This is a genomic window from Arthrobacter sp. sptzw32, assembly GCF_059089735.1.
Genome location: NZ_JBNHEZ010000002.1, coordinates 452,615 through 509,482, shown reverse-complemented (window position 1 = coordinate 509,482; position 56,868 = coordinate 452,615). Strand labels below are relative to the sequence as shown.

The following is a 56,868-nucleotide window of genomic DNA, read 5'->3' as shown; positions in this document are numbered from 1 at the left end:
CGGTGAAGTCAAACTGCCAGGCGCTGCCAACGATGACGCCACAGGCCAGGCACCGTCCCCGGCAGCGGGCTTCGCTGCCGGCTACGCAGCAAAAGCCGGGCTGCACCGGACCCATGACGGCCGGGTGGATGTGCTACGCAGCGCCGGCGGGTTCCAGGGCATCGCCGAAAGCATCGTTCCGGGACTGTTGTTCCTCGTGGCCTACACCATCACGCGGGACCTTACGGTGTCCCTTGTGGCCGCGTTGGCTGCCGCGGCCATGTTTACCGTGGTGCGGCTCGTGCAGCGGCGTCCCCTGACGCAGGCACTCGCAGGCGTGGTGGGTGTCGGCATATCCGCCTGGGTGGCCAACACCACCGGAAAAGCCGAAGACTTCTACCTTCCCGGGTTCTTCACCAACGCCGCCTACATCGTAGCCATGGTGATCTCCATTGCGGTCAAGTGGCCCGTGGCCGGGCTGCTCTTTGGGTTCATCCGCAATGAGGGCCTGGACTGGCGCAAGGACCCTGCCAGGGTCAAGGCCTACCGGATCGGCACCTGGATCATCGTCGCCGTATTGGTGCTTCGGCTTGTGGTGCAGGTACCCCTGTACCTGATGGGGACGGACGGACTCGCCGCGCTGGCGACCACCCGGCTCATCATGGGTACGCCGCTGTATATCCTTGGCGTCTGGATCGCCTGGCTCGTCACCAAGCCCGCTCCCATTGAGGACGAGGCAGCGGACGGCCCCGCGAAAGGTTGAGCGCGCGGCTTAACCGTCGAACCCGTCGTCGTCCGGGCCTTGCTGCTCCAGGTGCCCCGCATCTTCGCCCGGGCGCGGCTGCGGCTCCGCCGATTCGGGGGAGAGCAGGGCACGCAGCTCGTCCTCGGCGGCGATGGTGGTGACGAAAAAGAGCTCGTCGCCGCCGTCGATGACATCGTCCCGGCTCGGTGTGATCGGCGCGTGATCCCGCAGGATGGCCACCAGGGTGGAATCTTCCGGCCAGCGGATTTCCCCTACGGTTAGGCCAATCACATGTGAATCATGGGGAACAGTGAACTCCACCAGCGAGGACACCCCGGTCTGAAGGGTGAGCAGACGCACGAGGTCGCCGATCTCCACCGCCTCCTCCACCAGCGCTGTCATCAGCTGCGGCGTATTGACGGCAACGTCCACGCCCCAGGAATCGTTGAACATCCAGTCGTTCTTGGGATTGTTTACCCGGCCCACCGTGCGTCCAACGCCAAACTCGGTTTTGGCCAGCAACGACACCACGAGGTTGACTTTGTCGTCACCGGTGGCGGAGACCACCACGTCCGCGTCCTCCACCTTGGCGCCCTGCAGCGTACTGAGCTCGCACGCGTCCCCCACAAGCCAGTGGGCCCCGCGGAGTCCGCTCCGTCCGATAACCTCCGGCTTGAGGTCGATCAGCAGGATTTCATGCTTGTGCGCCAGCAATTCCCTGGCGATGGACGAACCGACGCTGCCGGCACCCACGATCACGACCTTCACTGGAACTCCTTGACGGGGGCTTTGGCCAGGATCTGGGCCACCTGGGCGCTGCGGTCCACCTGCAGCATGGCGTGGACGGTGTCGCCGTCCTGGTAGGCGGTTCCGGCGTCGGGCAACAGTCCTTCACCAAACCGGGTGAGGTACGCAACGCGGACATTGGCCGCTCTTTCGATGCTGCTGATCCGATGGCCCACCCAACCGGCGTCGAGATCCAGCTCGGCGAGCACGAGCCGCCCGGAAGGCTCCCGGAAGTCCCCGGCCAGGTGCTGTTCGGGAAGGATGCGGCGCAGTACCTGGTCGGCGCTCCAGCGCACCGCCGCCACCGTGGGGATTCCAAGGCGCTGGTAAATTTCGGCACGGCCGGGGTCGTAGATCCGGGCAACCACGTGGGGCACATGGAACGTTTCCCTGGCCACCCTGGTGGCCAGGATGTTGGAGTTGTCGCCGCTGGACACCGCGGCGAAGGCATATGCGTCGGCAACCCCTGCCTGCTTCAGGGTGTCGCGGTCAAACCCGACGCCGGTGACCTTGCGTCCGGTGAATCCCTGGCGAAGCCTGCGGAAAGCGCGGTCGTCCTGGTCGATGATGGCCACAGAGTGCCCGGCGTCTTCGAGCGTATGCGCAAGCGTCGCCCCCACCCGGCCACATCCCATGATCACGAAATGCGCCACCAGTATCTCCTCTGTGTGTTTCCCACGGTCCTGCCGCTAGAACTCTACCGTCAGCGCCGGAAGGCAGCTGTCCACGGGCCGTCATGACACAGCCCGGGAATCAGACTAGCTTTGTGGAGTGCTGACAATACTGAACGCTGCCAAGCGCGTGCTCGTAGGCAGGCCGTTCCGAAACGACCGGATGGCGCATACGCTGCTTCCCAAGCGGATCGCACTTCCGGTTTATGCTTCCGATGCCCTCTCATCCGTTGCCTATGCCCCCGACGAGATCCTGCTCACCCTGGCGCTGGCCGGCGTCAGCGCGGTGGCGTTCTCACCATGGGTGGGCCTGGCCGTCATGGTGGTCCTGCTGACGGTTGTCGCTTCCTACCGGCAGAACGTGCACGCCTATCCTTCAGGCGGCGGGGACTACGAAATAGCGGGGGAGAACCTGGGAAAGTACGCCGGCCTCACCGTCGCATCGGCTTTGCTGGTGGACTATGTCCTGACTGTTGCGGTATCGATGTCCTCGGCTGCCTCCTACGTCACCACTGCCATTCCGGCACTGCACGGCCAGCAGGCCGTGATCGCCACCATCGGCGTGGTGGTCCTTGCGCTGGTGAACCTCCGCGGAGTCAAAGAGGCCGGCAGCGTTTTTGCCGTGCCCACCTACATCTTTATGGCCTCAATCCTGGGCATGACGGCGGTGGGCATTTTCCAGGCGGCCACCGGCCAGCTGGGGGAAGCGCCCTCCGCGGCCTTCACCATTGTGCCCGCGCCCGGCTTTGACGAAGGGCTGGTGGGACTCGCCGGCGCCTTTCTTCTCCTGCGCGCCTTCTCCTCCGGTGCCGCCGCACTCACCGGCGTGGAAGCCATCAGCAACGGAGTCCCCAACTTCAAGCCGCCGAAAAGCAAGAACGCGGCGACCACCCTGCTGCTCCTGGGCGTGATCGGAGCGTCCATGCTCGCGGGGATCATCTACCTGGCCAACGCCACCAAGGTGCACATAGTCCTCGATCCCGCCACGGAGTTCCTGCTGAATGGCAGGCCTCTTCCGGAGGGCTACATCCAGACTCCCGCCATCAGCCAGATTGCGCAGACCATTTTCGGTCCGGGATCCATCCCCTTCTACATCGTGGTGGCCGCCACCGGCGTCATCCTGGTGTTTGCCGCGAACACGGCCTTCAACGGCTTTCCGGTGCTGGGGTCCATCCTCGCCCAGGACGGGTACCTTCCGCGCCAGCTGCGCACCAGGGGTGACCGGCTGGCCTTCAGCAACGGCGTCCTTGCCCTCGCTGCCGGGGCCCTGGTGCTCATCCTCGCCTTCAACGCCGATGTCACCAGGCTCATCCAGCTGTACATCGTGGGCGTATTCATCTCCTTCACTGCCAGCCAGCTCGGGATGATCCGGCACTGGGGCCGGCAGCTGAAGCTGGCGAAAGACAAAGGCGTCCGACGCCGGATGGCCAGGTCCCGGGCCATCAACAGCGTCGGTTTCGGCATGACCGCCCTGGTCCTGGTCATTGTCCTGATCACCAAGTTCGAGCAGGGCGCCTGGATCGCCCTGCTCGCCATGTTCGTTCTCTTCCTGATCATGTGGAGCATCAGGGCGCACTACGACAACGTGGCCAGGGAGCTGGCAGTGGACGAAGACTCCTCCCCGCGCGCCCTGCCCACCCGGGTGCACGCCGTGCTGCTGGTGTCCCATGTGCGCAAACCCGTCCTCCGGGCCCTCGCCTACGCCAGGGCTTCCCGGCCATCAAGGCTGGACGCAGTGACGGTGGACATCGACCCCGAAGAAACCGCCGGGACAGTGGCTGACTGGGAAAAGCTCGAGATTCCCGTGCCGCTGACCGTGCTGGCCAGCCCCTACCGTGAGACCGTCACCCCCATCATGGAGTACGTCAAGCAGATGCGGCGTGACTCGCCGCGGGACCTGATCGTCGTCTACATCCCCGAATACGTTGTGGGTAAGTGGTGGGAGCAGCTGGTCCACAACCAGACCGCCCTGCGCATCAAGACACGGCTCCACTTCGAGCCCGGCGTCATGGTGGCCAGCGTTCCCTGGCAGCTCAAATCATCCGAAGAAGCAAAGAACCTGCAGGACATTCAATGACAACAAAGACCCAAACCCAGGCGGAACTGACCGGAGAAACCGGCAGGGAAGTAGTGCTCGACGTCGGGCCTGTCGCCCACGGCGGGCACTGCGTCGCAAGGCACGAAGGACGCGTCATTTTTGTGCGGCACGCCATCCCGGGCGAGAAAGTGCGGGCGCGGCTGACGGACGCCGGTGAAAAAGCCAAGTTCTGGCGCGCCGACGTAGTCGAGATCCTTGAAGGCTCGCCGGACCGGGTGGACCATTTCTGGCACCCTGCGGATTCGCTCCGCGCCTGGCGCCGCGGGCACCCGCCGGTCGGCGGCGCTGAGTTCGGCCACATCACCCTGGCCCGCCAGCGCAGCCTCAAGGCAGAGGTCCTCTCGGAACAGCTCAACCGGCTGGCCGGCGTCGGGCAGCTCCCGGACGGCTGGGGCACCGTGGAAGCGGTGGGCGGCAGCCCATCCGCGCCCGGGGCAGGGGGCGGGGCAGCGCCCGACGGCGCGGACGGCCTCCGCTGGCGCACGCGCGCAAGTTTCTCGGTCACCCCCGGCGGCAAGCTCGGAATGCATGCCCACCGCTCGGCAGAGATCGTCCCCATCCAGGAGATGCCGCTGGCCACTGACGCCATCAATAACCTGCGCCTGTGGGACATGGACCTGCAGGGTGTTGACCGTGTTGAGGTGGCTGCTCCGGCGAATGGTTCCCGCCCCCTGGTGCTGCTGGCTCCTGCCGCTGGAACCAAGCCCAAGCGTCTTGCCGCCATTGCGGCAGCCCTTCCCGCTGACGTCTCCGTTGCAGCCTTCGATCCCATTACCGAGGACGTCCAGCAGTTGCGCGGCAGGCTGTGGGTGCAGGAATCCGCCGCCGGGCACGAGTACCGCGTCACCGGTGCCGGGTTTTGGCAGATACACCGCGACGCGCCCGGGACGCTTGTGGGGGCAGTCACAGAATTCCTGCAGGGCGGCGGCTTCCTTCACCCAGGCGCTGTAGTGGCGGACCTGTACGCCGGAGCCGGCCTTTTCACTGCCGTCCTTGCCGACGCCGTGGGCGCTACGGGGTCGGTCCTCTCGGTGGAAGGCGCCCCGGGGACCAGCCGGGACGCGCGCAAGAACCTGCACGCAGCGCCCCAGGTGGAAATCGTCCAGGGCCGCGTCGAGCGGGTCCTGCGCCAGAAACCGCGGGACTTCGACGCCTTGATCCTCGATCCGCCCCGGGCCGGCGCCGGAAAGGCAGTGGTGGGCCAGCTTGTTGCAGCCCGCCCGCGCGCCATTGCCTACGTGTCCTGCGATCCGGCGTCGTTCGCCCGCGACGTGGGGTACTTCCGCCAAGCGGGCTGGGAGCTGGCTGGCCTTCGGGCCTTCGACCTCTACCCCCACACGCACCACCTTGAGACGGTGGCGCTGCTGGCCCCGGGTCCCTGATGCCGCAACTGGTATCGACTACTATGGCGGTAGTAGTCCCACGTCGCGCTCCGTAATCACGGCCGGCCGTGTGCAATTTTCGGGCCCTGCACTAATTAGGGCTCCCTAACTAGCAGGCGGTCAACCGCGCGACAAAGATGAAACTGTTGCGAGAGGAGTCCTGCGATGAGCACTGTGGACAGCTTCGGTTCAAAAGGCAAACTTAATGTAGCCGGAACCGATTATGAAATTTTCCGGTTGAACTCCGTTGAAGGTGCAGAAAACCTTCCGTTCAGCCTCAAGGTATTGCTTGAAAACCTGTTGAGGACCGAGGACGGCGCGAACATCACTGCCGATCACGTCCGCGCCTTGGCAGGCTGGGATCCCAACGCCCAGCCCGATACAGAAATCCAGTTCACGCCTGCACGCGTGATCATGCAGGACTTCACCGGCGTTCCCTGCGTGGTTGACCTGGCGACGATGCGTGAAGCAGTTAAGGAACTGGGCGGTGACCCCAAGCGGGTGAACCCCCTGGCACCTGCCGAAATGGTCATCGACCACTCGGTCCAGATCGACGCCTTCGGCAACTCCGGCGCACTGGAGCGCAACATGGAGATCGAATACCAGCGCAACGGGGAGCGTTACCAGTTCCTGCGCTGGGGCCAGACCGCCTTTGACGACTTCAAGGTGGTTCCTCCCGGAACCGGCATCGTGCACCAGGTCAACATCGAGTACCTGGCCCGCACCGTCATGACCCGCGAAGTTGACGGCGCCCTGCGCGCCTACCCCGACACCTGCGTCGGCACTGACTCGCACACCACCATGGTCAACGGCCTGGGCGTCCTCGGCTGGGGCGTCGGCGGCATCGAAGCCGAGGCTGCCATGCTGGGCCAGCCCGTGTCCATGCTGATCCCGCGCGTTGTGGGCTTCAAGCTGACCGGTTCCATTCCGGCCGGTGCCACCGCAACGGACGTTGTTCTCACCATCACCGAACAGCTCCGCAAGCACGGCGTTGTGGGCAAGTTCGTGGAGTTCTACGGGGAAGGCGTGGCCGCTGTGCCGCTCGCCAACCGCGCCACCATCGGCAACATGAGCCCGGAATTCGGTTCCACGGCTGCCATGTTCCCGATCGACGACGTCACCCTGGATTACCTGCGCCTCACCGGCCGCTCGGACCAGAACGTCGCCCTCGTTGAGGCATACGCGAAGGAACAGGGCCTGTGGCACGATCCTTCCCGCGAGATCAAGTTCTCCGAGTACCTGGAACTGGACCTGTCCACCGTTGTTCCGTCCATCGCCGGCCCCAAGCGCCCGCAGGACCGGATCGAGCTGACCGAGGCTAAGGACGAGTTCCGGCACGACCTGAAGAACTACGTCTCGCACGACGCCAACGCCGGTACCCTGGACGAATCGCTGGAAGAAACCTTCCCGGCCTCCGACTCGCCCTCCTTCACCGCCGGAGCCACCCACATCTCTGACACCGACCGCGAGCCCCCGAAATACTCGGCGGGCCACGGGGGAGCGGGACGCATCAGCAACCCCGTCCCGGTCAAGATGGACGACGGACGCGAGTTCGAACTGGACCACGGTGCAGTCACCATCGCATCCATCACGTCCTGCACCAACACGTCCAACCCGTCGGTCATGTTGGCCGCCGCAGTCCTGGCCCGTAACGCTGTGGACAAGGGCCTGACATCCAAGCCCTGGGTGAAGACGTCGGTTGCCCCCGGCTCCAAGGTGGTCACCGATTACTACGAGAAGTCCGGCCTGACCCCCTACCTGGAGAAGCTCGGCTTCTACATCGTGGGCTACGGCTGCGCCACCTGCATCGGTAACTCCGGCCCGCTGGAAACCGAAGTTTCGGAAGCCATCCAGTCCAACGACCTCGCCGTTGCGGCCGTCCTCTCCGGCAACCGCAACTTCGAAGGCCGCATCAACCCGGACGTCAAGATGAACTACCTGGCCTCCCCGCCGCTGGTCATCGCCTACGCCCTGGCCGGTTCCATGGACTTCGATTTTGAAACCGACGCACTGGGCCAGGACCAGGCCGGCAACGACGTCTTCCTGAAGGACATCTGGCCGAACCCGGTTGAGGTCCAGCAGGTCATCGATTCCTCGATCGACAAGGAAATGTTCGCCAAGGGCTACGAAGGCGTCTTTGAGGGTGACGACCGCTGGAAGGCGCTCGATACCCCCGCCGGTGACACCTTCGCCTGGGATCCGAACTCCACGTACGTCCGGAAGCCCCCGTACTTCGAGGGCATGAAGGCCAAGCCCGAGCCGGTCAAGGACATCACGGGCGCCCGTGTGCTCCTGAAGCTGGGTGATTCGGTCACCACCGACCACATCTCACCGGCCGGTTCCTTCAAGTCCGACACCCCTGCGGGCCAGTACCTGCTGGCCAACGGCGTGGAGCGCAAGGACTTTAACTCCTACGGCTCGCGCCGCGGCAACCACGAGGTCATGATCCGCGGAACCTTCGCGAACATCCGGATCAAGAACCAGATCCTGGACGGCGTCGAGGGTGGCTTCACCCGCGACTTCACCCAGGAAGGCGGCCCGCAGGCCTACGTTTACGACGCTGCGCAGAACTACCAGGCCGCCGGCACTCCGCTGGTTGTCCTGGCCGGTAAGGAATACGGTTCAGGTTCCTCCCGCGACTGGGCTGCCAAGGGTACTGCCCTGCTGGGTGTCAAGGCAGTCATTGCCGAGAGCTACGAGCGCATCCACCGCTCCAACCTCATCGGCATGGGCGTCCTGCCCCTGCAGTTCCCGGCCGGTGAATCAGCTGCAACCCTGGGACTGTCCGGCACGGAAACGTTCTCCGTAGAGGGCGTCACCGCCCTGAACGAGGGCACCACGCCGAGGACCCTCAAGGTTACCGCGACCGCCGGGGACGGCAGCTCGACGTCGTTCGACGCCGTGCTGCGCATCGATACTCCGGGTGAAGCGGACTACTACCGCAACGGCGGCATCCTGCAGTACGTACTGCGCCAGATCTCCGCCAACTAGCGGTAACTGCCAAGCAGGCACCACCTGCTGAAGCCCCGGCCGGTCACCGACCAGCCGGGGCTTCGGCTTTGCGGCTAAGTCTGGTCCTGCTGACCAAGGCGTTAGAGTTAAACGGCACGTCTACCACCTGAAGGAGGGGTCATTGGGAATCTTGGACACCATCCGGAATCCGCAGGACCTGAACGAGTTGTCCGAAGAACAGCTGGAGCAGCTGGCTTCGGAGGTCAGGGATTTCCTGATCACGAACGTCTCGCAGACGGGCGGGCATCTCGGACCCAACCTCGGCGTGGTGGAACTGACACTGGCCGTGCACCGCATCTTCGACTCTCCCCGCGACAGCATTGTCTTTGATACCGGCCACCAGTCGTATGTGCACAAACTGCTGACGGGCCGCCAGGACTTCAGCACGCTGCGCCAGGAGGGCGGCCTCTCCGGCTATCCGTCCCGCGCCGAATCCGAACACGACATCGTCGAAAGCTCGCACGCTTCCTCGTCGCTGTCCTGGGCTGACGGCATCTCGCGCGCCCGGCAGCTCACCGGGGAAGGCGACCGGCACGTCGTCGCCGTGGTGGGCGACGGCGCGCTCACCGGAGGCATGGCCTGGGAAGCCATCAACAACATCGCCGCCGACAAGCGGCGCCGGGTGGTCATTGTGGTCAATGACAACGGCCGGTCCTATGCCCCCACCGTGGGCGGCTTTGCCGATTACCTCGCTTCCCTGCGCCCCACTATCGATTCCTTCCGCACAGCTCCTGCCTATGAGGTGGCGCTGGACTGGTGGAAGAAGAAGCTGCAGGACGGCGGGCCGGCGGGCCAGTTCACCTACAAGAGCCTGCATGCCATGAAGAAGGGCATTAAGGACTGGTGGGCGCCGCAGGGCATGTTCGAAGACCTGGGCATGAAGTACATCGGCCCGGTGGACGGCCATAACCTCCAGGCAATGGAGAACGCCTTGTCCACCGCCAAGCACTACGCGGGCCCGGTGATCGTCCATGCCATGACCGAAAAGGGCCATGGCTACGCACCGGCACGGGCGCACGAAGCGGACCAGTTCCACGCTGTGGGCATCATTGACCCCGAAACCGGGGAACCCACCGGCACCGCCGGGGCCCAGTCGTGGACCTCCGTTTTCGCTGACGAGATTGCTGCCATTGCCGATGAGCGGAAGGACGTCGTCGGCCTCACCGGCGCCATGCTCATTCCGGTAGGCCTGCACAAGTTCGCGGCCCGGCACCCGGAGCGGGTCATCGACGTCGGAATTGCCGAACAGCACGCCCTGACCTCCGCGGCGGGCATGGCGTTCGGCGGCCTGCACCCCGTGGTTGCCGTCTACGCCACCTTCCTGAACCGGGCCTTCGACCAACTCCTGATGGACGTCGCCCTGCACAAGGCCGGCGTGACGATCGTCCTGGACCGTGCGGGTGTGACAGGGCCGGACGGCGCCAGCCACCACGGCATGTGGGACATGTCCATGGTCCAGATCGTCCCGGGCCTCCACTTGGCTGCGCCCCGGGATGCCAGCAGGCTGCGCGAGGAACTCCGGGAGGCCGTAGCCATCGGCGACGCGCCCACCGTGGTCCGGTTCTCCAAGGGATCCGTAGGCGCCGAAGTGGAAGCACTCGAACGGCTCAGCGACGGCGTGGACGTCCTGTCCCGCAGGCCCAGCGGTTCCACCGAAAACGATGTCCTGATCATCTCAGTGGGTGCCATGTCCGAGCTCGCCCTCGATGTGGCTAACCGCCTCGGCGCGCAAGGCATCAGCACCACCGTGGTGGACCCGCGCTGGGTGCTCCCCGTTCCACGCTCCATCGTCGCCCTGGCATCCCACCACCGCCTGGTGATCTGCATCGAGGACGGCGTCCGCGCCGGCGGTGTAGGCTCCCGCATCCGCCAGGAAATGCGCGCAGCAGGCGTGGACACAGCCCTGAACGAGGTGGGCCTGCCGGTCGAATTCCTCGACCACGGCACCCGCAAGCAGGTCCTGGAACGCGTGGGCCTTACGGCGCAGCAGATAACGCACGACGTCGTAGCCCAGGTCCTCGGGACAAAGGTCCCCTTTGCGCGTCCCCTGCCCGGCCAGCAGCACCCCACCACCGGCAGTCTTCCGATCCTGTGAGGGGCGAGGACCTACTGAAGTATCCGGGCGTCCTGGGGGAGCCGGAAGCTGAAGACCAGCCCGGGACGAGCCGCGAACCGCAGCACCTGGAACCCGGCCACCTGGTCGTCGCACGGAACCGGAAGTGGAACGGCAAAGCTCATTGGGTTGTCCCTGGGCGCTACCTGGGCGAGGACCGGCATGGCTGGTGGATTTTCCAGGGAACCAATGAATTCTGCTCCCGGCCCGGTGCTGCCTTCTACACCAAGTCCGACGCCGTACTCCTTGTGCCGCGCGAGGGCGACTGGGTTGCCACCTTCTACGACGACGCGCACCCCGGTGGTGTGAGGATCTATATAGACCTGGCCGTAGCGCACGAATGGCACCCCATCCGGCCGGCCGTGACGGAGTTCCATGTCATCGACATGGACCTTGACGTGGTGCGGACAGCAGGGCGCGGCGTGTTCATTGACGACGAGGACGAGTTTGCCGAACACCGCGTCGCCATGGACTACCCGGCAGCCTTGGTGGAAACTCTCGAGGCCTGTGCGGACGAGCTTTACCAGGCCGTTATGGCACAGCAGGCACCCTTCGACGGCACGGACGTCGAATGGTTTACAAAGGGACGTTCATGAGCGGAATTGTCAGGGTCTACAAACGGGACGAAGAGGGCACCCTCCATTTCCGGGAAGCCTGGTTCGATGAGGACTACAACCAGTTCCTGATGAACTACGGAGTTGTGGGGCACCAGAGCAAGACAGAGGAAACCGACGTCCCGGATGCGGCTGCAGCCGAAGGGCTGTTGGACGCCTTTGCCGTGCAGTGCGCCGGGGACGGCTACGCCGAAATCCCGGACGAGGAACAGTTCTGGGTAGTGGCCCAGTTTGCGCTCAAAACCAGGGAAGGTACCGACAGGGACCGCTACCTGGAAGAAAAGGCGACCGACGCCCTCATCAGCCATCTTGCCTGGCGCGGACTCGGAACTGTGGAACGCTCCGAATTCACGGACTACAAACTCAACATCTTCTGCCTCTGCCCCGACGTGAACAAGGCAGTCAGCGCCATCAAGGTGTGCAGCCGCGGCGAAGACCTGGACTTCACCAAGCTCAGCATCGGTGCGGCACCCTACAGCGATCCGCAGAACTTCAAGCTCAAGCACTCCGCCAAGCCCGCCAGCACCTTCAGCCTTTAGGAGCGTCCGTGACCACCTACCGCCGCGTCGGGAAGTCCGGCCTGACCGTCTCCACCGTCGGGCTGGGCTGCAACAACCTGGGCCGGGCCAGTACCGTCACGGAGTCGCAGGAGGCCACCAACGCCGTGGTCCACGCGGCGGTGGATGCCGGAATCACCCTGTTCGACGTCGCCGACACCTATGGCCGGGAACCCGGACTAAGCGAAACGATGCTGGGCAAGGCCCTCGGGAACCGGCGTGCCGGCGTCGTGCTGGCCACCAAGTTCGGCATGGACATGAAGGGCGCAAGCGGGCCGGACTTCGGTGCCCGCGGCTCACGCCGCTACATCGTCCAGGCCGTGGAGGCCTCGCTGCGGAGGCTGGCCACCGATTGGATCGACCTCTACCAGTTCCACACCCCCGATCCGCTGACCCCCATTGACGAAACACTGTCCGCACTGGATGCCCTCGTCAGCAGCGGCAAGGTTCGGTACATCGGGCATTCCAACCGTGCAGGCTGGCAGATCGCCCAGGCGGAGTACGTGGCCCGCGAACTCGGCAGCGTCCGCTTCATCTCCACCCAAAACCACTACAACCTCCTGGACCGGCGGGCCGAGCTTGAGGTGACACCGGCAGCCGAAGAGTTCGGGCTGGGGGTCCTGCCGTATTTCCCCCTGGCAAACGGACTGCTGACCGGCAAATACTCGCCCGGGCACGCCCCGGACGGTTCCAGGCTCAGCCACACCCGCAAGCACCTGGTCCACGACGCCGACTGGGACCAGTTGGACCGGTTCAGCAGCTTTGCCAGGGAACGCGGGCTGACCGAGATCCAGGTTGCTTTTTCCTGGCTGGCGGTCCAGCCCTCGGTGGCCAGTGTCATTGCCGGCGCCACCACGCCGGCGCAGGTCCGCCAGAACGCGGAATCGGCGGATTGGTTGCCTTCGGAAAAGGACCTTGCGGAACTGGACGAAATTTTCCCTGCCGCTCCCAAGGTGGCTCTGTTCTAGGCCGGCCATGACAGCCTTCCTGCTGGACGTTGACACCGGCATCGACGACGCCCTGGCCCTTGCCTACCTTGCCGCCTTGCCTGACACGGAATTCGTCTCCGTCACCGCAACCCCGGGAAACGTTGACGTGGACCAGGTGGCGCGCAACACCCTGGCCTTGCTGGAGCTCTGCGGCCGAACGGGGGTGGAAGTGGCTATCGGCGCGCGCGGGCCGCTGGCCATACCGCTGCTGACCACTCCCGAAACCCACGGCCCCCAGGGCATCGGCCACGCAGTCCTGCCCGAACCGGTCGGCAAAGTGTCGCCCCGCAACGCCGTCGACCTGTGGGTTGAGCACGCCAGGGCACGGCCGGGGGAGCTGACCGCGCTCATCACCGCACCCCTGACCAACTTTGCGCTGGCGCTCCGGCAGGAACCACGACTGCCTGAGCTGCTGGCCAAAGTGGTGATCATGGGCGGCAGCTTCTACCACCAGGGCAACACAACGCCCACCGCAGAATGGAACACGCACGTGGACCCGCACGCGGCCAAGGAAGTGTATGCCGCTTTCCAGGACCTGCCGCCGGAAAAGCTGCCCATCGTGTGCTCCCTGGACACCACCGAGCGGATGGAACTGCATCCCGAACACGTTCGGCAGCTGGCAGAGGCGGCCGGGGCAAGGGTTCCGGAACTGGTGCTGCCCGACCAGCCGGAGGGCCAGCGCAGCAGCTCCGACAACACCCTGATCCGGCACCTTTCCGATGCGCTCCGGTTCTACTTCGAGTTCCACCGCCACTACGACCAAGGCTATCTGGCCCACGTCCATGACTACTTTGCCGCCGGCGTCGCGGCAGGAACACTGGACTTCGAGGCCCGCCCCGCCACCGTGGACGTGGAAACCGGCTCAAAGATGCTGATGGGCACCACCGTCGCCGATTTCCGCGGCCTCTGGGGCCAGCCGCCGAACGCCCGGGTGGTGTCCGCCAACCATCCCGGCGCTGCCTTCCGGGAGCTGGTGTCCGCCGTCGGAAATCTGGCCCGCCGCGTGGGCTGAGCCTCGACCGGATCCCCATCGCGGAGGCGCCCGTGCACCGGTAGAATAGTCCGCGGACCGGACAGGCGCAGCTGCCTGGCCGCAGCTGCCGAGGTGACATACGCAGCGTTCCATCCCGGCCCGGGATTCCCGGGCCGGCCGTGCGCACCCCTCTAAGGAACTCCATGTCATCGCCCTCCCTGACGCTGCCGTCACCGGCACCGGCCGCCGCCCGCAAACGACGGGTACTGGAAATCCTCGGCGCCCTGGCCATCGCCGGCACCTACGTCTACCTGGTCCTCAACCAGCCCGCAGACATCACCGGCGGGCCGGGCAGCGCTTCGGCCCTGATCGCACTGTCCGGTTTCCTCGCCGGCGCCGTCCTCCTCGTTTTTGCCGTCCTGCCCACCCTGCCCACATCAACCGTGGTGCTGATTCCGGTGGCCCTGGTGCTGAACATCGTGCTCGGACAGTTCGTCGGCAGCACCCTGGTCCCGTTCTACCTTGACGCGATCGGTACCGTCCTCATTGCGGTCCTCGCCGGCCCGGCTGCCGGGGCAGCAACCGGTGCGTTGAGCAGCATCGTCTGGTCCTTCTTCAACCCCACCGTGCTGCCGTTCGCGGCCGGCGCGGCACTGATCGGTTGCCTTGCCGGGCTGGCTGCCAAGCACGGTTTCTTCCGCCGTTTCTACCTTGCGCCCGTCGCCGGCTTCCTCACCGGGATCATCGGCGGAGTGGTCTCGGCCCCGGTGGCCGCCTTCGTTTTCGGCGGTACATCTGGCGTGGCCACCGGAGCCATCGTCAGTGCCTTCCGGTCCATGGGGGACACCCTCCTGGCCGCCATCACCAAGCAGGCACTCCTCTCCGACCCCATGGACAAAGCCATCGTGTTCACCGTGGTGGCCGTACTGGCCTACGCCCTGCCCCGCCGTGCAAGCCTGCAGTTTCCGTTTGTCCGGCGGCACCGGGTGCTGGCCGGCAAGGCTCGCGGACAGGGTTCCTGACCGCCTTCCCATGCGACTGCATCCGCTGACATCCCTCGCGGCTGCCGGCAGTACCGCGGTCATCACGACGGCGGCAGCCAGCTGGCCGCTGTCCCTCGCCGTGATCGCGGCCGCCGTTGGTGTCTCGGCGTGGGGCGGGACGCTCCGCCGCCTGTTGCCCGCGGCGGCTGCGGTCCTGGTGCCGCTGTGCCTGTCGCTGTTGGTCCTGCACGGCCTGTTTTTCCCCGAAGGGGCTACGGTGCTGGCCTCGTGGGGACCCGCGCGGGTCACCACTGAAGGGTTGTCCTTTGCACTCCAGAGGGCAGCGCAGCTGGGCGCTGCGGTCCTGGCTCTCCTGGTGTTTTCCTTCAGTGTCAGCGTTCCGGACCTGGTGGCGGCGCTGTCCGCGAAGGGCGTCCACGGCCGGGTTGCTTTCGTGCTGGCGTCCACACTGACGTTGCTGCCTGCCGTCACGTCCCGTATGGAACGTATCCGGCAGGCGCAGGAAGCGCGGGGGCTGGTGATTCGGCGCGGCCTGCTGCACCGGATGGCCGCTTTCCGGCTGCAGGCCGTTCCCCTGGTTTCAGCGCTGGTGGAGGACGCCGGAACCCGCGCTGCAGCCCTCGAGGCCCGGGGATTCGGCAGCGCCGGCCCCAGCACCAGCTACCGGGACGTGCCGGACCGGCCCCTCGAACGGTTGCTGCGCGTCCTTTTGCTCCTGGCCGCTGTGGCTGCCGTAGTAGCCCGCGTGTGGCAGGCGGCGGCCTAGGTGCATACCTCCACTGCCCTTGGCGCAGGAATCAGCAGCTTTTCCTTCCACGGGGAAGACGCTCCCGTCCTTCAAGACGTGGCCATCTCCTGCGCCCCCGGGACCCTCACGGTAATCCTTGGTGGATCCGGAAGCGGCAAGTCCACGCTGGGCAGGCTTCTCGCCGGATGGCTGTCACCCGGCCGGGACGGGCACCTTCAGGGGCACCTCGAACTGGCAGGATCCAGGCTGGACTTTACCGGTACCGCCGGCGACCCGCGCCTCAACCCCGCCGAATGGGGTACACGCGTGGGGTTCGTGCCGCAGGACCCCGCCGGAGCACTGTCAACTGTCAGGGCCACCGTGGCCGAAGAACTCGCTTTTGGACTCGAAAATGCGGGCCTGGACCGTGGAGCCATGCATGCCGCCGTGGAACGTACTGCGGGGCTGCTGGGACTTTCCCGGCTGATGTCCCGCCACCCTGACACCCTGTCCGGGGGAGAGTTGCGCCGCCTGGCCACCGGCTGTGCTGTGATAACTGAGCCGGAAGTACTGGTTTTGGACGAGCCCTTTGCCTCCCTCGACGCCGCCGGGAGGGGCGAACTGGTGCTCCTGCTGCGCAAGCTCGTGGCCGGCGGTACTTCCGTCGTCGTCCTCAGCCAGGTGATGGATGAGGTGCTGCTGGAGGCCGACCGGTGGATTGTCCTCGACGCCGGCACGGTAACCGCCAGCGGTACGCCCACGGAACTGCACCAAGCGGCCGGTTGTCTGCCGCCGGCGATCCGGCGGCCCATCAGGCAGCTGGATTTCCAGAAGGCGGCCGGTACCACCGCAGCGGAGCCCGTCCTGGAGCTCCGGGGCGTGACCTTCGGGTATCACGGACGTCCGCGCCGGGTTGGGATGGCCAAGGCAGCCAGCCGCGGGGGCGCCGGGCACCACCGGATCACGGTCCTGCAGGGAGTCGATCTCGTGCTCCGGCCGGGGGAGGTTGTTGCCGTTACCGGACCCAACGGGGCGGGCAAATCCACACTCCTTCGCCACCTCAACGGATTGGTGCGGCCAACATCGGGCAGCGTCCTGGTTGGTGGGAAGAACATTGCCGGCGTGCCCGCCGGGGAGGTCGCCGCGTCGGTGGGACTGCTTTTCCAGAACCCGCGCGACCAGCTTTTCGAACGGACTGCCGCACGGGAAGTCCGGTTCGGACTGGGCCGGACGTTCGGTGCCGGCGAGGCTGCGGAAAGAACCGCTGCAGCTTTGGCCCTAGTGGGTTTGTCCGGAGCCGCCAATGACCACCCCGGCGAGTTGCCGGCCTCCGGCCAGCGGCTGCTCGCGCTGGCAACGGTCCTCGCCCGCAGGCCCTCCGTCCTTGCCCTTGACGAGCCCACGGTTGCACTGGACGGCCATGGCCTGGCCGTCCTGGACGCCGCTGTGCGGTCCGCAGCAGCGGCGGGGGCCGCCGTCGTCCTGGTCACCCATGACGTGCCCTACGCACGTTCCGTGGCGCACCGCCTGTTGAAGCTCGACGGCGGACAGCTGCTGGAGGGCTGATGTCATAGGCGCCGTAACGCGAAAGGGCTACGTCCAACGTGCCGGACGAAGCCCTCTGCAATGCCTGTAGGGCTGGTGGGGACTAGCTTTCGACGGACTGGCCTGCCGGGCGGGAGGCCACCCCTGGCGGGAGGAACCGCTTGCCGTTGACCCGCTCGGAGGCCCCCACGCGGTCAAGGTAGGGCGTGATGCCGCCCAGGAACATCGGCCAGCCGGCGCCGAGGATCATGCACAGGTCGATGTCTTCGGGTCCGGCCACCACGCCTTCTTCGAGCATCAGGCCAATTTCCTCGGCAAGGGCATCCTGGGTGCGCCGCAGGACCTCCTCCGGTGTGGAGGGGCTGGTTCCGAAAGACATCAGGGACAACGTGGCCTGCGGGATCTCCCGGGTGCCGTCCGGGCCGGGGACCCACAGGCTCTTCACGCCGTTGTCGATCAGTTTCTGCAGGTTCGCGGACACCGGAAACCGGTCACCGAAGGCTGCGTGCAGCGACTCCTGGACGTGCTGGGCCACGGGGAGCCCTACCATAGCGCCGAGGGTGAAGGGGGTCATTGGCAGGCCCATCGGCCGCAGGGCGTTGTCCGCCACCTCAGCGGGAGTACCTTCGTCAAAAGCGGCAGTGACTTCGCCCATCAGCCGCAGCAGGATCCGGTTGACCACGAATGCGGCGGCATCCTTGACCAGCACCCCCGTCTTTTTCAGTTCTTTGGCAAGCTCAAATGCGGTGGCCAGGACGGCGTCGTCGGTCCTCGGGGCACGGACAATTTCCAGCAGCGGCATAACGGCCACCGGGTTGAAGAAGTGGAAGCCCACCAGCCGTTCCGGGTGCTGGAGGTCCTCCGCCATTGCGGTGACGGACAGGGAGGACGTGTTGGTGGCCAGGATGCATTCCGGGGTGACGATTCCCTCGAGTTCGGCGAACACCTGCTTCTTGACGTTGAGCTCTTCAAAGACGGCTTCGATGACGAAGTCCGCGTCGGCGAAGACCTCCTTGGAAACGGACCCCGTCACCAGTGCCTTGGTTCGGTTGGCAGCGTCCTGGTTGATCCGCTTTTTGCCCAGCAGCTTGTCCACCTCGGTGTGGACGTAGTCCACGCCTTTATTCACCCGGGCCTGGTCGATGTCAGTCATCACCACGGGAACCTTCAGTTGCCGCGCGAAGAGCAACGCCAGTTGGCTGGCCATGAGGCCGGCTCCGACCACTCCCACCTTTGTGACCGGTCGCGCCAGCTTGCGGTCTGGGGCGCCTGCCGGGCGCTTGGACCGTTTCTGGACCAAATCCAGGAAGGCGTACACGGTGGCGCGGAACTCGTCGGTCTGCATCAGCCCGGCGAGGGTTTCGCACTCGAGCGCAGCGGACTCGGCCTGGGTCAGGGTGCGGTTGGCTTCAAGGATGTCCAGGACTTTGGCCGGAGCGGGTGCGGCGTTGGACGTTTTGGCTTCCACCAGGGCCCGGCCGGCAGAAACGGCGGCGGCCCAACGTGCTGCAGTGTCCGGGTGGGCGGGGTCGACGGCGTTGGCACGTTCCGCCGTCGCTTCCCCGGGGATGACTTTCGCCGCCCAGGCAAGGGACTGCTCCAGGAAGTCCGCAGGCTCGAACATTGCGTCGGCAATGCCCAGCTCGAAGGCCTGGGGCCCGGTCAAAGTACGGTTGTTGCTCAGCGGATTTTCGATCATGACGCGCACTGCGTTTTCCGGTCCGATAAGGCGCGGGAGGATATACACGCCGCCCCAGCCAGGCACCAGGCCGATGAACGCTTCCGGGAGCGCCAGCGCGCCGGCCCCTGTGGACACGGTCCGGTAAGTGGCCTGCAGGGCAATCTCCAGGCCGCCGCCGAGGGCTGTGCCGTTGATGAAGGCAAAGCTTGGCACCCCCAGGTTGGCCAGCGTGCTGTAAACGTCATGGCCAAGCTGGGCCATCCATAAACCATGCTCGCGTTTGTCCAGGGTCTTAACCGTGGAAAGGTCGGCACCGGCAACAAGGTAGTAGGGCTTGCCGGTGACACCCACGCCGATGATCTCACCGCGGCGGGCCCGCTCCCGGAGTTCCTCCAGCACGGTGCCGAGTTCCACCAACGTGTTCGGGCCCAACGTGGTGGGCTTGGAGTGGTCCAGGCCGTTGTCCAGCGTGATGAGGGCGAACGTGCCGGGGCTGGGTTTTCCCGCCTGGGCCGGAAGTTCAATGTCCTGGACGTAGGAGTGCGTCACGGTTTCATGAGGAAAGAGGCTGGCAAGCTGGGTGAAATCTGCGGCGCTCATGCTGCTCCTTCGGAAACGGTTTCGGTGGTTGCGGCGGATACCACTTGCCGGGCTCCGGTGTAGTCGGCGTGGAGAGGGTTCTCCCAGATGACGGTGGCACCCATTCCCAGTCCCACGCACATGGTGGTGATGCCGTACCGCACGGAAAGGTCCTCCTCGAACTGCCGTGCGAGCTGGTTCATGAGCCGCACACCGGAGGAGGCGAGGGGGTGGCCCACGGCAATGGCGCCGCCGTAGCGGTTGACCCGGGGATCGTCATCGGCAAGGCCGAAATGTTCGAGGAAGCTCAGCACCTGGACGGCAAAGGCTTCGTTGATCTCGAACAGCCCGATGTCCCCGATGGAGAGCCCGGCGTTCTTCAGGGCCTTTTCGGTGGCGGGAATGGGGCCTATGCCCATGACCTCGGGCTCAACTCCGGCATAGGCGTAGCTGACCAGGCGCATACGGATTGGCAGCCCCAGCTCAATAGCGGTTTCGGCGGATGCCAGGATGGCGGCGGTGGCGCCGTCGTTCAAACCTGCGGCGTTTCCGGCGGTGACACGGCCGTGGGCACGGAAGGGCGTGCGGAGGGTGGCGAGGTCAGCGATGGTGGTGCCTGGCCGGGGCGGCTCGTCCACGGTGTTCAGCGTCCAGCCCTGGCCCGGCTTCAGGGTTGCTACGGGCACCAGGTCCTGCTGGATGCGGCCCGCACGCCGGGCCTCGTCGAATTTCTTCTGGGAGGCCACCGCATAGGCATCAGTCCGCTCCTTGGTGATGGAAGGAAAACGGTCGTGCAGATTCTCGGCCGTATTGCCCATGTTCAGCGCGGCTGGATCAACGAGCCGCTCGGACATGAACCGCGGGTTCGGGTCCGCCCCCGAGCCCATGGGGTGGTTGCCCATGTGTTCCACACCGCCGGCGATGACCACGTCGTAGGCGCCAAAACCGATTCCGCCGGCGGTGGAGGTGACCGCTGTCATGGCACCGGCGCACATCCTGTCGATAGCGAAACCGGGCACAGTCCTGGGGAGCCCGGCCAGGAGGGCTGCCGTCCGTCCGAGGGTCAGGCCCTGGTCGCCGGCTTGCGTGGTGGCGGCGATGGCCACCTCGTCAATGCGTCCCGGCGGCAGCGACGGGTTGCGGCGCAGCAGCTCCCGGAGGCACTTGACTATCAGGTCATCCGCCCGGGTGCCGGCGTAGATGCCTTTTTCTCCCGCCCGGCCGAACGGTGTGCGGAGGCCGTCGACAAAAACGACGTCCCGGACAGTGCGGTTGGACGCGCTGCTTCCGTTGTTGCTCACGTTTAACTCCTCATCGAGACGTAGGCGTCAGTCCACTGCCGCAGGGCGGCAGGCAGCTGAACGGCAATACTTTCGATGTTACTCGCGAGTAACTTAGGCCGCAAGGGGTGAGGGTCAGCCCTGCTGTCCGGCAGCGGCCACGTCCGGACGGGGTTCCCTCGGCGGCAATGGCTGTGGGTTGAGGAAAGCTTCCGTGATGAGCGGCGCCACCAGTTGCACCTGCCACTGACGGGCACCGAGGGTTCGGAGTTCCGCACCGACCGACGATTCGCTGATCTCCGCAGGGGGCCGCCACGCCACCCGGCGCAGGAAGTCCGGGGTCAGCAGGTTCTCCAGCGGTAGGTTCAGCTGATCGGCCTTCTCCTGCAGGAGCGGCCTGGCGGTGCCCAGCCGGGCCGCAGCTTCGGGATCCCTGTCTGCCCAGACGCGCGGCGGGGGCGGCGCGTTTGTGGCAAGGTGCAGCGGCGGAAGTTCTTCCAGGTCCCGGGCCGCGGCAATGCACCGCAGCCACCGGGGAGCCTCGCGCTGCGCGGCACGCCCATGAAAGCCTTTAGTGCCCAGCAGCTGGGGCACGGTGGAGGGCATGGCCTTGGCCGCGGCAACCAAAGCGGAGTCCGGAATGAGCCTGCCCGGGGCCACGTCCCGCTTTTGGGCCAGGGAATCGCGTTCCAGCCACAGTTCCCGCACAGCTGCAAGCTGCCGCCGGTCACGGATCTGGTGGAGGCCGGAGGTTTTCCGCCACGGGTCAACACGCGGCGGGGCGAGCCCGGCGTCCAGGATGGCCGCAAACTCCTGCTCCGCGTACTCCAGCTTGCCGTCAGCTTCCAGGAGTTCAATCAGCTCTTCGCGCAGCTCCGTGAGGACCTCAACGTCGAGGGCTGCGTAGCGCAGCCATGGCTCAGGAAGGGGCCGGGTGGACCAGTCTGCGGCCGAGTGTTCCTTGGCAAGCCCGAACCCCAGCAGCTGCTCGATAACGGCAGCAAGGCCAACCCTGGGCAGGCCTGCCAGGCGGGCTGCCAGTTCGGTGTCAAAGAGCCTGTCCGGCCACATGCCGAGTTCCGACAGGCACGGCAGGTCCTGGCTGGCCGCGTGCAGGATCCATTCGACGCCGCGCAGGGCCTCGTTGATGATGTCCAGGTTGTCGAAAGGCTCCGGATCGATCAGCCACGTCCCGGCCCCCTCGCGGCGGATCTGGACGAGGAAGGCACGCTGTCCATAGCGGAAGCCGGAGGCCCGTTCTGCGTCAACTCCTGCAGGGCCGGTGCCTGCGGCGATGGCAGCGGCACACCGCTCCAGCCCGGCTTGCGTCTCGATGACCAGCGGAACGCCGTCGCGGGGCGAATCGAGCTCGATGATTTGGGGGATGGGGCTGTCAAAGCCTTCCACCGTGATGTGGGGGGCGGTATCAGCAGCCGGAACGCCGGCCGTGGTGTTTTCCGGAATGTTAGGGGTCATGATGCCTTTAGTTTACCGGCCGGCCGTTGGCCGTCTGGCCGCCGCTCCGCGCTGAAAGGCACAACAGCCGGGCTCCAAGCCGCACTGCAAGCCACCAGCTAGCTCCTGCGCCGGTTCGGGAGCTGGGTGACCCCGTCAGGAAGGGGTGGCAGGCCGGCAAAGGTGCACACCATGTCAGACCAGGCTTCGAGGTGTGCGGTTACGTCCGACGTGGACGGAGTCCAGGACGCGCGAAGCTCGATGTCGATGGACCCGGGCCGTTCCGCAAGCGTTCCGAAGCTTTCCGAAAGAACCCTGGTGGCAGTGCCGCCGGCTGCGCGGTAGGGGGCTTTGTGGTTCTCGAGCGCCTCAACAAGCCAGGTCCAGGCCACTGTCCCCAGCATCTCGTCATTTCCCATTTCCGGCTCCAACTGGGCGCGGATGTAGGTGACGATGCGGAACTCCCCGTCCCACACCGCGGAGCCTTCCGGGTCGTGGAGCAGGATGAAGCGGCCCGTTGCCAGCTCAGTTTCGTCGTCGTCCGCTGTTCCTGACGCGGCGGCCAGCGCCATCGCCGCAGGGCCGTGCAGGGGAGTGGCGGCCGTCCCGGGCCCCGGTGAGAGGACCTCCGCCCCCAGCGCCACAGCGAAGGGCGCGAGCCGAGCCGGCGCGGGAATCTCCGCCAGGTGGAGTTCCTCCCGGCACCGGGCTTTCCTGAGGGTTCCCAAGGCGTGAAGAAATTCCGGGGGAACCTTGTCAAGTGCGTTCACCTTCGCAGGTTACGCAACCGGGCCGGTGACGGCGGGAAGGCTCGCCGTCACCGGGCGCCGCCTAGCCGGACTGTCTGTTTTCATGGCCTTGAAGTTCATGGCGGATTGCTGCAACGAAGGCATCGATGTCCTCCTCGGTGGTGTCAAACGAACACATCCACCGGACTTCCCCGGCAGCCTCGTTCCAGTCGTAGAAGCGGAAGGAGTTCCGCAGCCTGTCTGCCACACCGGCGGGCAGGACGGCAAAGACGCCGTTGGATTCGGTTTTCTGTGTGGGCTGAACGCCCTCAATGCTGTCCACGGCGGTGCGGAGCCTGGTGGCCATGGCATTGGCGTGGGTGGCCGACCGCAACCAGAGGTCGCCTTCCAGGAGGGCGATGAACTGGGCGGACATAAAACGCATCTTCGACGCCAGCTGCATGTTCATTTTCCGGAGGTACACCAGCCCGTGCGCAGCCTCCGGGTTCAGCGCCACCACCACTTCGCCAAACAGCAGCCCGTTCTTGGTGCCGCCGAAGGACAGGATGTCCACCCCGGCGTCGCGGGTGAAGGCCCGCAGCGGGACCTGGAGGTGGGCTGCCGCGTTGGCCAGCCGTGCACCGTCCATGTGGAGCTTCATGCCTTTGGCGTGTGCGTGGTCAGCAATGGCCCGCACTTCTTCCGGGGTGTAGCACGTTCCCAGTTCCGTGGTCTGCGTGATGGAGACGGCGAGCGGCTGGGCGCGGTGCTCGTCGCCCCAGCCCCAGGCTTCCCGGTCGATCAGTTCGGGCGTGAGCTTGCCGTCCGGGGTGGGGACGTGCAGGAGCTTGATGCCGGCAATGCGTTCGGGCGCACCATTCTCATCCATGTTGATGTGCGCGGTGGAGGCACACACCACCGCGCCCCAGCGGGGCAGCAGCGACTGCAGCGACAGGACATTGGCGCCGGTGCCGTTGAAGACAGGGAAGCACTCAATCCCGGCCCCTAAGTGTTCCTCCATCAGTTCCTGCAGCCGGGCGGTGTAGTCATCTTCCCCATAGGAGACCTGGTGGCCGTCGTTGGCTGCAGCCAGGGCCGCGAGGACCTCCGGGTGAACCCCCGAGTAGTTGTCCGAGGCGAATCCGCGGATGGTGGGATCGTGCAGCCGGGTTCCGGCGGCAGTTTCTGCTGTTGTAGTCATGGCTTTGCTCACGCTTTCAGTCTAAGTACAGTCAGGACGCCAGCAGCAGCCGGCTGCCGTTCAGGCCGGTGGCCCCGGTATCAAACAGGCCGACGACGGCGCGCGCCAGGTCCTCGACATCTGTTGCGCCCGGGAACTTGCGTTCCGGGTGGTTCCTTCGCAGGGCATCGTCCACGAGGGCCTTGACCACCAGCACGACGGCGGCACTCTCCGCGCCGCTGCTCACCACGCTGCCACTCTCCGCGCCGCTGCTCTTTCGGCCGTCGGGCTGGGCAGCTTTGCGAAAGCCGTCCGCGATTGCCATGGTCCAGGTTTCTGCAGCGGCCTTGGCGGCAACATAACTGGCCGTGGCCGCCGTCGGCTTGTCCACGGCTGTGGAGGACACCATGGCAAACCGGCCGCAGCGCGACCCGGCAATGTCGTCGAAGAAGATGCGCGACACGTTCCGGAGGGTGGTGATCGCGCCGCGTTCCAGGAAGTCCCAGTCCCCGTCCGTCTGGTCCGGGATGCCCTTGGCCCCCCGCCAGCCGCCCACCAGGTGGATGACGGCGTCAACAGCACCGGCCGCCGCTGACATCTCTGCCCGCAGCTGCCGCACGTCGTCCAGCTGGGCGAGGTCGCACACAAGTCCTGTCACGCCGTCGCCCGCTTCTTCGGCTGCGGCCTTGATTCTCGCCTGGTCCGAGCCGACCGTGAACACCCGGTGCCCTGCCTTGTGGAGGGCACGGGCGACAGCGATGCCCGAGGCCCCGCTGCCACCGGTGACCAGCACGTTCAACCCCGGCGCCTGCGTATCCGGCGCTGATTCCCCTGCCAATGGTTCTTGGGTCACAGAGCAGATGCCCCGGTGATCCCGGCAGTTGATTCGATGACAGGGCGCATCTTCTTCTCCAGTGCTTCGTAGAACATGGACAGCGGAAATTCATCATCCAGCACCTGGTCCGTCAGCCCGCGCGGCGGACCGGCCAGGGCCAACGCTTCGGGGCCCTTCGCCCAGACCGAAGCCGGGTTGGGCGTAACGGTAGCCGAGATCAGCTGGTAAGCGGCCAGCCAGTGCGCCGTCTTGGGGCGGTCGATGGACCGCCAGTACAGCTCGTCGATGGAGGCACCCAGGGCGATGACAGCGTCCGCCACCTCGTCCCAGTCGATGGTGAGCCGGGTATCGGTCCAGTGCAGGACGTGCTGCTGGTGCAGCCATGCGAACAGGAGCTGCCCGCCCAGCCCATCGTAGTTGCGGACCCGGCTGCCGGTGATGGCGAAGCGGAAGATCCGGTCGAAGATAATGGCGTACTGCACCAGCTTCGCATGGCGGCGCGCCTCCGGATCAGCGTCCTCATCCTTTTCGATGCGGACGGACTCACGGAAGGCCGTCAGGTCGCAGCGCAACTCCTCAAGGGAGTACAGGAAGAAGGGCATCCGCTGCTTGATCATAAACGGATCGAACGGCAGGTCGCCGCGCATGTGGGTCCGGTCGTGGATGAGGTCCCACATCACGAAGGTGGCCTCGGTCAGGTCCTGGTCGGCGAGCAGTTCCGCCGCGCCCGCGGGGAGTTCCAGGCGGGTGGTTTCGGCCGCTGCCTTCAGCACACGGCGGAACCGGGCGGCCTCGCGGTCGGCGAAGATGGCTCCCCACGTGAAGGTGGGAGTCTGGCGAACAGCCACCGTCTCGGGGAACAGCACTGCGGAGTTGGTGTCGTAGCCGGCGGTGAAGTCCAGGAAGCGGATGGGCACGAACAGTTTGTTCGAGTATTCCCCGGCCTCCAGCCCGGCGATGAACTCGGGCCAGATCACCTCGATCAGGACCGCCTCCACCAGCCGGCTGCTGCTGCCGTTCTGCGTGTACATAGGAAAAACCACCAAGTGCTGGAGCCCGTTTTGGCGCTGTTCCTGCGGCTGGAAGGCCAGCAGCGACGACAGAAAGTCGGGGACGCCGAAGCCGTTCGCTTCCCAGGCGGCGAAGTCTTCGCAGACGGCGTCCAGGTAGCTGGCGTCGTGTGGAAAGGCAGGGGCAAGCGCGCGGACAGCGTCCACGATCTCGCCCACGTGACGGGAAGCTTCTTCACGGGCGCCGGCATCCGGAATTGACCCGTCCTTCACCTGCAGGGATTGCAGGGCGGAAGCCGCGGCTTTGAGCTGGAGCCAGTGCTGGTTGTGCGCGGTTACTCCGGTAGAAGCGGCGATCAGTGTTTCGGTCATCGTCGGCTGCCTTTCTGGTTGCTTGCCATCTTTTGCGAGCCTAGCAAGCAACCAGCAGGACTAATCTTAAAAGAGCCGATGCCAAAGAAGTTCTAATGCTCCAGGTGCTTTGCAGCGCCTAAGCTCCAGCGCTTCCAGTTACTCAGGCGCCGGCCCGGGCTCGCTGACCTGCGATTCTTCCCGCGGTACCAGTTTCAGGGAGACGGAATTGATGCAGTAGCGCTGGTCAGTGGGCGTTGCGTAGCCTTCGCCCTCAAACACGTGTCCCAGATGCGAATCACAGGTGGCGCACCGGACCTCTATCCGTTCCATCCCCAGTGTCCGGTCGTGGATGTACCGCACCGTGCCCTCAGCGAGGGGAGCCCAAAAGGAGGGCCAGCCGCAATGCGAATCAAACTTTTCAGTGCTGGTGAACAGTTCCGCTCCGCACGCCCGGCACTGGTAGACACCGGCTGTGTGCGTGTCCCAGTATTCGCCGGTAAAGGGCCGTTCCGTCCCCGACTGGCGGAGCACGTGGTATTCCTCCGGCGTGAGTTCCTGCCGCCACTCGGCGTCGCTCTTATGGACAGTGGGTTCGGCCGCGGGACCCTTAGGCGCCGGATCTGCAGCCTTGTTCCCGAAGATGCTGTTACCCAGGATGTTGTTTCCGAAGATGCTCATAGCCCTGTCAACGTTCAGGAGTCGCCGATAAATCCCGAACCTGCGTACAGGTGAAGGACGGGGAGACCCAGTTGGTCCTGGGCCTTGTTGGCCCAGTCGGTATGGAAGGTGTCTGCCACGGCGTGCGGCCTGGTGATCACCACGGCCTGGGAAGCGCCGGTCTCCTTGACCTTCGAAACGAGGCCCTGCACCGCCCCGCCGTCCACTACTTCCCCGCTGACGCCGGCGCCCAGCCCGGCCAGCGCCGCCAGCGAGACCGCAAGGGTTTCCGCTGCTTGCGCCCGCTCCACGGCAGGGTCCTTAGCGTGCGCCGTGAGTTCCCGGAACGCCTTGGCAATTTCAAGCAGGGACAGGTTTTCAAGGAAGTCCACCAGCAGATGACGCTCTGTGTTCCCCGGGACCAGCACAACGAGCCGGGTGTCTGCTCCGTCCACCAGGCGCTCGATGTTCAGGCGGTCATCCGCCCCCAGTGGTTCTTCGGTCAGGATGACGATGGGATCACTCATGGCCCTAGCCTAGTCCGGCACCAGGTGCGCTGCACTCCTTCACGGGCAAGGCATTCCTGCACCAGGCCGCGGGAAATACGGCCCTGCAGTGCGGGGACGGTAAGAATAGTTCCATGGCACTTTCCCACCGCCCCCGCCCTGCTTCGGTCCCGCATTCCCAGGATCCGGGAGCCGGTTTGTCCCACCGCGCGAAATGGGCCATCGGCACGGCCATCGGCGGTGGCGCCCTCGCCGGGCTGCTGGCCACAGGTTCCTCTGCGCTGGCTGTCTATTTTGCCCGCCGCGTCATCACCCCGGCCCGGCAGCGCGCCGAAAACCAGGAAGTCCTCGCGGTGATCCGGGACGGCCACAGGCAGCAAGTGATCCTTGCAGCCAATGACGACACCACGGTGGACGGCGTGTATGGATTCTTTTTCGACGGCGGAAAGGGGCATGCGCGCATCGGCCGCATCGTCTCGTACTCTCCCGCCGAACGGACGGTGGCGCGGGAGGTCGAAGCGGTCTACTCGGGTGACCTCAGCAAGGCGCGCTGGGGCTGGTGGAGCGGTGCGGTCCATCCGGACCCGGCCGCCGTCGGCCTTCCTGCGGAGGATGTGCTCATTGAGGTGGACCGCGGACAGGCGCCCGCCTGGCTGGTCCGCGCCGGCGGGACAGCACGGACGTGGGCGGTTATGGTCCACGGACGGGGAGCCAGCAGGCAGGAGGCGCTGCGCGCCGTCGGGCCCGCCCTTGAGCTCGGCCTGACCAGCCTTCTGGTGTCCTACCGCAACGACGGCCTGGCGCCGTCCGCGGATGATGGGCGCTACGGACTGGGCTCCACCGAGTGGCGTGACGTCGAAGCCGCCATTGAGTACGCGCTGGCCAACGGAGCTGAGGAGATCGTTTTGTTCGGCTGGTCAATGGGCGGCGCCATTTGCCTGCAGGCCGCCGACCTGTCGCGCTACCGGCACCTGATCAGGGCCATGGTGCTGGATGCGCCGGTCATCGACTGGGTGACCGTCCTGGCGCACCATGCGCAACTCAACCGGATCCCCTCGCTGGTGGGGCGTTACGGGCAGCTCATGCTGGGGCATCCGCTCGGGCGTCGGCTCACCGGGCTGTCCGCACCGGTGGACCTCAAGGTCATGGACTGGGTGTCCCGTGCAGTGGAACTGCGGACTCCCACCCTGATCATCCACAGCGTCGACGACGAGTACGTGCCCTATAAGCCCTCGGCGCTCCTGGCGGAAAGAAACCCGGAAATAGTCACCTTCGAGGCCTTCAGCCATGCCCGGCACACCAAGGAGTGGAACGTGGATCCCGAACGCTGGGAAAACGTGGTGAAGGCGTGGCTGCGCCAGCAGCTGGCGCCCCGGCTGAACCCGGGCGGGGTCCGGCAAGGATCCATCGGTGCCGTGGCGGACCGGGTTCAATAAGACCTGTTGTCCGGGTGGCGCCAGTGGCTGAACCAGCCGGGACGTGGTCTCAGCCGATGGGGTGACCCTGGCTGCAGGTGCTTTCGCCTGGCAGAATCTCGTGCCCTTGAAGACACGTCACTGATGGTGGTGGCGGGTTTTCGTGGGCAATAAAAAAGAGGCTGCTCTTTCCGTGGCTGATGGCGGCACCTTCGCGCCGGAGCCAGGAAGTGTGGTGGTTTTTCCCGGTGTCCTGGCCCGGATCATGCGGGGAGTGTTTGAATGGATTTTTGACCACGGTGACCGCGACCTTCCAGTGCCGTCGCTGCTTCTGCAGTGAACCGCCGGTACAACGATTATAGGCCCGCAGCAGGAAGATCAGCCGTGCCTGTCCGGGGCCTACGGGGCGGACAGCGAGCTGATGGGAGCGGTGACGGCGCCGGTGAGGCGGACGAGGTCTCCAGGGGCGAGCTCGATGTCCAGGCCGCGCCTGCCTCCGGAAACCAACAGTGTCTCGAGTGCCAGCGCGCTGCGGTCCAGCACTGTGGGGGAGGGTAGCCGCTGGCCCAGCGGGGAGATTCCGCCCAGCACATATCCGGTACGCCGCTGGGCGGCAGAGGGGTCTGCCATTGCCGCTTTCTTTGCTCCCAGGGCTGCCGCGAAGGCCTTGAGGTCCAGGGTGCCGCTGACGGGTACGATGCCCACCGCCAGCTTGCCTTCCACCTCAACCATCAGCGTCTTGAAGACCTTCGAGGGATCCATGCCGAGGACCTCGGCGGCCTCGGCGCCGTAACTGGTTGCGGAGGGATCGTGGGCGTAGGGGTGCAGCACAAAGGGAACTCCGGCTGCCGCCAGTACGGCGGTGGCCGGAGTTCCCTGTGCTGCGCTTTTGCGTCCCGTCAATGTTTTGGCAGCTAGGAGCGGATGGCGGGCGAAGCCGCAACCTTGCGTTTGATCCTGCCCAGCATCGCCGTCATTCCCCGCATGCGCAGGGGCGTGATGGCGCGGGTCAGGCCCAGCAGCTCCGGCATATCGTCGGGCACCGAGAGGATCTCTTCAGCGGACAGTCCGTCCAGGCCTTCATGCAGGACGCCGGCGAAACCGCGCGTGGTGGGAGCCTCCGGAGGGGCCTTGAAGAAGAGCCGCACGGCAGGTGCCGGCCCGCCGTCGTTCTTCTCCGTCTCAATGGTGAGGAACAACGGCGACTGGCACTCTACAACCTGCTCGAGCAGCTCGGGATGGTTGGTCAGTCGCTCAGGGAGCTCCGGCAATCCCTCGGAGAATTCCAGCAGCAGCTGCAGCCTCTCGGGTTCGGTCAGGGACTGGAAGTCGTCCACGATCGCTGCAAGGGCGGAAGGCAAGGCTTGAGTAGTCATCAGTCCAAGTTTACGCGGGACACCCGCGTTAGACTCCCACTGCCAGCGGAACGGAACCGCGCTCGGCGCCCTTCACGATGGGAACGCGCACGGCATTGCCCCACTCGGTCCACGAACCGTCATAGTTGCGGACGGACTCGAAGCCGAGGAGGTACTTGAGGGCGAACCAGGTGTGGCTGGAACGCTCTCCGATCCGGCAGTAGGCCACGACGTCGTCACCTTCGGTGAGGCCCGCTTCGCCCAGGTAGATGGCTTCGAGTTCCTCCCGGCTGCGGTACGTGCCGTCGGCAGCGGCAGCGCGTGCCCAGGGGACGGACGCTGCCGTGGGGATGTGGCCTCCGCGTAGGGCACCTTCTTCCGGGTATGCGGGCATGTGGGTGCGCTGGCCGGTGTATTCCTCGGGGGAGCGGACATCGATGAGCGGGCCGGTGCCCAGGTGCGCCAGGACGTCTTCCTTGAAGGCGCGGATGGGGGTGTCGTCACGCTCCACCACGGGATAGTTACCCCGGGCCGGTGACGGCTTGTCCTTTGTCAGTTCGCGGCCTTCGGCAATCCACTTGTCCCGGCCGCCGTCGAGGAGCCGCACGTCCTGGTGGCCGAAAAGGGTGAAGACCCACAGAGCGTAGGCAGCCCACCAGTTGGACTTGTCGCCATAGATCACAATGGTGCTGTCCCGCGAGATACCCTTCGACGCCGCCAGCTCGGAGAATGCGGTGCCATCGACGTAGTCGCGGGTGACTTCGTCGTTCAGGTCGGTGTGCCAGTCGATTTTTACGGCGCCGGGAATGTGCCCGGTTTCGTACAGGAGCACGTCCTCATCAGACTCCACCACAACCAGCTGGCCGTTTGCTACGGCTCCGTTATTGATGGCGGCAGCAAGCCATTCGGTGGAAACCAGGCGCTCGGGGTGGGCGTAGGCGGCAAACTTCTCGTTTTGTTCAACTGGGTAGGACATATTTTTGCCTTTCATCGAGAACACGGCCGACCCTTGGGACCGGCATGGGACCTTCTCCCACCCTAGCCACCGCCTCCGGCGGTGTCCGTTTTCCGTTAACAGGAGGAAATGTTGCCTTGGTCACGCTGCGGGGCCCGGGGGTCCGGTTCACCAGGGCCGGGTGGCGGGTTGCCGGTATCCTTTCTGGGGACCAACCACCAGCAGAACGGACCACCTTGGTACAGATCGAACAGCTTGCCGCCCGAACTCCGTCCGTATCGGTGGATGAGCTCCTTAAGGGATTCTTTCCCTCGCCACGCTTCGGCGAGGTCTCCTTTGCGAGTTACCGTCCCGATCCCAAGCAGCCCAGCCAGGCCCACGCCGTCCGTGCCCTCGAGGGTTTCGCCGGGGGCGTCGGGGCAGGTGACGGGGGCGGGCTGTTCAAGAAACTGTTCGCCAAAAAGGACACGTCCCGCGCGGGGATTTACCTGGACGGCGGGTTCGGCGTCGGCAAGACCCACCTGCTGGCCTCGCTCTGGCACGCAGCACCCGGGCCCAAGGCCTTCGGCACCTTCGTGGAGTACACCAACCTGGTGGGCGCGCTGTCCTTCCGCAAAACGGTGGACGCGCTGAGTGGTTACAAGCTCGTCTGCATTGACGAATTCGAGCTCGATGATCCGGGCGATACAGTGCTGATGTCGCGGCTGATGCGCGAACTTGCCGACGCCGGCGTGAAGCTGGCAGCCACCTCCAATACCCTGCCGGGCTCCCTGGGTGACGGCAGGTTCGCGGCGGTGGATTTCCAGCGCGAGATCCAGGTCCTCGCAGACCAGTTCGATGTGATCCGGATCGACGGCGAGGACTTCCGCCACCGCGGACTGCCCGCCGCACCATCGCCCCTGAAGAACAGCGAACTGTCCGCCCACATGAAGGCGGAGTTTGACGGCAAGACGGTGGCGCAGGACGAGTTCAGCACCCTGATTGCACACCTGGCCGGCGTCCACCCGAGCCGCTACCGCCAATTGATCGACGGCATTGACGGGGTGGTGTGGCGCAACGTCAATACCATCACCGAACAGGCGGTGGCCCTTCGGTTCGTGGTGCTGGCGGACCGGCTCTACGACAAAGACGTGCCCATCCTGGCCAGCGGCGTTCCCTTCGACAAGTTGTTCACGGAGGAAATGATGACGGGCGGGTACATGAAAAAGTACTTCCGCGCTGTCTCCCGCCTTACAGCCCTGGCCCGCGAGGGCCAAAACCACGAGCCGTCCTAGCCGGACTCAGCGTGGCGCGATATCAGTAAACGGACGGGCCCTGCCGGGACCCGGCGTCGTACGTTCCACCGCAGCCGGGGGAGCGGGCGTTAAACGCCAAAGGTGCGGGCGCCGCCTCCCGGCGGGACCCGCACCCCGTTGACGTACTAGGGCAAAGCCCTGGCCAAATCCTTTACGGAGCCTTGTCAACCGGCGGAACCGGGTTGACCGGCGGAACCTGCCCGGGGGCAGGTGCCTGGCCCGGAGTTCCGTTCTTGTCAATGAGCTTGGAAGCGCCATGCTGGATCTTGCTGACGTGACCTGAGTACTTGCCTCCGGTCTTGGTGTCGACAAAATCACCGGCCTTGCTGATGCCGTTCTTGATGGCCTGCTCGTTGCCGTGGATAAGACCCTGAGCCTTGCCCTTTAGGTCGCCAATCAGTCCCACGAGCACCTCCCTTCAATCGCGGAGCCAGGTCGCTCCTCCGCCTAAGATCCTAGCCCTGCCCGGGAGGCATGCCAAGGTAAAAGGGGACTTCGAGCGTTCGCCGCCAGCGGATGCAACTGCATCGGCAGGAAAGGGGCATGAAAAAAGCAGCTCCGGGGAGCTGCTGTGTGGGCGATACTGGGATCGAACCAGTGACCTCTTCCGTGTCAGGGAAGCGCGCTACCGCTGCGCCAATCGCCCGGAACCGGAAGCCCGGCTGATGGGATTGTGGGAAATAAGAGAGCGGACGACGAGATTCGAACTCGCGACATCCACCTTGGCAAGGTGGTGCTCTACCAGCTGAGCTACGTCCGCATATGAAGTACGCTCCAGCTAAAGCCAGCCGTACTGCATGAAGCAAGTTTCCTTGCTTGGTGGGCGATACTGGGATCGAACCAGTGACCTCTTCCGTGTCAGGGAAGCGCGCTACCGCTGCGCCAATCGCCCATGTTTGTCCGGAATGACCCGGAAACCATGGTTTTCACCGAGGTGGGTACGGGATTCGAACCCGTGTATACGGCTTTGCAGGCCGCTGCCTCGCCTCTCGGCCAACCCACCGTGTAAGCGTCGATTCACAAAGAATCTTTGCCGTGACAGTGTCCTGCGAGCGGACGACGAGATTCGAACTCGCGACATCCACCTTGGCAAGGTGGTGCTCTACCAGCTGAGCTACGTCCGCATTTTGGAGTGCCGATTCGCTGCCGTTCCCGGCATTTCCTCGCTTTCCAACGAGTAAAAACAATATAGGAGGTTCCGGGATTCTCCAAATCGGCGGGTCTTTGTGAAGGAACGATGCCGCCGCTTCCCTGCAACGGCGCGGATTTTGCCGACTTACATTGGTGTAATTCACGTGGGCGTCCGGGCGTTCCGTCGGTTTATCGGCTGCTTGTGCAGGGGAGTGGGGCGCCATTGTTTCCTGCTCAGCGCCGGCGCGTATCACCGGTCCTGCTGCACGGGTCCATGCCCCTTTTGCCGCCGGCGGGCTCCGATTTCCGAAATGGCTGCAAGGTCCGCTACCATTCAAATGCATCAGGGCGATTGGCGCAGTGGTAGCGCGCTTCGTTCACACCGAAGAGGTCACTGGTTCGAACCCAGTATCGCCCACCGCATATTGGTCCGTTTCCGCTTATCCGCAGCGGGAACGGACCTTTTTTGTGCGCCCGGACATTCTGTCAGCCCCCTGTGAAAGAGTCTTTGTTATGACTGCTCCACTTCTTGCCCACGCCACGGAATACGGGCGGATGTACGCCCGGTCCACCTCTGAGCATTTTTCCGTGCCGTCCATTACCACTGTGATCGGCCAGCAGCCGCACGGTCTTGACGGCTGGTTTGGGTATATGGGCGCGAGTAGCCTGGCGAAGGATCCGCTACTGGCCGACTGCCTGGGCAGCCCTGCCAAAATCAAGCAGGCGGTCAACCGCGCGGCCAAGGCTGCGGAGACGTACCGGGACGAGGCCGCCAGGCGCGGGGACCGCGTTCACTTCTACTGTGAGCAGGTGGCCCTGCGTGCCCTTGGCCGGCCGCACGCCATGAGGGAAGCGCGCGAGGCCCTGGCGTCCAACGGGGAGGAAGCTTTTGCGGTCCGCTTCGATGAGTGGTGGGAGCTCTTCAGGGTGGAGCCTATTGCCCCGGAAATCACGGTCTGGAACAACGCGGTGGGCTACGCCGGCACCCTTGACCTGGTGGCGAGGATCAACGGACGGGTTTGCCTGATCGACTACAAAACCAAGGGCACCACCCGAGACGGCCTGGTTAAGCCGCTGGACGACAAAGTGGTGATGCAGCTGGTGGCCGGCATGAAGGCCGAAGAGAGCCTGGTGGACCCGGTGGCAGGGACGTGGGAGCCCTGGAAGTACGGCGACAACCCGGTCTTGCTGGCTGTAGCCATCGGCGAAACAGAGGTCCGCCCGGTACGCGCCAACCCGGACGTCCTCAAACACCACTGGTGGAAGTTCTGTGCCTTGCGGCGCGTCTGGGAGCTTTCCGCGGACACCCTGTCCGCAGGTGCGGCACTGCTGCCCATTGCCCCGCCGCCGCTGCCGCAGGCGCAGCCCGCCTGAGGGCGCAGGACCGGAACTGCCTGTTGTTCGTCTGCGCCTAAACTGGATTGGTCCCCTTTGCCGCCTACCTTAAGGAAAAACAGCCCATGGCTATTCTGAATATCCGCATCATCGGTGATCCTGTGCTCCGCACAGTGGCCGATCCTGTGACGGAATTCGGGCCTGAGCTTGCCAAACTGGTGGCGGACATGACCGAGACCATGGAAGACGTGGACGGTGCCGGCCTCGCCGCACCGCAGGTCGGGGTAAGCAAGAGGGTGTTCACTTACCGGATTGACGGCGTGGAAGGGCACATCATCAATCCGGTGCTGGAAAACAGCGAGGATTTCCAGCCGGACCAGGTGGAGGGCTGCCTTTCCATCCCCGGGTTGGGCTTCCCGGTTCGGCGTTTCCGCTCTACCCGCGTCACCGGCGTGGACATGCAGGGGAACCCCGTGTCATTGGAGGGCGAGGGGATGCTGGCGCGCTGCTTCCAACATGAGAACGACCACCTGGACGGGATCCTTTATACGGACCGGCTGGAGGGGGAGGACCGCAAGGCTGCCCTGCGTTCCATCCGCAACGCCAACTATGACTCCGTCACGGAACGGACGACGGCGAAGCGTGCCAAGACGGTCGGCTCAAGTTTTGGCGGTTCAAGCTTCGGCGGCACGGCGTCCGGGTCAAGCTTCGGTGCCGGCGCGGCTGGTGCCAACGGGTGAGGGTACTTTTCGCCGGGACACCCGCCGTCGCTGTCCCGTCTTTGAATGTGCTGGTCGAAGCAGGTTTCGACGTAGTTTCCGTGCTTACAAGGCCGGATGCTCCAATTGGCCGGAAGCGCGTCCTGACTCCGTCGCCTGTTGCTGCCCGGGCAGCGGAGCTGGGGATCCACGTCATCCACGCTGCCCGGATTGATGCGGAAGCCATCGGCAGGATCTCTGCGGTGAGCCCGGATGTGGCCGCGATTGTTGCCTACGGCGGACTGGTTCCCCCGGCCGCCCTGCCGATTCCCCGGCACGGTTGGATCAACCTGCACTTCTCCCTCCTTCCGTCCTGGCGCGGCGCGGCGCCGGTGCAGCGGGCTGTTATGGCCGGCGACGACGTCACCGGTGCCGTGACCTTCCAGCTCGAGGAAGGCCTGGACACCGGGCCGGTATTCGGAACCCTCACCGAAACGGTGGGCCCGGAAGATACCGCCGGCCAACTGCTGGAACGGTTGTCCCACAGCGGGGCGGTGCTCCTGGCCCAGACGCTTTCGGCGCTCGACGCCGGTAAGGCCGTTGCCCTTCCGCAAACGGGTGACATTTCCCTTGCCCCCAAGCTGACCCTCGAGGACGGGCGCCTCGATTGGAAACATCCGGCCCTGGCCATTGGCAGGCAGGCGCGCGGGGTTACTCCTGAGCCGGGAGCGTGGACGGTGTTGGATGGACAACGAATCAAGCTCGAGCCCGTCCGCCTGCGGCCTGACATCTCAGGTTTGGCTCCCGGGTCCCTGTCACTTCAAGGCAAAAGCGTCTTGGTGGGAACAGGCTCGCACGGCGTCGAGCTGACCCGGATCCAGCCTGCGGGCAAAAAGATGATGGCCGCTGCCGATTGGGCACGCGGTATGGCTTCCCTTGAAAGCGTGGTGTTCGAATGAGCGGTTCCGGCGGCAACCAAAGCGGTCGCGGCAATGCCGGGGGCGGAGGCTCAGGCGGCGGGCAGCGCGGGAAGGGAGACGGCGGCCGCGGCAACGGCGGACCGCGGGATTCCAGCAATCGCAACGCCAAGGGCAGGGAACGGAACCGCAGCGCCCAGCGCAGTTTCACCGGCAATGCTCCCTCACAGCGCACGCGCAGGGCGGATCCGGCCCGGCTGGTGGCGTTCGAAGTCCTCCGTGCCGTGGCCGCCGAGGACGCGTACGCGAACCTGGTGCTGCCGGCACGGATCCGGCACCACGGGCTGGACAAGCGGGACGCCGGCTTCGCCACAGAACTCAGCTATGGGGCTCTCCGCGGCCAGGGCACCTACGACGCCATCCTGGCCCGCTGCGTGGACCGTCCGTTGGACCAACTGGACCCGGCCATCCTCGATGCCCTTCGGATCGGGGCCCATCAGCTGCTGGCCATGCGCGTCCCGGCGCACGCCGCACTGGACCAGACCGTTGGCCTGGCCCGGGCAGTCATCGGTGCAGGACCGTCGGCCCTCATCAACGCCGTCCTCCGGAAGGTCACTGCCCACAGCCTCGAGGAGTGGCTCGAGCAGTTGGTTGCGGGAGAAACCGACGAGACCAAGGTGGCTTCCCTCCGCTACGCCCATCCCGAGTGGATCGTCCGCGCCATGCGCCAGTCCCTCGTGGCACACGGGCGCTCTGCCTCGGAAATCACTGACCTTCTGGAAGCTGACAACGCCGCACCCGTAGTCAATCTGGTGGCCCTGCCCGGGATCGGAAACCTCGACGAGGCTTTGGAAAGCGGTGCCACCCCCGGTGAGCTGGTGGAAGGCTCTGCTCTCTCCAGCGGCGGAGACCTGGGCCGGCTTGCCTCGGTCCGGGAAGGCAGCACCAGGGTCCAGGACGTTGGTTCACAGCTGGTGGCACGCGCCATGGCTGCAGTTGACCTCGGCGGACAGCGGCAGGATGGAGCCGACGGGCGTCCCAACGCAGACGGGTCCGGGAGCCCTGCCGAGGCCTGGCTGGACCTGTGCGCGGGGCCAGGCGGAAAGGCTGCCCTGCTGGGTGCGCTGGCAAGCCAACGCGGCGCCACCCTGCTGGCCAACGAACCTGCTCCGCACCGGGCAAAGCTTGTAAGCCAGGCACTTTCGGCGGTGCCGCGGGATACCTGGCAGGTCCGCACCGGGGACGGCCGGGAGGTAGGGACGGAAAAGCCCGGGGTCTTTGACCGGGTGCTTGTCGACGTACCCTGCAGCGGGCTGGGCGCGCTGCGGCGCCGGCCGGAGTCGCGCTGGCGCCGTACTCCCAAGGACCTTGCAGACCTGGGGCAGCTTCAGCGTGACCTCCTCAAGTCGGCACTGGCAGCAGTCCGGCCCGGGGGAGTGGTGGCCTACGTGACCTGCTCCCCCCACCCGGCCGAAACCACGGCTGTGGTTACCGACGCCCTGCGCAAACGCGATGACCTTGAACTGCTCGAAGCCGGCCAGGCCTTGGACAGCGTCAGCCTGACCGGAAACCTCGGTGCCGGACATGAGTCAACCGCCCAGCTGTGGCCCCACATCCACGGCACCGACGCGATGTTCCTTGCCCTGATCCGCAAAAAGCCCTGATCCGTTTAATTTGATCCGTTCAACCTGATCGAAAAGGCCGTGCCCGGCATGGAACGGGCCGGTAAAAACTGGCCACAAAAGCGCAACCCCTGAAAGGCTCCCCTGTGACGCAATGCTGCATTAACCCGAGCATCCTGTCTGCCGACTTCGTCAACCTTGAGGCCGAACTGCAGCGGATCAGCAATGCAGATGCCGTGCACGTGGACGTGATGGACAATCACTTCGTGCCCAACCTCACCCTCGGGCTGCCGGTGGTCCAGCGGATCCAGGCCGTGAGCCCGGTTCCGCTGGACGCGCATCTGATGATCGCCGACGCCGACCGCTGGGCCCCGGGTTTCGCCGACGCGGGTTTGGCCTCCGTTACCTTCCACGCCGAGGCTGCCATTGCCCCCATCAAGCTGGCCCGCGAGCTGCGCGCCCGGGGTGCAAAGGCAGGGATGGCGCTCCGTCCCGGAACTCCGGTGGAGCCGTACCTGGACATGCTTCCGGAGCTGGACATGCTGCTCATCATGACGGTGGAGCCCGGATTCGGCGGCCAGGCGTTCCTGGATGTGACCCTGCCGAAGATCCGCAGGGCAAGGAAGGCCATCGACGGCTCGGGGATTGGCGTGGCCATCCAGGTTGACGGCGGCATCACCGAGGACACCATCATCCGTGCTGCGGAGGCAGGTGCCAACGTCTTCGTGGCGGGCTCGGCGGTGTACGGTGCAGAGGATCCGGCCGCAGCCATTGACCGGCTGCGGGAAGCCGGGAGCCAAAAGTTACGCTCCGCGGCGGAATAGCCGGGAGCCGCACGCGGTTATGGCACAATAGCAACACACATACGTGCTCCGGGGTCGGTGTAAGTCCGAACCGGCGGTGACAGTCCGCGACCCGCGAGCCGGTGGTTTTCCTTCCGAGGAAGTCCCCGGCGGACGGTTGAACCGGTGAAATTCCGGTACCGACAGTTAAAGTCTGGATGAGAGAAGCACGTACAGCTGTTTCTGCGGCGTCACTCGACGCCGCAGCCTTCTGCTGTCGTATATCCCCGGAGCCATCGCGGTTCTAGAGGGAAGGAACGACACAAGCACTATGAACCTGCTGCGATGGCTCTTATCGGCCACCACTCCTGCTGCCGCCATGCCCGGCAGCACAACCAGCGAGGCCCCCGCATGACGGCCGAAGTCGTGACGGCCTTTACTGCTGCCGAAACCGCCGCCATGGACAAGGCCCTGAAGGCGGCCCTTCATGGTCCCCGCGGCGCGAACCCGTTGGTGGGCGCCGTCGTCGTCGATTCCGAAGGCCGGGAACTCGTCGCGGGTTTCCACCGCGGCGCGGGAACAGCCCACGCCGAGGCGGACGCCATTGCCCGGGCAGCTGCCGCCGGGCTTGATCTTTCCGGTTGCACCATGATGGTCACCCTGGAGCCCTGCAACCATATCGGCCGTACCGGCCCTTGCGCCCAGGCGATCATCGACGCCGGAATAACGGACGTGGTCTACGCCGTGGACGATCCCCATGATCCCGCCGCCGGCGGTGCCGCCACCCTTCGGCAGGCGGGCGTACGCGTACGCAGCGGACTGGGTGCCGGCGAAGCACTGGACCTGAACCGTCATTGGTTTGAGGCAGTAGCCGCAAAACGCCCGTTCGTCACCCTGCACATCGCACAGACCCTGGACAGCCGGATCGCTGCTGAGGACGGCACCAGCCAATGGATTTCCAGTCCGGAATCCCTGGCTGACAACCACGCCATCCGGGGCCGCATCGACGCCATCCTCGTGGGAACCCAGACCGTGCTGGTGGACAATCCCCGTCTCACTGCCCGCGGCCCCGCAGGGACGCCGGCTCAAAAGCAACCATTGCGGGCCGTGATGGGGTTGCGGGACACCCCGGCAGATGCTGCCATCCACGGGAGCGACGGCCTGGTAACCCACCTGCAGACCCGCGACCCCCAGGAAGCGCTGGCCACCCTTTACGGTTCCGGCATCCGCCACCTGATGGTGGAGGGCGGATCAAGCATCCTCAGCGCGTTCCTCGCCGCCGGGCTCGTCGACGAACTCATCATCTACCTTGCCCCCACGCTGCTGGGTTCCGGAACCCCCGCCCTCACCGGCCTGGGCATCACCACCCTCGCCGATGCCCAGCACTGGGAGTGGGACCCGTCCGACGGCGGGGCCGTCCGCACGCTGGGCCGGGACCTCCGGCTCCACCTCCGACCGCAACGCGCCGTTGCCCCAGACCCACAACCGTCCCGCCCCAGCGCGGAGCAAGCCCAGGGAGGCTACTGATGTTCACCGGAATTATCGCCGAGCAAGGGCACGTTCTGTCCGTTCAGAGGGACGGGAACGCCAGCGCCACCGTCCGGCTGCACGCCCCCGGCACTACCGAAGGCCTCGGTCTTGGCGGGTCCATCGCCGTCAACGGCGTATGCCTCACTGCCACCGAAATCGACGGCAAGGAATTCAGCGTGGACGTGATGGGGGAGACCCTCGTCCGCAGCACCATCGGTGAGTTGGCTGCGGGGGATGCCGTCAACCTTGAGCGTTGCGTCCCTGCCGGCGGAAGGCTGGACGGGCACGTGGTGCAGGGCCACGTGGACGGCGTCGGCGTGCTGCTCGAACGCGAGCCCCTGGGCAACTGGGAAAGGCTCCGGTTCGGGGTGCCAATCAACCTGGCCCGTTACATCGCGGAAAAGGGATCAATCGCCATCGACGGCGTTTCACTCACCGTTACCGCGGTCAGCCACGCAGCTGAACAAAGCCCCTGGTTCGAGGTGGGACTCATCCCCACCACCCTTGCCGAAACCGGCCTCGGTGCCAAAAGCACCGGCAGCAGGGTGAACCTGGAGGTGGACGTCCTGGCCAAGTACACCGAGCGGCTCCTCGCGTTCAGCACCCCCGCTCCTGCCGCTGTTGAGGGAGGAACACCGTGAACGCCGCCGTCGGATTCGAAGCTGACGTGGCCGGCGCTGCCGTCCCCGCTGCCCCGGGAGGAGCTGCCGTGCCGTTAAACACCATCGAGGAAGCTGTGGCGGCCATGGCCGCCGGAAGGCCGGTCCTGGTCGTGGACAACGAGGACCGGGAAAACGAAGGCGACATCATCTTCGCGGCCCAGCACGCCACACCCGCGCTGATGGGCTGGACCATCCGCTACAGCTCAGGAGTCATCTGCGTGCCGCTGTCCGGCGAACGCGCCGACGCCCTTGCCTTGCCCCCCATGGTGGCTGTCAATGAAGACGCCAAAGGCACGGCCTACACCGTATCCTGCGACGCCGCCGTCGGCGTCAGCACCGGCATCTCCGCCACCGACCGTGCCCTCACCGCCCGGGTTCTTGCCGATCCGCGGACAGGGCCGGCGGCCGTGACCCGTCCTGGGCATATTTTCCCGCTCCGCGCAGTTGACGGAGGCGTGAGGGAACGCCCGGGCCACACCGAAGCTGCGGTGGACCTGTGCCGCCTCGCAGGCGTCGAGCCCGTAGGCGTCATCGCCGAAGTGGTGTATGACGACGGCGAGATGATGCGTCTGGACGGGCTCCGGGTGTTCGCGGCGGAGCACGGCTGTCCTCTGATCTCCATTGAGGATTTGGTGGCCTACCTTGCAGCAGGGACAGGCGGCGCTCCGGTTCAGGGCGTCCGGCCGGTACCGGCCGGGGAGAAGGAGGAACGATGACGGCATCTGCGGCCAGCAATGGCCACTATCAGAACGGCTATCACCCGGAGCGGACCGGCAGCGGAGTGGTGCCCCATCCCGTCAGCGGCGGCCCCATCGTGCAACTGCCCACCGCCTTTGGCGACTTCGTGGCCCAGGCCTGGACCGATCTCGTCACCGGCGCCGAACATCTGGCCGTCAGTTCCCCCAACCCGCCCCGGGACGGCAAGGCGCCCCTGGTGCGGCTCCATTCCGAGTGCCTCACCGGTGATGTGTTCGGATCGTACCGCTGCGATTGCGGCGAGCAGCTTGCGTACGCCCTGGAACTGATCCGTGAACAAGGCGGTACCCTGCTGTACCTGCGCGGCCAGGAGGGGCGCGGCATCGGCCTGGCAAACAAGATCAAGGCCTACGCGCTGCAGGAGGCAGGCTTTGACACGGTAGAGGCCAACGAGCAGCTGGGGCTGCCCGTGGACGCCCGGTGCTACAACGCCGCCGCCCAGGTGCTTGCCGAGATGGGCCTTCACGAGGTCCGCCTGCTGAGCAACAACCCGGACAAGCAGAACAGATTGGCCAGGGCCGGGGTGAAAGTGGTGGAGATGGTTCCCACCGAAGTCCCTTCCCGTGACCAGAACCTCCGCTACCTCCAAACGAAGAAGGACAGGATGGAGCACCGCCTCCTCCTGGACACCCACGTGGCCCCCGTGCCCGTTGCCAGCCCCACCACCTTTACCCACCAACAAGACTGAACGGAACAGCACTGACCTATGAGCGGACACGGCGCCCCCGATATCGACCTCACCACCCTCAACCCGGACGAAACGTCCCAGCTGCGGCTGGCCATCGTTGCGGCCAGCTGGCACACCCAGATCATGGACGGGCTCCTGGATGGCGCACTTCGCGCCGCCAAGGACGCCGGGATCGCCGAGCCCACCGTCCTGCGGGTGCCGGGCAGCTTTGAGTTGCCCGTCGCAGCCGCGCGGCTGGCACCGCACTTCGACGCCGTCGTCGCCCTCGGCGTCGTGATCCGCGGCGGTACGCCGCACTTCGAGTACGTCTGCCAGGCGGCGACGTCAGGCCTCACCGACGTGAGCGTGCGCACGGGCGTTCCGGTGGGCTTCGGAGTCCTGACCTGCGACACCGAACAGCAGGGCCTGGACCGCGCAGGCCTTCCCGGCTCAAAGGAAGACAAGGGCCACGAAGCCGTCACGGCGGCGCTGGCCACCGCCGTCGTCCTGAAGCAGTACAACAGCTAGCAATCTGCGCCGCGGCGGGCGCGGTGTGTCTTCACTCACATCGTGCCCGTCATCCAGCGGCCCGACAGGCGCCCTGCACGCCGCAGCAAGTAGGCTGGAGGGCGTGAAGAATTTCGAGACGCTGTTCGCTGAACTCAGCGACAAGGCAGCCACCCGCCCGGAAGGCTCCCGCACCGTCGCTGAATTGGACTCCGGTGTCCACGGCATCGGCAAGAAAGTCGTTGAGGAAGCAGCCGAAGTATGGATGGCTGCCGAATATGAATCCGATGAAGCTGCGGCCGAGGAAATTTCCCAGCTGCTGTACCACCTGCAGGTTCTGATGCTCGCCAAAGGCCTGACCCTGGAAGACGTCTACAAGCATCTGTAGCCACCGGTCCGGCGTGCCACGTGCCGCCGGTGCCCGCCGTGGCCTGCATTGCCTGAAAACCTAGACATTTTCAAATCCAGAAAGATTACCCATGCTGCGAGTTGCCGTCCCCAACAAGGGCTCACTGTCCGAAGCTGCCTCCGCCATGCTGACCGAAGCCGGCTACCGCCAGCGCCGCGATGCCCGCGAACTGGTGATGGTTGACCCCGACAACGACATCGAATTCTTCTTCCTACGACCCCGCGACATCGCCGTTTATGTAGGCCAGGGAACGCTTGACGTCGGCATCACCGGACGCGACCTGCTGCTGGACGCGGAGGTGGAAGCCGAGGAGCTGCTTCCGCTGGGATTCGCCGCCTCCACCTTCCGCTTCGCCGGTCCGGTAGGAGACTTCGCAAAGGTCGAGGAGCTGGAGGGCAAGCGGCTCGCCACCAGCTATGACGGACTGCTCCGCGGCTACCTCGCGGACCGCGGCATCAACGCCAAGGTGGTCCGCCTGGACGGCGCCGTGGAATCCTCGGTCCGGCTGGGCGTTGCGGACGCCATCGCCGACGTCGTCGAAACCGGCAACACCCTCAAGGCTGCCGGGATGGAGATCTTCGGTGAACCGATCCTGAAGTCGGAGGCCGTCCTCATCCGGCGCACCGGCGGTGGCGGCGCCGCGAACGGTACGGCCAAGGAGATCGAAGTCCTGATCCGGCGCCTGCAGGGTGTGCTGGTGGCCCGCCAGTACGTCCTGATGGACTATGACATCCGCAAGGAACTCGTGGAACAGGCCGCTGCCCTTACGCCCGGCCTGGAATCACCCACCGTTTCGCCTCTGCGGGATTCTGACTGGGTTGCCGTGCGTTCCATGGTGCCCAAGCGGGAAACCAACCGGATCATGGATGAGCTGTACGACCTTGGCGCCCGCGCCATCCTGGTGAGCAGCATCCACGCCTGCCGTATCTGATTCCGCCCGCCCAGCAGCACTCCCGCACCACAGAATTCCAGGAGTTCCCATGGCAGTAGCCGTACGCGTCATCCCCTGCCTCGACGTCGACGCCGGGCGCGTCGTCAAGGGCGTCAACTTCGAGGGTCTCCGCGACGCCGGCGACCCCGTGGAACTGGCCCACCGCTACGACAACGCCGGCGCCGACGAACTGACCTTCCTTGACGTCACCGCCTCCTCCGGCAACCGCGAAACCACGTTCGATGTGGTCCGCCGGACCGCCGAGGAAGTCTTTATCCCGTTGTGCGTCGGCGGCGGCGTCCGTGGTGTGGCAGAGGTGGACAAGCTGCTGCGCTTCGGTGCGGACAAGGCCTCCATCAACACCGCAGCCGTTGCCCGGCCCGATGTCATTGACGAAATCACGCGGCACTTCGGCTCGCAGGTCCTCGTCCTGTCCGTCGACGCGCGGCGCACCCGCCCCGGGTCCCGGCCCACGCCGTCGGGCTTCGAAGTGACAACCCACGGCGGACGCACCGGCACCGGAATCGACGCCGTCGCATGGGCAAAGGAAGCCGCCGACCGGGGCGTGGGCGAAATCCTCCTCAACTCCATCGACGCGGACGGCACGAAAGACGGCTTCGACCTTGAGCTCATCAGCCTGGTCCGGGCCGCCGTCAAAGTGCCCATCATCGCCTCCGGCGGCGCGGGGGAGCCGGCACACTTTCCGCCAGCCGTCGCAGCCGGCGCTGACGCCGTACTGGCCGCATCTATCTTCCACTGGGGACCGGACGACATGATGTCCCAGGTCAAAACGGCCATTAGGGAAGCGGGCTTCGAAGTACGCTAACCCCACTGACTGGCAGTTGTTGTCGTTTTGGACGCTGATAACGACAACAACTGCGAGTTAGTTGGGTTAGAGTCCCACTTCGGCTGACTGCAGGAGCGCGACGGCGTCCGGCTGGCCTTCGAAAGTGACCAGGGCGTGCCGTGTTCGGCCGTGCGCGTGCATGAGCAGTTCGCCCGGCTCGCCGACAATGGCCACAGAAACGGGGGCGCGCTTGGCAACATGCCGCGGTCCTGAAGGCCGCACCAGCACGATGCCCAGGTCGACTCCCCGGTACAGGATGGCTGCGCGCTTGACGAGTTCATCCCACAGGGCGTCCGAATAGGCTTCGTCCAGTGCCCTCGGTGCCCACCGGTCCACTGCGCGCCGGACGTCTTCGGTGTGGACGAAGTACTCGATCAGGTTGGCGCTCTCATCCAGCCCCTTGATCTTCAGGGGCGAAAGCGCGGGCGGCCCGGCACGGAAAGTGTTGACCAGCCGGGTGTAGGCCTCGGCCGTGGTCAGCTTTGCTGCGAGTTTTGCGGTGGCCTGGTCTGACGCTTTCGCCAGCCGCTTGATGATCAGGCCCAGTCCCACGGCGGCTTTGCGTTCGCGCAGGTAAAGGTGCGCGGCAAGGTCCCTGGTGCGCCAGCCCTTGCAGAGTGTGGGCGCGTCAGGACCGGCCGCAATGAGGGTTTCGGCCAGGACTTCTCGGGACGGATCAACGAAATGCATCACTTGGAAAACTAGCACGAGAGCCGCTCAGTTGGGCAGCACGTCCACGGGGGCCGGCCTGCCCTCGTTCACACAGGAATCGGGGCAGGGCCAAGGCACTAGACTTGACCTGATGTCTGAGCAGCCCACCCCCACCGCAACCCCTGATTCCACCGTGCCCGCAGCGCCGGCGGCAGTCCCGGAGGCAACGCCCGCCGCCGGTTCTGCCAGCCCCCTTCCCGAGGAGCTGGCAGCGGCCCTCAAGCGCGACAGCTCCGGCCTGGTGGCCGCCGTCGTGCAGCAGTTCGATACCAACGAGGTGCTCATGCTGGGCTGGATGGATGACGAGGCACTGCACCGCACCATGACCAGCGGCCGCGTCACCTTCTACTCCCGTTCCCGCCAGGAGTACTGGCGCAAGGGAGACACCTCCGGGCACGTGCAGTGGGTTAAGTCCCTGGCCATGGACTGCGACGGCGATGCCCTGCTGGTGCGCGTGGACCAGGTCGGTGCCGCCTGCCACACCGGCACCCGCACCTGCTTCGACGGCAGGGACCTCGCAGTCACAACAGGCCAGGCAGACTGACCTTCATCCGCAGGCTGCTGCGGAGCGCGGGGGAGGGCTGGCCAACCCCGCAAGCACACCAACAGGCGCCGGCTCGGCCGGCCCCTACTAGAACAGGCGGAACAGCATAGCCATGCAGGACCTTGGAATCATCACCCCGGGCCTTGAGGAGTTCCGGGAACTTGCCGCCCACAGCCGCGTCATCCCCGTGCGCCTCAAGGTACTTGCCGACGCCGAGACCCCCATCGGTTTGTACCGGAAGCTCGCGCAGGGTCAGCCCGGAACGTTCCTGATGGAGTCCGCTGCAGTGGGCGGTGCATGGTCCCGTTACTCCTTCATCGGCGCGAGGTCCCGGGCAACACTGACCACCAAGGACGGAAACGCGCACTGGCTGGGCGAGCCCCCCACAGGCGTCCCGGTGGACGGCAGCCCCGTGGATGCTGTCCGTGACACCATCGAGGCGCTCCGCACCGAAAGGTTCGACGGCCTGCCGCCCTTCACCTCCGGCCTGGTGGGCTTCCTCGGCTGGGAAACAGTGCGGCACTGGGAACGCCTGGTGAGCCCGCCCGAGGATGACCTGCAGCTGCCGGAAATGGCGCTGAACCTCGTCACGGACATGGCCGTGCACGACAACGTGGACGGCACGGTGCTGCTGATCGCCAACGCCATCAACTTCGATGACAGCTCCGAGCGCGTGGACGAGGCCTGGCACGACGCCGTGGCGCGGGTCAAGGCCCTCCTGGCCAAAGTCAGCACGCCCGTGGCGCAGCCCGTCTCCGTGCTTGCGCCGGCCGCGCTGGACTTTGCCTCCAGCGTTCAGGAGCGCTGGGACGAAGCCGAGTATTTGGCCGCCCTGGACCGCGGCAAGGAAGCCATCGTTGACGGCGAGGTGTTCCAGGTGGTGATTTCCCGCCGCTTCGAGATGGAGTGCCAAGCTTCCGCACTGGACGTCTACCGGGTGCTGCGCAACACCAACCCCAGTCCCTACATGTACATCTTCAGCCTTGAGGATGCCGAGGGCCGGGAGTACTCCATCGTCGGGTCCTCGCCGGAGGCCCTCGTCACCGTCACCGGCGAAGAAGTCATCACGCACCCCATCGCAGGATCCCGCCCGCGCGGCAGGACGGTGGAGGCGGATAAAGCACTCGCTGAGGAGCTCCTGGCGGACCAGAAGGAACGCGCCGAACACCTGATGCTCGTGGACCTTTCCCGCAACGACCTTTCCAAGGTATGCGTGGCCGGGACCGTTGACGTCACGCAGTTTATGGAGGTGGAGCGTTTCAGCCACATCATGCACCTCGTCTCCACGGTGGTGGGCCAGCTCTCACCGCGAGCTAAGGCGTACGACGTCCTGAGGGCCACGTTCCCGGCCGGGACACTGTCCGGAGCGCCGAAACCCCGCGCCCTGCGGCTCCTCGACGAGCTCGAACCGCACCGCCGCGGCATCTACGGCGGCGTTGTGGGATACCTCGACTTCGCCGGGGACATGGACATGGCCATCGCCATCCGCTCGGCCCTGCTCCGCGGCGGACGGGCTTATGTCCAGGCCGGCGGCGGCATCGTGGCCGACTCGGTCAACCCGACGGAAGCCCTCGAAACCGTGAACAAGGCCGCGGCGCCGCTGCGGGCCGTGCACACCGCGGGCTCCCTGCAGAACATTTCCGCCGATTCATTGCCGGGCAGGACAGAATCCTGATGCAGGACCAGGACCAGGACAAAGGCCAGGCAGCAGGGCAGCCAACCGGCCGGAAGCCCTCCGGCACCCGGGCCTGGGCACGCAAGTCCACGCTGGTGCTGCTCGTAGCCGTCCTGGCGCTGGCCGTTTTCGGCACCACCACCCAAACGTGGATGACTGTCACGCTGGACCCCAACCAGGTGGGCCAGGCCGGCGCCGCGCAAACGGCACTTGAGGTCCAGGGCAGCAAGGCCGCCACCGCCGTTACCGCGCTGGCCCTGGTAGCCCTGGCGGGCGGGCTCGCCGCAGCAATCGCAGGCAGGATCGCCCGGTTGATCATCGCCGGCATCATCGTCCTCGCATCGGCAGGGATTGTTGCCGCCGCGGCCACCGTTCTGGCCAATCCGCTGGCCGCAGCCCAGGGGGCCATCGCGGCCGCCACCGGGATTACAGGCAGCAAGGCGGAGGTGGCCGTCACCGCTTTCCCGGTGTTCGCCGTCGTTACCGGCTGTCTGCTGGCCCTGGCAGCCCTGCTCATCATTCCCGCCGGGCGGCACTGGAAAACCAGGACCAAGTACGACGCACCTGCCGCGGGCAGCACCGCCGCCGCGGCAGGTCCGGTGGACGAAATTGACAGCTGGGACCGGCTTTCCCGCGGCGATGACCCTACCTAAGCCGGTGCAACGCCGTCCGGCGCACGCGGGCAGGCCGCCGATACCCGGCCACCGGCCAATAAATGGCAGAATGTAAGCAGTATCCACCCTGAGGAGATTTTCCATGAGCAAAGCACCTGCATCCGTATCCAAGTCAGGCACCCGCACCGTGGCCCCCGGCGCCATTGACCACAGCCAGGAACTCGGCCACGGGAACAGCCCCGCGGCCTGGACCTGCGTCATCGTGATGCTGGTGGGCGCACTCATCGCTTCGATCGCCTTTGTGATTGCCAGCACTCCCATCTTCATCGCCGGCATCGGCGTGATGGTGATTGGCCTCATCCTCGGCTACATCATGCGCAAGGCAGGCTACGGCGTCGAAGGCAGCAAGCTGAAGAACTCCGGCCACTGATGGCAACTGTTCTCGATGACATCAATGCCGGTGTCAGGGAGGATATGGACGCGCGGAAACGCCAGGTTTCCCTCGCTGAACTGAAGGACCTGGCCCAGGCCGCGGCACCTGCCCGCGATACCTGGGCTGCGCTCGGCGGGCCCTCCCCGTCCCGGGAACAGCTGAAGGTCATTGCGGAGATCAAACGCCGCAGCCCCTCCAAGGGCCACCTCGCCGCCATCGGCGATCCGGCGTCCCTAGCGAAGCAGTATGCCGACGGCGGCGCCTCCGTTATCAGCGTGCTCACCGAACAGCGCCGCTTCAACGGCGCACTCGCAGACCTGGACGCCGTGCGTGCCGCGGTTGACGTTCCGTTGCTGCGCAAGGATTTCACGCTCGACGAGTACCAGATCTGGGAAGCGCGCGCACACGGGGCCGACCTGATCCTGCTGATCGTGGCAGCGCTCTCCGACGCACAGCTCGCCGAGTTCTCCGCGCTTAGCCACGAGCTGGGCATGAACGTCCTCGTGGAGACCCACACCGAGGAGGAAATCGAGCGGGCCGTCGCAGCCCGCGCGCGCATCATCGGCGTCAACGTGCGGAACCTGAAGACGCTCGACGTCGACCGGTCCGTTTTCGCCTCCCTGGCAGGCCAAATTCCCGCCGAAGCCCTCGTGGTGGCCGAATCGGGGGTCCGCGGCGTGGACGACGTCACGCACTACGCCGCCAGCGGCGCCAACGCAGTCCTCGTGGGCGAGGCGTTGGTCAGCCACTCCACCCCGCGTGAGCGGATTGCTGAATTCACGGCGGCAGGGGCCGCCGCCATCGCTGCCCGCCGCTGACCGGAGCGCCCCTGCACACCCTGTGGGCAGGGGCTGTTTGCCGCCCGGCGTATTCTGTTCCGGCACCGCTGCCGGAACCTCACACACTTACTGAATGAACAACTTCGAACAGGACGGGTCTGATGGTTGACGCACCCTCAGCGAACGCTGACAACAATGCCGCGGAAGCATTCCTGCAGGGCGGCTCCCTCAAGCATGCTCCGGGACCCTACTTCGGCAGCTACGGCGGACGCTGGATGCCGGAGTCCCTGATCGCCGCCTTGGACGAACTTGAGGAAACCTTCGACAAGGCGAAAGACGATCCCGAGTTCCGGGCCCAGATCACGGACCTGAACAAGAACTACTCCGGGCGTCCCTCACTGCTGACCGAAGCCAAGCGCTTCTCGGAGCATGCCGGGGGAGTCCGGATCTTCCTCAAGCGCGAGGACCTCAACCACACCGGTTCGCACAAGATCAACAACGTCCTGGGCCAGGCGCTGCTGGCCAAGCGCATGGGCAAGACCCGCGTCATCGCCGAAACCGGTGCCGGCCAGCACGGGGTGGCCAGCGCCACCGCCGCCGCCCTGATGGGCCTGGAATGCGTGGTGTATATGGGCGCGGAGGACTGCCGGCGCCAGGCGTTGAACGTAGCCCGCATGGAGCTCCTCGGTGCCACCGTCATTCCGGTCACCAGCGGCTCGCAGACCCTCAAGGACGCCATCAACGAGGCCCTCCGGGACTGGGTGGCCAACGTGGACCACACCCACTACCTGCTCGGCACTGCTGCCGGCGCCCACCCCTTCCCCGCGATGGTCCGCTACTTCCATGAAGTGATCGGTGAGGAAGCCCGTGCCCAGATCCTGGAACAGGAGGGCAGGCTCCCTGACGCCGTCTGCGCCTGCATCGGCGGTGGCTCCAACGCCATCGGCATCTTCCACGGCTTCCTTGACGACCCGTCCGTGAAGATTTACGGCTTCGAGGCCGGAGGCGACGGCGTCGAAACGGGCAGGCATGCCGCCACCATCACGCTCGGCAAGCCCGGGGTCCTGCACGGCGCCCGCTCTTACCTCATGCAGGACGATGACGGCCAGACCATCGAGTCCCACTCCATCTCCGCCGGCCTGGACTACCCGGGCGTCGGCCCGGAGCACTCCTACCTTGCCGACATCGGACGGGTCAGCTACGAGCCCATCACGGACAGCGAAGCCATGGACGCCTTCAAGCTCCTGTGCCGCACCGAAGGCATCATCCCGGCCATCGAGTCCTCCCACGCGCTGGCCGGCGCCATCAAGGTGGGGCAGCGGCTTGCTGCCGAAGCCGTAGCCGGCGGCGGGGCTGCGGAGGACAAGATCGTGATCGTGAACCTCTCCGGCCGCGGCGACAAGGATGTGGCCACCGCAGCCGAATGGTTCGATCTGTTGGACAAGGACTCCGCCGAGGCGGAAATCGGCAAAGAGGGGGAGCAGCTGTGACCACTGCACAGACCATCAGCAAGTCAGCGGCGGCCATCGACAAGGCCCGCGCGGAAGGCCGCGCCGCGCTCATCGGCTACCTTCCCGCCGGCTACCCCAGCGTGGAGCAGACCATCGCCGCCGGCATAGCCCTGGCGGAGAACGGTGCCGACCTCATCGAAATCGGCATCCCCTACTCCGACCCCGTCATGGACGGCCAGGTTATCCAGACCGCCACCACCGAGGCGCTGGCCAAGGGCTTCACTGTGCGCCAGGTCTTTGACGTGGTGGCGGGCATCACCAGCAAGACCGACGCTGCCGTCCTGGTGATGACCTACTGGAATCCGGTGGTCAGGATGGGCGTGGACGAGTTCTCCCGGCGCCTGGCAGAGGCCGGGGGAGCCGGGCTCATCACCCCGGACCTCATCCCGGACGAGGCAGCCGAATGGATGGAAGCTTCGGACAAGTACGGCCTGGACCGCGTGTTCCTGGTTGCGCCGTCCTCCACCGCCGAGCGCATGCAGCGGACCGTTGACGCCAGCCGCGGCTTTCTCTACGCCGTGTCCATCATGGGCGTCACTGGCGCGCGGACCTCCGTCAGCACCGCGGCCAAGGACGTTGTGGCCGCCGCGCACGCCGCCGGCGCCCGACGGGTCTGTGTCGGGCTGGGCGTGTCCAACGCCGGGCAGGTCCGGGAGATCGCCGCCTACGCTGAAGGCGTCATCGTGGGCACGGCCCTCGTGGCAGCCATCCGCGACGGCGGCGTGGACGCCGTCGCTGCCCTGACCAAAGACCTCAGCACCGGACTGACCAGGGAAGAAGCCTAACCTCATGCAGACGCTCCTTTCCGCGGCCGCGATGGTGCCCGCCAGCATCCCCAGCCCTGACTGGTCCGGCTTCGACATTCCCCTGCCCTGGGGGACGCTGCGCATCCACGCTTACGCGCTGTGCATCCTGGCAGGCATCGTGGTGGGCCTGTGGCTGACCTCGGCCCGCTGGGCCAGGCGGGGCGCACCGGAAGGCAGCGTCTGGGACATCGTTGTTTGGGCGATTCCCTTCGGCATCATCGGCGGCCGCCTCTACCATGTGGTGTCCTCACCGGACGCGTACTTCGGCCCCGGCTTCGACGGCACCGGGGACCTCTCCCTGATCCCCCAGATTCAGCGGGGCGGGCTCGGCATCTGGGGCGCTGTTGTCCTGGGCGTCGTGGGCGCGTGGATCGGCTGCCGCCGCAGCGGCGTCAAGCTCAGCGCCTTCCTGGACGCCGCAGCACCCGGGCTGCTGCTGGCCCAGGCCGTGGGGCGCTGGGGCAACTACTTCAACCAGGAACTGTTTGGCGGCCCAACCACCCTGCCGTGGGGGCTGCAAGTCGACGCCGACAACGCCAACTTCCCTGCAGGAGTCCCCGCCGACACCCTGTTCCACCCCACGTTCCTCTACGAATCGCTGTGGAACCTGGCCGGCGTCGTGATCCTCCTTGCCCTGGACCGGAAGTTCAACTTCCGCCGCAGCAGGCTGTTCTGGCTTTACGCGATGTACTACACCCTGGGCCGGGTCTGGATCGAAGCCATGCGGATCGATGACGCCGAGCAGATCTCCCTCTTCGGCATCACCACCCGGCTGAACGTCTGGACCAGCATCTTCGTTTTCCTGGCCGCCCTTGCCGCGTTCATCCTGCTGGGAAGAAAGAAGCGGACGGAATCGGAGAGCGTGTACCTGCCGGGCCGGGAGCCGGTGGAAGACCTGGGCCGGCCGAACGCCGGTGCAGTGACAGCCGCGGGCAGTCCAGTCCGTGATACGGACTCCGTTGTCTCAGATAGTGAATCGCGTGATAATCTCCCTCATAACAAAAGCGGTTCCCGGCATGCTTCCGTCCCCGCGGAACAAGCCAAGGCTGCGCCGGCGGGCCGCAAGCCCGGACAGGACGCAACCGCTGCCGGAAGTTCCGGCAGCACGGCCACAGGAACCGCGCCGGAAGCCGGCACTACCAAGTAGCGCGCAGGCCAGGCAGGGCAGCGGAGCCACCGCTCGAAGCGCCTAATCACCACAGCGTCGTGGCAGCGGGGCCACCCTGGACAGCATAGAGCTGCTGTCCGGTGTTGCCCGGGGCAGGGGCCTGCTTAACTGTTAGTTCAGCAGGCCACGCTGACCTACAATTTCCAGTAATCAACACTTTGTTGTGCCCATAACCGCGGCGCCGCACGAGTGGGGCCAACGTTGTCCCTTCCATACGCACGATCAGGAGGAAGGACGTCTCCCATGACCCAAACTCTTCACACTCCCAGCTGGTCTGAACCGGATCAGCCGGAGGCTGCCATGTCGCCGTTCAAGCGTTTCGCAGCCCTCCCGGAGGCAAGCGGGCTGTACAACCCGGAGCAGGAGAAGGACGCCTGCGGTCTTGCGATCATCGCCACCCTTCGCGGCGAGCCCGGCTATGACATCGTGGACGCCGCCCTCACCGCCCTGCGCAACCTCGAACACCGTGGTGCCGTGGGCGCGGACGAAGGCACCGGTGACGGTGCCGGGCTCCTGATGCAGATCCCGGATGAGTTCTTCCGCGCGGTCACCGAGTTCGAACTTCCCGCCCCCGGCCAGTACGTGGCCGGTACCGCTTTCCTCCCCGCCGAACAGCGGGAGGCCGACGCCGCCAAGGCAGGCATCGAGGGCCTCGCCGCTGACGAGGGCCTCAAGGTCCTCGGCTGGCGTGAGGTGCCCATCGTCGCCGACCTCGTCGGTGCCATGGCACGCGCCTGCATGCCCTACTTCTCCCAGCCCTTCCTGGCGTCCGCCACCGGCGAAGAACTGGACCGCAACGAGCTGGACTCCCGCGCCTGGCGGATCCGCAAGCGCGCGCAGAACAAGTTCGGCGTGTACTTCCCGTCCCTGTCCTCCCGGACCATCGTGTACAAGGGCATGCTCACCACCGCCCAGCTCGAGCCGTTCTACCCGGACCTCTCGGACAAGCGCTTCAAGACCAAGCTCGCGATCGTCCACTCGCGCTTCTCCACCAACACCTTCCCGTCCTGGCCTCTGGCCCAGCCGTTCCGCACCATCGCCCACAACGGTGAGATCAACACCGTCAAGGGCAACCGGAACTGGATGCGCGCCCGCCAGTCCCAGCTCGCCAACCCGCTGCTGGGGGACTCGCCGGAAGAGCTGTACCCCATCTGCACCCCCGGGGCCTCCGACTCCGCGTCCTTCGATGAGGTGGCCGAGCTGCTGTGGCTTTCCGGCCGCCCCATCACGCACTCGATCATGATGATGATCCCCGAGGCGTGGGAAAACCACGCCACCATGGACCCGGCACGGCGTGCGTTCTACGAGTACCACTCGCTGCTGATGGAGCCTTGGGACGGTCCGGCGGCTGTGTCCTTCACCGACGGCAACCTCGTCGGCGCCACCCTGGACCGCAATGGCCTGCGCCCCGGCCGCTACTGGATCACCGAGGACGGCCTGATCGTCTTCGCCTCCGAGGTGGGCGTCATCGACGTCGAGCCCTCCAAGGTGGTCAAGAAGGGCCGGGTGTCCCCGGGCAAGATGTTCCTGGTGGACACCGGGTCCGGCCGCATCATCGACGACGAAGAGGTCAAGGCCGAAGTCGCTGCCGCCAACCCGTGGGCGGAATGGGTCAAGGACAACCTGATCGACCTCAACGACCTTCCCGAGCGCGAGCACGTGGTCCACACGGCCGCGTCCGTGAACATCCGCCAGCGCACCTTCGGGTACACCACCGAAGAGCTGAAGATCCTGCTCGGCCCGATGGCCCGCACCGGCGCTGAGCCGCTGGGCGCCATGGGATCGGACACCCCGGTTGCCGTGCTGTCCAAGCGCCCGCGCCTGCTCTTTGACTACTTCGTTCAGTCCTTCGCGCAGGTCACCAACCCGCCGCTGGACGCCATCCGCGAAGAACTGGTCACCTCGTTGACCTGTGCCATCGGCCCCAACGGCAACCTCCTGGACACCAAGCAGGTCCGCCAGCCCCAGATCCAGCTGCCGTTCCCGGTGATCAACAACGACCAGCTCGCCAAGATTGCCAACATGGAGGACGCCGAAGGCTTCCGCGTAGCCATGAAGGTCCGCGGGCTTTACCGCCCCGAAGGCGGCGAGAACGCCCTCCGCGCCCGGCTCACCGAAATCTGCGAGCAGGTCTCCGGCGCCATCAACCGCGGTGTCCAGTACATCGTGCTCTCCGACCGTGACTCCAATGCGCAGTGGGCGCCCATCCCGTCCCTGCTGCTGGTCAGTGCCGTACACCACCACCTGCTGCGCAGCGCCAACCGCACCAAGACCGCCCTGGTGGTCGAGGCGGGCGACGTCCGCGAGACGCACCACGTGGCGGTCCTGATCGGCTACGGCGCCTCCGCTGTCAACCCTTACCTGGCCATGGAATCCGTGGAGCAGCTGATTGCTGCCGGCGACGTCACCGGCGTCACCCCGCAGGACGGCGTCTACAACCTGATCAAGGGCCTGGGCAAGGGCGTCCTGAAGATCATGTCCAAGATGGGCATCTCTACGGTCGCGTCCTACACCGGCGCCCAGACGTTCGAAGCACTCGGCCTGGGCCAGGAGCTGGTGGACGAATTCTTCGCCGGCACGCACTCGCAGCTCGGCGGTGTGGGCCTGGACGTTATTGCCGCGGAGGTCTCGGCGCGCCACCAGATGGCGTACCCCGAGGGCGGCATCGAGCAGCCGCACCGTCCGCTGCTGGGCGGCGGCGAGTACCAGTGGCGCCGCGACGGCGAGCCCCACCTGTTCAACCCGGAGACCGTCTTCCGGCTGCAGCACGCCACGCGTGAGCGCCGCTACGACATCTTCAAGGCCTACACCAGGGGAGTTGACGATCAGTCCACCAACCTGATGACCCTCCGCGGCCTGCTCAAGTTCAAGAACGAGCGTCCTGCCGTTCCCCTCGAGGAAGTGGAGCCGGTCTCCAGCATCGTCAAGCGGTTCTCCACGGGTGCCATGAGCTACGGCTCCATCTCCCAGGAGGCCCACGAGACGCTGGCCATCGCCATGAACCAGCTGGGCGGCAAGTCCAACACGGGTGAGGGCGGGGAGGACGTGGAGCGCCTGCTCGATCCCAAGCGCCGTTCCGCGGTCAAACAGATCGCTTCCGGCCGCTTCGGCGTCACCAGCCTGTACCTGACCAACGCCGATGACATCCAGATCAAGATGGCGCAGGGTGCCAAGCCCGGCGAAGGCGGCCAGCTGATGGCGCAGAAGGTCTACCCGTGGGTGGCCCGCACCCGCCACTCAACACCCGGCGTCGGGCTGATCTCCCCGCCCCCGCACCACGACATCTACTCCATCGAGGACCTCGCCCAGCTCATTTACGATGCCAAGCGCGCCAACCCCTCGGCCCGGGTACA

53 protein-coding genes, 6 tRNA genes and 1 riboswitch (2 of these 60 only partly in view) are annotated in these 56,868 nt (G+C 65.9%); of the genes, 38 read left to right on the top strand and 21 right to left on the bottom strand.

Annotation, left to right across the window (positions count from 1 at the left end):
- Positions 1-742, top strand: partial view of a DUF3159 domain-containing protein gene (locus tag AC5RVN_RS05930; RefSeq protein ID WP_494137349.1) — the 3' portion only. It extends 116 nt beyond the left edge of the window; only the last 742 of its 858 coding nucleotides appear in the window; its start codon lies off the left edge, out of view; its stop codon occupies positions 740-742.
- 9 nt (positions 743-751) lie between these two features.
- Here the strand turns inward: AC5RVN_RS05930 and AC5RVN_RS05925 are convergent, their stop codons facing one another.
- Both AC5RVN_RS05925 and AC5RVN_RS05920 read right to left on the bottom strand, forming a co-directional pair.
- Positions 752-1,492, bottom strand: coding sequence for a potassium channel family protein (locus tag AC5RVN_RS05925; protein WP_494039488.1), 741 nt, complete (start codon positions 1,490-1,492; stop codon positions 752-754).
- A complete protein-coding gene (locus tag AC5RVN_RS05920) occupies positions 1,489-2,163 on the bottom strand; it encodes a potassium channel family protein (RefSeq protein ID WP_494137348.1) in 675 nt (224 codons plus the stop codon). Before AC5RVN_RS05920 ends, AC5RVN_RS05925 begins: the two co-directional genes overlap by 4 nt.
- 118 nt (positions 2,164-2,281) lie before the next feature.
- Here AC5RVN_RS05920 and AC5RVN_RS05915 point away from each other — a divergent pair, with 118 nt between their 5' ends.
- From AC5RVN_RS05915 to AC5RVN_RS05865, 11 genes are all read left to right on the top strand, one after another.
- On the top strand, positions 2,282-4,258 hold the full coding sequence (locus AC5RVN_RS05915) for an APC family permease (RefSeq protein ID WP_494105603.1): 1,977 nt from the start codon (positions 2,282-2,284) through the stop codon (positions 4,256-4,258).
- Positions 4,255-5,661 (top strand): class I SAM-dependent RNA methyltransferase, encoded by a 1,407-nt coding sequence (locus tag AC5RVN_RS05910; protein WP_494105602.1) that lies wholly within the window; start codon positions 4,255-4,257, stop codon positions 5,659-5,661. The genes AC5RVN_RS05915 and AC5RVN_RS05910 overlap by 4 nt, the downstream gene beginning before the upstream one ends.
- Positions 5,662-5,826: 165 nt before the next feature.
- The gene (locus tag AC5RVN_RS05905; protein WP_494137347.1) at positions 5,827-8,652 is read left to right on the top strand and encodes an aconitate hydratase; all 2,826 of its coding nucleotides are present in this window, start codon (positions 5,827-5,829) and stop codon (positions 8,650-8,652) included.
- 142 nt (positions 8,653-8,794) lie between these two features.
- The gene (gene dxs, locus AC5RVN_RS05900) at positions 8,795-10,768 is read left to right on the top strand and encodes a 1-deoxy-D-xylulose-5-phosphate synthase (RefSeq protein WP_494137346.1); all 1,974 of its coding nucleotides are present in this window, start codon (positions 8,795-8,797) and stop codon (positions 10,766-10,768) included.
- Positions 10,765-11,382: a DUF402 domain-containing protein gene (locus tag AC5RVN_RS05895; protein ID WP_494039494.1), complete on the top strand. Its 618-nt coding sequence runs from the start codon at positions 10,765-10,767 to the stop codon at positions 11,380-11,382. Before dxs ends, AC5RVN_RS05895 begins: the two co-directional genes overlap by 4 nt.
- Positions 11,379-11,939: a hypothetical protein gene (locus tag AC5RVN_RS05890; RefSeq protein ID WP_494039495.1), complete on the top strand. Its 561-nt coding sequence runs from the start codon at positions 11,379-11,381 to the stop codon at positions 11,937-11,939. Before AC5RVN_RS05895 ends, AC5RVN_RS05890 begins: the two co-directional genes overlap by 4 nt.
- An 8-nt stretch (positions 11,940-11,947) precedes the next feature.
- Positions 11,948-12,925 carry an aldo/keto reductase gene (locus AC5RVN_RS05885; RefSeq protein ID WP_494137345.1) on the top strand — a complete coding sequence of 326 codons (978 nt, stop codon included), beginning with the start codon at positions 11,948-11,950 and terminating at the stop codon, positions 12,923-12,925.
- A gap of 7 nt (positions 12,926-12,932) precedes the next feature.
- Complete coding sequence (locus AC5RVN_RS05880; RefSeq protein ID WP_494137344.1) at positions 12,933-13,958, top strand: nucleoside hydrolase; 1,026 nt, start codon at positions 12,933-12,935, stop codon at positions 13,956-13,958.
- Between the two features lie 164 nt (positions 13,959-14,122).
- Positions 14,123-14,941 (top strand): ECF transporter S component, encoded by an 819-nt coding sequence (locus tag AC5RVN_RS05875; RefSeq protein ID WP_494137343.1) that lies wholly within the window; start codon positions 14,123-14,125, stop codon positions 14,939-14,941.
- A gap of 10 nt (positions 14,942-14,951) precedes the next feature.
- Positions 14,952-15,689, top strand: a complete 738-nt coding sequence (locus AC5RVN_RS05870) for an energy-coupling factor transporter transmembrane component T (protein WP_494137342.1) — start codon at positions 14,952-14,954, stop codon at positions 15,687-15,689.
- Positions 15,690-17,216, top strand: coding sequence for an ABC transporter ATP-binding protein (locus AC5RVN_RS05865; protein WP_494137341.1), 1,527 nt, complete (start codon positions 15,690-15,692; stop codon positions 17,214-17,216). It abuts the gene before it with no gap.
- Positions 17,217-17,298: 82 nt separating this feature from the next.
- On the opposite strand, the gene AC5RVN_RS05860 is transcribed toward AC5RVN_RS05865, so the two are convergent.
- From AC5RVN_RS05860 to AC5RVN_RS05820, 9 genes are all read right to left on the bottom strand, one after another.
- Positions 17,299-19,476: a 3-hydroxyacyl-CoA dehydrogenase NAD-binding domain-containing protein gene (locus AC5RVN_RS05860; protein WP_494137340.1), complete on the bottom strand. Its 2,178-nt coding sequence runs from the start codon at positions 19,474-19,476 to the stop codon at positions 17,299-17,301.
- Complete coding sequence (locus tag AC5RVN_RS05855) at positions 19,473-20,756, bottom strand: thiolase family protein (RefSeq protein ID WP_494137339.1); 1,284 nt, start codon at positions 20,754-20,756, stop codon at positions 19,473-19,475. The genes AC5RVN_RS05860 and AC5RVN_RS05855 overlap by 4 nt, the downstream gene beginning before the upstream one ends.
- A gap of 114 nt (positions 20,757-20,870) precedes the next feature.
- The gene (locus AC5RVN_RS05850) at positions 20,871-22,211 is read right to left on the bottom strand and encodes an HRDC domain-containing protein (protein ID WP_494137338.1); all 1,341 of its coding nucleotides are present in this window, start codon (positions 22,209-22,211) and stop codon (positions 20,871-20,873) included.
- A 98-nt stretch (positions 22,212-22,309) separates the two neighbouring features.
- The gene (locus AC5RVN_RS05845) at positions 22,310-22,960 is read right to left on the bottom strand and encodes a DUF3000 domain-containing protein (RefSeq protein WP_494137337.1); all 651 of its coding nucleotides are present in this window, start codon (positions 22,958-22,960) and stop codon (positions 22,310-22,312) included.
- Between the two features lie 61 nt (positions 22,961-23,021).
- A complete protein-coding gene (locus AC5RVN_RS05840; RefSeq protein WP_494137434.1) occupies positions 23,022-24,119 on the bottom strand; it encodes a threonine aldolase family protein in 1,098 nt (365 codons plus the stop codon).
- Positions 24,120-24,150: 31 nt separating this feature from the next.
- Entirely contained in the window at positions 24,151-24,951 is an 801-nt protein-coding gene (locus tag AC5RVN_RS05835) for an SDR family oxidoreductase (protein ID WP_494137336.1), read from the bottom strand.
- Entirely contained in the window at positions 24,948-26,315 is a 1,368-nt protein-coding gene (locus AC5RVN_RS05830) for a DUF6421 family protein (RefSeq protein ID WP_494137335.1), read from the bottom strand. The genes AC5RVN_RS05835 and AC5RVN_RS05830 overlap by 4 nt, the downstream gene beginning before the upstream one ends.
- A 138-nt stretch (positions 26,316-26,453) precedes the next feature.
- Positions 26,454-26,975 (bottom strand): peptide-methionine (R)-S-oxide reductase MsrB, encoded by a 522-nt coding sequence (msrB, locus tag AC5RVN_RS05825; RefSeq protein ID WP_494137334.1) that lies wholly within the window; start codon positions 26,973-26,975, stop codon positions 26,454-26,456.
- Between the two features lie 14 nt (positions 26,976-26,989).
- Positions 26,990-27,481 carry a hypothetical protein gene (locus AC5RVN_RS05820; protein ID WP_494137333.1) on the bottom strand — a complete coding sequence of 164 codons (492 nt, stop codon included), beginning with the start codon at positions 27,479-27,481 and terminating at the stop codon, positions 26,990-26,992.
- Positions 27,482-27,594: 113 nt separating this feature from the next.
- Here AC5RVN_RS05820 and AC5RVN_RS05815 point away from each other — a divergent pair, with 113 nt between their 5' ends.
- Together AC5RVN_RS05815 and AC5RVN_RS05810 are read left to right on the top strand one after the other, a co-directional pair.
- On the top strand, positions 27,595-28,896 hold the full coding sequence (locus AC5RVN_RS05815; protein ID WP_494137332.1) for an alpha/beta hydrolase family protein: 1,302 nt from the start codon (positions 27,595-27,597) through the stop codon (positions 28,894-28,896).
- Positions 28,897-29,038: 142 nt separating this feature from the next.
- A complete protein-coding gene (locus tag AC5RVN_RS05810) occupies positions 29,039-29,215 on the top strand; it encodes a hypothetical protein (protein WP_494137331.1) in 177 nt (58 codons plus the stop codon).
- Between the two features lie 59 nt (positions 29,216-29,274).
- On the opposite strand, the gene ybaK is transcribed toward AC5RVN_RS05810, so the two are convergent.
- The 3 genes from ybaK to AC5RVN_RS05795 are packed head-to-tail and all read right to left on the bottom strand — an operon-like array spanning position 29,275 to position 31,206.
- Positions 29,275-29,778, bottom strand: a complete 504-nt coding sequence (gene ybaK, locus AC5RVN_RS05805; protein ID WP_494137330.1) for a Cys-tRNA(Pro) deacylase — start codon at positions 29,776-29,778, stop codon at positions 29,275-29,277.
- Positions 29,779-29,789: 11 nt separating this feature from the next.
- On the bottom strand, positions 29,790-30,251 hold the full coding sequence (locus AC5RVN_RS05800) for a SufE family protein (protein WP_494039513.1): 462 nt from the start codon (positions 30,249-30,251) through the stop codon (positions 29,790-29,792).
- A 28-nt stretch (positions 30,252-30,279) separates the two neighbouring features.
- On the bottom strand, positions 30,280-31,206 hold the full coding sequence (locus tag AC5RVN_RS05795; RefSeq protein WP_494137329.1) for a sulfurtransferase: 927 nt from the start codon (positions 31,204-31,206) through the stop codon (positions 30,280-30,282).
- A gap of 215 nt (positions 31,207-31,421) precedes the next feature.
- On the opposite strand from AC5RVN_RS05795, the gene zapE reads away from it, so the two are divergent.
- Positions 31,422-32,459, top strand: coding sequence for a cell division protein ZapE (zapE, locus tag AC5RVN_RS05790; protein ID WP_494039515.1), 1,038 nt, complete (start codon positions 31,422-31,424; stop codon positions 32,457-32,459).
- Between the two features lie 172 nt (positions 32,460-32,631).
- Here the strand turns inward: zapE and AC5RVN_RS05785 are convergent, their stop codons facing one another.
- From AC5RVN_RS05785 to AC5RVN_RS05760, 6 genes are all read right to left on the bottom strand, one after another.
- The gene (locus AC5RVN_RS05785; RefSeq protein ID WP_494137328.1) at positions 32,632-32,886 is read right to left on the bottom strand and encodes an antitoxin; all 255 of its coding nucleotides are present in this window, start codon (positions 32,884-32,886) and stop codon (positions 32,632-32,634) included.
- A 168-nt stretch (positions 32,887-33,054) separates the two neighbouring features.
- Positions 33,055-33,126 (bottom strand) — tRNA-Val (locus AC5RVN_RS05780).
- Positions 33,127-33,167: 41 nt separating this feature from the next.
- Positions 33,168-33,240: transfer RNA gene (locus AC5RVN_RS05775), tRNA-Gly, on the bottom strand.
- 57 nt (positions 33,241-33,297) lie between these two features.
- Positions 33,298-33,372: transfer RNA gene (locus tag AC5RVN_RS05770), tRNA-Val, on the bottom strand.
- A 40-nt stretch (positions 33,373-33,412) separates the two neighbouring features.
- Positions 33,413-33,483 (bottom strand) — tRNA-Cys (locus AC5RVN_RS05765).
- A 48-nt stretch (positions 33,484-33,531) separates the two neighbouring features.
- Positions 33,532-33,604 (bottom strand) — tRNA-Gly (locus AC5RVN_RS05760).
- Between the two features lie 353 nt (positions 33,605-33,957).
- On the opposite strand from AC5RVN_RS05760, the gene AC5RVN_RS05755 reads away from it, so the two are divergent.
- From AC5RVN_RS05755 to hisF, 14 genes are all read left to right on the top strand, one after another.
- Positions 33,958-34,029: transfer RNA gene (locus tag AC5RVN_RS05755), tRNA-Val, on the top strand.
- 95 nt (positions 34,030-34,124) lie between these two features.
- Complete coding sequence (locus AC5RVN_RS05750; RefSeq protein WP_494039517.1) at positions 34,125-34,985, top strand: cytochrome; 861 nt, start codon at positions 34,125-34,127, stop codon at positions 34,983-34,985.
- 86 nt (positions 34,986-35,071) lie between these two features.
- The gene (gene def, locus AC5RVN_RS05745; RefSeq protein ID WP_494105588.1) at positions 35,072-35,686 is read left to right on the top strand and encodes a peptide deformylase; all 615 of its coding nucleotides are present in this window, start codon (positions 35,072-35,074) and stop codon (positions 35,684-35,686) included.
- Positions 35,683-36,603: a methionyl-tRNA formyltransferase gene (fmt, locus tag AC5RVN_RS05740; protein WP_494039519.1), complete on the top strand. Its 921-nt coding sequence runs from the start codon at positions 35,683-35,685 to the stop codon at positions 36,601-36,603. The genes def and fmt overlap by 4 nt, the downstream gene beginning before the upstream one ends.
- On the top strand, positions 36,600-38,225 hold the full coding sequence (locus tag AC5RVN_RS05735) for an RsmB/NOP family class I SAM-dependent RNA methyltransferase (RefSeq protein ID WP_494137327.1): 1,626 nt from the start codon (positions 36,600-36,602) through the stop codon (positions 38,223-38,225). The genes fmt and AC5RVN_RS05735 overlap by 4 nt, the downstream gene beginning before the upstream one ends.
- A gap of 104 nt (positions 38,226-38,329) precedes the next feature.
- Positions 38,330-39,007, top strand: coding sequence for a ribulose-phosphate 3-epimerase (gene rpe / locus AC5RVN_RS05730; RefSeq protein ID WP_494039521.1), 678 nt, complete (start codon positions 38,330-38,332; stop codon positions 39,005-39,007).
- Between the two features lie 39 nt (positions 39,008-39,046).
- A riboswitch (FMN riboswitch) is annotated at positions 39,047-39,200 on the top strand.
- 176 nt (positions 39,201-39,376) lie between these two features.
- The gene (ribD, locus tag AC5RVN_RS05725; RefSeq protein WP_494137326.1) at positions 39,377-40,492 is read left to right on the top strand and encodes a bifunctional diaminohydroxyphosphoribosylaminopyrimidine deaminase/5-amino-6-(5-phosphoribosylamino)uracil reductase RibD; all 1,116 of its coding nucleotides are present in this window, start codon (positions 39,377-39,379) and stop codon (positions 40,490-40,492) included.
- Positions 40,492-41,136, top strand: a complete 645-nt coding sequence (locus tag AC5RVN_RS05720) for a riboflavin synthase (RefSeq protein ID WP_494137325.1) — start codon at positions 40,492-40,494, stop codon at positions 41,134-41,136. The genes ribD and AC5RVN_RS05720 overlap by 1 nt, the downstream gene beginning before the upstream one ends.
- Entirely contained in the window at positions 41,133-41,873 is a 741-nt protein-coding gene (gene ribB, locus AC5RVN_RS05715; protein WP_494137324.1) for a 3,4-dihydroxy-2-butanone-4-phosphate synthase, read from the top strand. Before AC5RVN_RS05720 ends, ribB begins: the two co-directional genes overlap by 4 nt.
- Positions 41,870-42,601: a GTP cyclohydrolase II gene (gene ribA / locus AC5RVN_RS05710; RefSeq protein ID WP_494137323.1), complete on the top strand. Its 732-nt coding sequence runs from the start codon at positions 41,870-41,872 to the stop codon at positions 42,599-42,601. Before ribB ends, ribA begins: the two co-directional genes overlap by 4 nt.
- Positions 42,602-42,619: 18 nt before the next feature.
- Positions 42,620-43,108 carry a 6,7-dimethyl-8-ribityllumazine synthase gene (gene ribH / locus AC5RVN_RS05705; protein ID WP_494039526.1) on the top strand — a complete coding sequence of 163 codons (489 nt, stop codon included), beginning with the start codon at positions 42,620-42,622 and terminating at the stop codon, positions 43,106-43,108.
- Between the two features lie 103 nt (positions 43,109-43,211).
- Positions 43,212-43,475: a phosphoribosyl-ATP diphosphatase gene (locus AC5RVN_RS05700; RefSeq protein ID WP_494137322.1), complete on the top strand. Its 264-nt coding sequence runs from the start codon at positions 43,212-43,214 to the stop codon at positions 43,473-43,475.
- A 91-nt stretch (positions 43,476-43,566) separates the two neighbouring features.
- The gene (gene hisG / locus AC5RVN_RS05695) at positions 43,567-44,427 is read left to right on the top strand and encodes an ATP phosphoribosyltransferase (RefSeq protein ID WP_494137321.1); all 861 of its coding nucleotides are present in this window, start codon (positions 43,567-43,569) and stop codon (positions 44,425-44,427) included.
- Positions 44,428-44,476: 49 nt separating this feature from the next.
- On the top strand, positions 44,477-45,253 hold the full coding sequence (gene hisF / locus AC5RVN_RS05690) for an imidazole glycerol phosphate synthase subunit HisF (RefSeq protein ID WP_494137320.1): 777 nt from the start codon (positions 44,477-44,479) through the stop codon (positions 45,251-45,253).
- Between the two features lie 66 nt (positions 45,254-45,319).
- Here hisF and AC5RVN_RS05685 read toward each other — a convergent pair whose 3' ends face one another.
- Positions 45,320-45,964 carry a TIGR03085 family metal-binding protein gene (locus AC5RVN_RS05685; RefSeq protein ID WP_494137319.1) on the bottom strand — a complete coding sequence of 215 codons (645 nt, stop codon included), beginning with the start codon at positions 45,962-45,964 and terminating at the stop codon, positions 45,320-45,322.
- Between the two features lie 112 nt (positions 45,965-46,076).
- Here AC5RVN_RS05685 and hisI point away from each other — a divergent pair, with 112 nt between their 5' ends.
- The 9 genes from hisI to gltB form a co-directional block, all read left to right on the top strand.
- The gene (hisI, locus tag AC5RVN_RS05680) at positions 46,077-46,529 is read left to right on the top strand and encodes a phosphoribosyl-AMP cyclohydrolase (protein WP_494137318.1); all 453 of its coding nucleotides are present in this window, start codon (positions 46,077-46,079) and stop codon (positions 46,527-46,529) included.
- A 112-nt stretch (positions 46,530-46,641) separates the two neighbouring features.
- A complete protein-coding gene (locus AC5RVN_RS05675) occupies positions 46,642-48,204 on the top strand; it encodes an anthranilate synthase component I (protein ID WP_494137317.1) in 1,563 nt (520 codons plus the stop codon).
- Positions 48,204-48,857, top strand: a complete 654-nt coding sequence (locus tag AC5RVN_RS05670) for a Trp biosynthesis-associated membrane protein (RefSeq protein WP_494105585.1) — start codon at positions 48,204-48,206, stop codon at positions 48,855-48,857. Before AC5RVN_RS05675 ends, AC5RVN_RS05670 begins: the two co-directional genes overlap by 1 nt.
- 103 nt (positions 48,858-48,960) lie before the next feature.
- A complete protein-coding gene (locus tag AC5RVN_RS05665) occupies positions 48,961-49,248 on the top strand; it encodes an HGxxPAAW family protein (protein ID WP_494039533.1) in 288 nt (95 codons plus the stop codon).
- Positions 49,248-50,069 carry an indole-3-glycerol phosphate synthase TrpC gene (trpC, locus tag AC5RVN_RS05660; RefSeq protein ID WP_494137316.1) on the top strand — a complete coding sequence of 274 codons (822 nt, stop codon included), beginning with the start codon at positions 49,248-49,250 and terminating at the stop codon, positions 50,067-50,069. Before AC5RVN_RS05665 ends, trpC begins: the two co-directional genes overlap by 1 nt.
- A gap of 122 nt (positions 50,070-50,191) precedes the next feature.
- On the top strand, positions 50,192-51,520 hold the full coding sequence (gene trpB / locus AC5RVN_RS05655) for a tryptophan synthase subunit beta (protein ID WP_494039535.1): 1,329 nt from the start codon (positions 50,192-50,194) through the stop codon (positions 51,518-51,520).
- Positions 51,517-52,326: a tryptophan synthase subunit alpha gene (gene trpA / locus AC5RVN_RS05650; RefSeq protein ID WP_494137315.1), complete on the top strand. Its 810-nt coding sequence runs from the start codon at positions 51,517-51,519 to the stop codon at positions 52,324-52,326. The genes trpB and trpA overlap by 4 nt, the downstream gene beginning before the upstream one ends.
- 4 nt (positions 52,327-52,330) lie before the next feature.
- A complete protein-coding gene (gene lgt, locus AC5RVN_RS05645) occupies positions 52,331-53,494 on the top strand; it encodes a prolipoprotein diacylglyceryl transferase (protein WP_494137314.1) in 1,164 nt (387 codons plus the stop codon).
- Between the two features lie 264 nt (positions 53,495-53,758).
- Positions 53,759-56,868: the 5' portion of a glutamate synthase large subunit gene (gene gltB, locus AC5RVN_RS05640; RefSeq protein ID WP_494039538.1), read on the top strand. It continues 1,504 nt past the right edge of the window; the window shows 3,110 of its 4,614 coding nt (coding positions 1-3,110); its start codon is at positions 53,759-53,761; its stop codon lies off the right edge, out of view.

Bases quoted from the DNA above. Each gene is read 5' to 3' on its own strand.
- AC5RVN_RS05910 (WP_494105602.1), top strand. From the start codon at position 4,255: ATGACAACAAAGACCCAAACCCAGGCGGAACTGACCGGAGAAACCGGC.
- AC5RVN_RS05905 (WP_494137347.1), top strand. From the start codon at position 5,827: ATGAGCACTGTGGACAGCTTCGGTTCAAAAGGCAAACTTAATGTAGCC.
- AC5RVN_RS05890 (WP_494039495.1), top strand. From the start codon at position 11,379: ATGAGCGGAATTGTCAGGGTCTACAAACGGGACGAAGAGGGCACCCTC.
- AC5RVN_RS05880 (WP_494137344.1), top strand. From the start codon at position 12,933: ATGACAGCCTTCCTGCTGGACGTTGACACCGGCATCGACGACGCCCTG.
- AC5RVN_RS05875 (WP_494137343.1), top strand. From the start codon at position 14,123: ATGTCATCGCCCTCCCTGACGCTGCCGTCACCGGCACCGGCCGCCGCC.
- AC5RVN_RS05870 (WP_494137342.1), top strand. From the start codon at position 14,952: ATGCGACTGCATCCGCTGACATCCCTCGCGGCTGCCGGCAGTACCGCG.
- AC5RVN_RS05860 (WP_494137340.1), bottom strand. From the start codon at position 19,476: ATGAGCGCCGCAGATTTCACCCAGCTTGCCAGCCTCTTTCCTCATGAA.
- AC5RVN_RS05850 (WP_494137338.1), bottom strand. From the start codon at position 22,211: ATGACCCCTAACATTCCGGAAAACACCACGGCCGGCGTTCCGGCTGCT.
- AC5RVN_RS05840 (WP_494137434.1), bottom strand. From the start codon at position 24,119: ATGACTACAACAGCAGAAACTGCCGCCGGAACCCGGCTGCACGATCCC.
- AC5RVN_RS05830 (WP_494137335.1), bottom strand. From the start codon at position 26,315: ATGACCGAAACACTGATCGCCGCTTCTACCGGAGTAACCGCGCACAAC.
- msrB (WP_494137334.1), bottom strand. From the start codon at position 26,975: ATGAGCATCTTCGGAAACAACATCCTGGGTAACAGCATCTTCGGGAAC.
- AC5RVN_RS05820 (WP_494137333.1), bottom strand. From the start codon at position 27,481: ATGAGTGATCCCATCGTCATCCTGACCGAAGAACCACTGGGGGCGGAT.
- AC5RVN_RS05815 (WP_494137332.1), top strand. From the start codon at position 27,595: ATGGCACTTTCCCACCGCCCCCGCCCTGCTTCGGTCCCGCATTCCCAG.
- AC5RVN_RS05800 (WP_494039513.1), bottom strand. From the start codon at position 30,251: ATGACTACTCAAGCCTTGCCTTCCGCCCTTGCAGCGATCGTGGACGAC.
- AC5RVN_RS05795 (WP_494137329.1), bottom strand. From the start codon at position 31,206: ATGTCCTACCCAGTTGAACAAAACGAGAAGTTTGCCGCCTACGCCCAC.
- AC5RVN_RS05750 (WP_494039517.1), top strand. From the start codon at position 34,125: ATGACTGCTCCACTTCTTGCCCACGCCACGGAATACGGGCGGATGTAC.
- def (WP_494105588.1), top strand. From the start codon at position 35,072: ATGGCTATTCTGAATATCCGCATCATCGGTGATCCTGTGCTCCGCACA.
- AC5RVN_RS05735 (WP_494137327.1), top strand. From the start codon at position 36,600: ATGAGCGGTTCCGGCGGCAACCAAAGCGGTCGCGGCAATGCCGGGGGC.
- ribD (WP_494137326.1), top strand. From the start codon at position 39,377: ATGACGGCCGAAGTCGTGACGGCCTTTACTGCTGCCGAAACCGCCGCC.
- AC5RVN_RS05720 (WP_494137325.1), top strand. From the start codon at position 40,492: ATGTTCACCGGAATTATCGCCGAGCAAGGGCACGTTCTGTCCGTTCAG.
- ribA (WP_494137323.1), top strand. From the start codon at position 41,870: ATGACGGCATCTGCGGCCAGCAATGGCCACTATCAGAACGGCTATCAC.
- ribH (WP_494039526.1), top strand. From the start codon at position 42,620: ATGAGCGGACACGGCGCCCCCGATATCGACCTCACCACCCTCAACCCG.
- hisG (WP_494137321.1), top strand. From the start codon at position 43,567: ATGCTGCGAGTTGCCGTCCCCAACAAGGGCTCACTGTCCGAAGCTGCC.
- hisF (WP_494137320.1), top strand. From the start codon at position 44,477: ATGGCAGTAGCCGTACGCGTCATCCCCTGCCTCGACGTCGACGCCGGG.
- AC5RVN_RS05685 (WP_494137319.1), bottom strand. From the start codon at position 45,964: ATGCATTTCGTTGATCCGTCCCGAGAAGTCCTGGCCGAAACCCTCATT.
- hisI (WP_494137318.1), top strand. From the start codon at position 46,077: ATGTCTGAGCAGCCCACCCCCACCGCAACCCCTGATTCCACCGTGCCC.
- AC5RVN_RS05675 (WP_494137317.1), top strand. From the start codon at position 46,642: ATGCAGGACCTTGGAATCATCACCCCGGGCCTTGAGGAGTTCCGGGAA.
- AC5RVN_RS05670 (WP_494105585.1), top strand. From the start codon at position 48,204: ATGCAGGACCAGGACCAGGACAAAGGCCAGGCAGCAGGGCAGCCAACC.
- AC5RVN_RS05665 (WP_494039533.1), top strand. From the start codon at position 48,961: ATGAGCAAAGCACCTGCATCCGTATCCAAGTCAGGCACCCGCACCGTG.
- trpC (WP_494137316.1), top strand. From the start codon at position 49,248: ATGGCAACTGTTCTCGATGACATCAATGCCGGTGTCAGGGAGGATATG.
- trpB (WP_494039535.1), top strand. From the start codon at position 50,192: ATGGTTGACGCACCCTCAGCGAACGCTGACAACAATGCCGCGGAAGCA.
- lgt (WP_494137314.1), top strand. From the start codon at position 52,331: ATGCAGACGCTCCTTTCCGCGGCCGCGATGGTGCCCGCCAGCATCCCC.